The organism is Kribbella swartbergensis, assembly GCF_054784135.1.
The window spans coordinates 57181-112158 of the sequence record NZ_BAAGPM010000064.1; the positions used below are offsets into that span (position 1 = coordinate 57181).

General features: G+C 69.8%; 58 protein-coding genes (2 of these 58 cut by a window edge). 25 read left to right on the top strand and 33 right to left on the bottom strand.

Going from position 1 to position 54978, the window contains the following annotated elements; all coding sequences use genetic code 11:
• Positions 1-609, top strand: the 3' portion of a protein-coding gene (locus ACYVOK_RS34770) for a D-alanyl-D-alanine carboxypeptidase family protein (protein ID WP_460666860.1). Its footprint begins 525 nt before the window's first position; the window shows 609 of its 1134 coding nt (coding positions 526-1134); the start codon falls outside the window, past its left edge; it ends in the stop codon at positions 607-609.
• Here ACYVOK_RS34770 and ACYVOK_RS34775 read toward each other — a convergent pair.
• Genes ACYVOK_RS34775 through trpS form a run of 3 tightly spaced genes read right to left on the bottom strand, consistent with a single transcriptional unit; the run spans position 606 to position 3278 of the window.
• Positions 606-1667 carry a YihY/virulence factor BrkB family protein gene (locus tag ACYVOK_RS34775; protein WP_460666861.1) on the bottom strand — a complete coding sequence of 354 codons (1062 nt, stop codon included), beginning with the start codon at positions 1665-1667 and terminating at the stop codon, positions 606-608. The two genes, ACYVOK_RS34770 and ACYVOK_RS34775, sit on opposite strands and share 4 nt — an antisense overlap.
• A 28-nt stretch (positions 1668-1695) precedes the next feature.
• The gene (locus ACYVOK_RS34780; RefSeq protein ID WP_460666862.1) at positions 1696-2208 is read right to left on the bottom strand and encodes a 2'-5' RNA ligase family protein; all 513 of its coding nucleotides are present in this window, start codon (positions 2206-2208) and stop codon (positions 1696-1698) included.
• 8 nt (positions 2209-2216) lie between these two features.
• Complete coding sequence (gene trpS, locus ACYVOK_RS34785) at positions 2217-3278, bottom strand: tryptophan--tRNA ligase (RefSeq protein WP_460666863.1); 1062 nt, start codon at positions 3276-3278, stop codon at positions 2217-2219.
• A gap of 72 nt (positions 3279-3350) precedes the next feature.
• Here trpS and ACYVOK_RS34790 point away from each other — a divergent pair, with 72 nt between their 5' ends.
• Entirely contained in the window at positions 3351-4058 is a 708-nt protein-coding gene (locus ACYVOK_RS34790; protein WP_460666864.1) for an alpha/beta hydrolase, read from the top strand.
• Positions 4059-4064: 6 nt separating this feature from the next.
• Here ACYVOK_RS34790 and ACYVOK_RS34795 read toward each other — a convergent pair whose 3' ends face one another.
• From ACYVOK_RS34795 to ACYVOK_RS34820, 6 genes are all read right to left on the bottom strand, one after another.
• Positions 4065-4469, bottom strand: coding sequence for a hypothetical protein (locus ACYVOK_RS34795; RefSeq protein WP_460666865.1), 405 nt, complete (start codon positions 4467-4469; stop codon positions 4065-4067).
• Positions 4470-4578: 109 nt separating this feature from the next.
• The gene (ngcE, locus tag ACYVOK_RS34800) at positions 4579-5928 is read right to left on the bottom strand and encodes an N-acetylglucosamine/diacetylchitobiose ABC transporter substrate-binding protein (protein ID WP_460666866.1); all 1350 of its coding nucleotides are present in this window, start codon (positions 5926-5928) and stop codon (positions 4579-4581) included.
• Positions 5929-5954: 26 nt separating this feature from the next.
• Positions 5955-6857, bottom strand: a complete 903-nt coding sequence (locus ACYVOK_RS34805) for a carbohydrate ABC transporter permease (protein ID WP_460666867.1) — start codon at positions 6855-6857, stop codon at positions 5955-5957.
• A gap of 10 nt (positions 6858-6867) precedes the next feature.
• The gene (locus ACYVOK_RS34810) at positions 6868-7779 is read right to left on the bottom strand and encodes a carbohydrate ABC transporter permease (protein WP_460666868.1); all 912 of its coding nucleotides are present in this window, start codon (positions 7777-7779) and stop codon (positions 6868-6870) included.
• 135 nt (positions 7780-7914) lie between these two features.
• Positions 7915-9336 (bottom strand): N-acetylglucosamine/diacetylchitobiose ABC transporter substrate-binding protein, encoded by a 1422-nt coding sequence (ngcE, locus tag ACYVOK_RS34815; protein WP_460666869.1) that lies wholly within the window; start codon positions 9334-9336, stop codon positions 7915-7917.
• Positions 9337-9360: 24 nt separating this feature from the next.
• Positions 9361-10149, bottom strand: coding sequence for a sugar isomerase domain-containing protein (locus tag ACYVOK_RS34820; protein ID WP_460666870.1), 789 nt, complete (start codon positions 10147-10149; stop codon positions 9361-9363).
• Between the two features lie 256 nt (positions 10150-10405).
• Here ACYVOK_RS34820 and ACYVOK_RS34825 point away from each other — a divergent pair, with 256 nt between their 5' ends.
• Positions 10406-11395 carry an N-acetylglucosamine kinase gene (locus ACYVOK_RS34825; RefSeq protein WP_460666871.1) on the top strand — a complete coding sequence of 330 codons (990 nt, stop codon included), beginning with the start codon at positions 10406-10408 and terminating at the stop codon, positions 11393-11395.
• A gap of 181 nt (positions 11396-11576) precedes the next feature.
• Here ACYVOK_RS34825 and ACYVOK_RS34830 read toward each other — a convergent pair whose 3' ends face one another.
• Positions 11577-11963 carry a YciI family protein gene (locus ACYVOK_RS34830; RefSeq protein WP_460666872.1) on the bottom strand — a complete coding sequence of 129 codons (387 nt, stop codon included), beginning with the start codon at positions 11961-11963 and terminating at the stop codon, positions 11577-11579.
• A gap of 170 nt (positions 11964-12133) precedes the next feature.
• Between ACYVOK_RS34830 and ACYVOK_RS34835 the strand changes: the two genes are divergently transcribed.
• Both ACYVOK_RS34835 and ACYVOK_RS34840 read left to right on the top strand, forming a co-directional pair.
• On the top strand, positions 12134-12976 hold the full coding sequence (locus tag ACYVOK_RS34835) for an alpha/beta fold hydrolase (protein ID WP_460666873.1): 843 nt from the start codon (positions 12134-12136) through the stop codon (positions 12974-12976).
• Positions 12977-13042: 66 nt separating this feature from the next.
• On the top strand, positions 13043-13918 hold the full coding sequence (locus ACYVOK_RS34840; protein WP_460666874.1) for a serine/threonine-protein kinase: 876 nt from the start codon (positions 13043-13045) through the stop codon (positions 13916-13918).
• A gap of 26 nt (positions 13919-13944) precedes the next feature.
• On the opposite strand, the gene ACYVOK_RS34845 is transcribed toward ACYVOK_RS34840, so the two are convergent.
• Positions 13945-15255: a hemolysin family protein gene (locus ACYVOK_RS34845; RefSeq protein ID WP_460666875.1), complete on the bottom strand. Its 1311-nt coding sequence runs from the start codon at positions 15253-15255 to the stop codon at positions 13945-13947.
• A gap of 209 nt (positions 15256-15464) precedes the next feature.
• On the opposite strand from ACYVOK_RS34845, the gene galT reads away from it, so the two are divergent.
• The 3 genes from galT to ACYVOK_RS34860 all read left to right on the top strand — a co-directional run bounded on the left by galT (position 15465) and on the right by ACYVOK_RS34860 (position 18552).
• Positions 15465-16511 carry a galactose-1-phosphate uridylyltransferase gene (gene galT / locus ACYVOK_RS34850; RefSeq protein ID WP_460666876.1) on the top strand — a complete coding sequence of 349 codons (1047 nt, stop codon included), beginning with the start codon at positions 15465-15467 and terminating at the stop codon, positions 16509-16511.
• Positions 16508-17638 (top strand): galactokinase, encoded by a 1131-nt coding sequence (gene galK / locus ACYVOK_RS34855; RefSeq protein WP_460666877.1) that lies wholly within the window; start codon positions 16508-16510, stop codon positions 17636-17638. Before galT ends, galK begins: the two co-directional genes overlap by 4 nt.
• Positions 17639-17736: 98 nt before the next feature.
• Complete coding sequence (locus ACYVOK_RS34860; RefSeq protein ID WP_460666878.1) at positions 17737-18552, top strand: M23 family metallopeptidase; 816 nt, start codon at positions 17737-17739, stop codon at positions 18550-18552.
• Here the strand turns inward: ACYVOK_RS34860 and ACYVOK_RS34865 are convergent.
• Both ACYVOK_RS34865 and ACYVOK_RS34870 read right to left on the bottom strand, forming a co-directional pair.
• Positions 18536-19747: an MFS transporter gene (locus ACYVOK_RS34865; protein ID WP_460666879.1), complete on the bottom strand. Its 1212-nt coding sequence runs from the start codon at positions 19745-19747 to the stop codon at positions 18536-18538. The two genes, ACYVOK_RS34860 and ACYVOK_RS34865, sit on opposite strands and share 17 nt — an antisense overlap.
• Entirely contained in the window at positions 19744-20556 is an 813-nt protein-coding gene (locus ACYVOK_RS34870; protein ID WP_460666880.1) for a DeoR/GlpR family DNA-binding transcription regulator, read from the bottom strand. The genes ACYVOK_RS34865 and ACYVOK_RS34870 overlap by 4 nt, the downstream gene beginning before the upstream one ends.
• 80 nt (positions 20557-20636) lie before the next feature.
• Between ACYVOK_RS34870 and ACYVOK_RS34875 the strand changes: the two genes are divergently transcribed.
• Both ACYVOK_RS34875 and ACYVOK_RS34880 read left to right on the top strand, forming a co-directional pair.
• Complete coding sequence (locus ACYVOK_RS34875) at positions 20637-21761, top strand: GNAT family N-acetyltransferase (RefSeq protein WP_460666881.1); 1125 nt, start codon at positions 20637-20639, stop codon at positions 21759-21761.
• A 138-nt stretch (positions 21762-21899) separates the two neighbouring features.
• Complete coding sequence (locus ACYVOK_RS34880; RefSeq protein ID WP_460666882.1) at positions 21900-22562, top strand: GNAT family N-acetyltransferase; 663 nt, start codon at positions 21900-21902, stop codon at positions 22560-22562.
• 57 nt (positions 22563-22619) lie between these two features.
• Here ACYVOK_RS34880 and ACYVOK_RS34885 read toward each other — a convergent pair whose 3' ends face one another.
• The gene (locus ACYVOK_RS34885) at positions 22620-23102 is read right to left on the bottom strand and encodes a hypothetical protein (RefSeq protein WP_460666883.1); all 483 of its coding nucleotides are present in this window, start codon (positions 23100-23102) and stop codon (positions 22620-22622) included.
• Between ACYVOK_RS34885 and ACYVOK_RS34890 the strand changes: the two genes are divergently transcribed.
• Positions 23089-23463 carry a CAP domain-containing protein gene (locus ACYVOK_RS34890; protein WP_460666884.1) on the top strand — a complete coding sequence of 125 codons (375 nt, stop codon included), beginning with the start codon at positions 23089-23091 and terminating at the stop codon, positions 23461-23463. The two genes, ACYVOK_RS34885 and ACYVOK_RS34890, sit on opposite strands and share 14 nt — an antisense overlap.
• A gap of 312 nt (positions 23464-23775) precedes the next feature.
• Entirely contained in the window at positions 23776-24651 is an 876-nt protein-coding gene (locus ACYVOK_RS34895) for a CAP domain-containing protein (protein WP_460666885.1), read from the top strand.
• A 693-nt stretch (positions 24652-25344) separates the two neighbouring features.
• On the opposite strand, the gene ACYVOK_RS34900 is transcribed toward ACYVOK_RS34895, so the two are convergent.
• The 3 genes from ACYVOK_RS34900 to ACYVOK_RS34910 all read right to left on the bottom strand — a co-directional run bounded on the left by ACYVOK_RS34900 (position 25345) and on the right by ACYVOK_RS34910 (position 26337).
• Complete coding sequence (locus tag ACYVOK_RS34900; RefSeq protein WP_460666886.1) at positions 25345-25656, bottom strand: hypothetical protein; 312 nt, start codon at positions 25654-25656, stop codon at positions 25345-25347.
• A 105-nt stretch (positions 25657-25761) separates the two neighbouring features.
• Positions 25762-26172 carry a hypothetical protein gene (locus ACYVOK_RS34905; protein WP_460666887.1) on the bottom strand — a complete coding sequence of 137 codons (411 nt, stop codon included), beginning with the start codon at positions 26170-26172 and terminating at the stop codon, positions 25762-25764.
• A gap of 9 nt (positions 26173-26181) precedes the next feature.
• On the bottom strand, positions 26182-26337 hold the full coding sequence (locus tag ACYVOK_RS34910) for a hypothetical protein (RefSeq protein WP_460666888.1): 156 nt from the start codon (positions 26335-26337) through the stop codon (positions 26182-26184).
• Positions 26338-26485: 148 nt separating this feature from the next.
• Here ACYVOK_RS34910 and ACYVOK_RS34915 point away from each other — a divergent pair, with 148 nt between their 5' ends.
• Positions 26486-26851, top strand: a complete 366-nt coding sequence (locus ACYVOK_RS34915; protein WP_460666889.1) for a CAP domain-containing protein — start codon at positions 26486-26488, stop codon at positions 26849-26851.
• Positions 26852-26930: 79 nt separating this feature from the next.
• A complete protein-coding gene (locus tag ACYVOK_RS34920; protein WP_460666890.1) occupies positions 26931-27191 on the top strand; it encodes a hypothetical protein in 261 nt (86 codons plus the stop codon).
• Here the strand turns inward: ACYVOK_RS34920 and ACYVOK_RS34925 are convergent.
• Positions 27145-28128, bottom strand: coding sequence for a GlxA family transcriptional regulator (locus ACYVOK_RS34925; RefSeq protein WP_460666891.1), 984 nt, complete (start codon positions 28126-28128; stop codon positions 27145-27147). The two genes, ACYVOK_RS34920 and ACYVOK_RS34925, sit on opposite strands and share 47 nt — an antisense overlap.
• 83 nt (positions 28129-28211) lie before the next feature.
• Between ACYVOK_RS34925 and ACYVOK_RS34930 the strand changes: the two genes are divergently transcribed.
• Positions 28212-28973, top strand: a complete 762-nt coding sequence (locus ACYVOK_RS34930; RefSeq protein ID WP_460666892.1) for an MBL fold metallo-hydrolase — start codon at positions 28212-28214, stop codon at positions 28971-28973.
• Between the two features lie 30 nt (positions 28974-29003).
• On the opposite strand, the gene ACYVOK_RS34935 is transcribed toward ACYVOK_RS34930, so the two are convergent.
• Positions 29004-29867 (bottom strand): MOSC domain-containing protein, encoded by an 864-nt coding sequence (locus ACYVOK_RS34935; protein ID WP_460666893.1) that lies wholly within the window; start codon positions 29865-29867, stop codon positions 29004-29006.
• A gap of 78 nt (positions 29868-29945) precedes the next feature.
• On the opposite strand from ACYVOK_RS34935, the gene ACYVOK_RS34940 reads away from it, so the two are divergent.
• Complete coding sequence (locus tag ACYVOK_RS34940; protein ID WP_460666894.1) at positions 29946-30455, top strand: helix-turn-helix transcriptional regulator; 510 nt, start codon at positions 29946-29948, stop codon at positions 30453-30455.
• A 3-nt stretch (positions 30456-30458) separates the two neighbouring features.
• Here the strand turns inward: ACYVOK_RS34940 and ACYVOK_RS34945 are convergent, their stop codons facing one another.
• From ACYVOK_RS34945 to ACYVOK_RS34955, 3 genes are read right to left on the bottom strand one after another with little or no spacing between them, the layout of a single operon-like run.
• Complete coding sequence (locus ACYVOK_RS34945; RefSeq protein ID WP_460666895.1) at positions 30459-31001, bottom strand: spermidine synthase; 543 nt, start codon at positions 30999-31001, stop codon at positions 30459-30461.
• Entirely contained in the window at positions 30977-31264 is a 288-nt protein-coding gene (locus tag ACYVOK_RS34950; protein ID WP_460666896.1) for a hypothetical protein, read from the bottom strand. The genes ACYVOK_RS34945 and ACYVOK_RS34950 overlap by 25 nt, the downstream gene beginning before the upstream one ends.
• Positions 31265-31309: 45 nt before the next feature.
• Positions 31310-32452, bottom strand: a complete 1143-nt coding sequence (locus ACYVOK_RS34955; protein WP_460666897.1) for a glycerophosphodiester phosphodiesterase — start codon at positions 32450-32452, stop codon at positions 31310-31312.
• A gap of 213 nt (positions 32453-32665) precedes the next feature.
• Here ACYVOK_RS34955 and ACYVOK_RS34960 point away from each other — a divergent pair, with 213 nt between their 5' ends.
• Complete coding sequence (locus tag ACYVOK_RS34960) at positions 32666-33658, top strand: malate dehydrogenase (protein ID WP_460666898.1); 993 nt, start codon at positions 32666-32668, stop codon at positions 33656-33658.
• 51 nt (positions 33659-33709) lie between these two features.
• On the opposite strand, the gene ACYVOK_RS34965 is transcribed toward ACYVOK_RS34960, so the two are convergent.
• The 5 genes from ACYVOK_RS34965 to ACYVOK_RS34985 all read right to left on the bottom strand — a co-directional run bounded on the left by ACYVOK_RS34965 (position 33710) and on the right by ACYVOK_RS34985 (position 42928).
• Positions 33710-36910 carry a S8 family serine peptidase gene (locus ACYVOK_RS34965; protein WP_460666899.1) on the bottom strand — a complete coding sequence of 1067 codons (3201 nt, stop codon included), beginning with the start codon at positions 36908-36910 and terminating at the stop codon, positions 33710-33712.
• Positions 36911-37189: 279 nt separating this feature from the next.
• Positions 37190-38593, bottom strand: coding sequence for an ATP-binding cassette domain-containing protein (locus ACYVOK_RS34970; protein WP_460666900.1), 1404 nt, complete (start codon positions 38591-38593; stop codon positions 37190-37192).
• Positions 38590-40281 carry an ABC transporter permease subunit gene (locus ACYVOK_RS34975; protein ID WP_460666901.1) on the bottom strand — a complete coding sequence of 564 codons (1692 nt, stop codon included), beginning with the start codon at positions 40279-40281 and terminating at the stop codon, positions 38590-38592. The genes ACYVOK_RS34970 and ACYVOK_RS34975 overlap by 4 nt, the downstream gene beginning before the upstream one ends.
• Positions 40282-40657: 376 nt before the next feature.
• Positions 40658-42139, bottom strand: a complete 1482-nt coding sequence (locus tag ACYVOK_RS34980; protein ID WP_460666902.1) for an ABC transporter substrate-binding protein — start codon at positions 42137-42139, stop codon at positions 40658-40660.
• Between the two features lie 78 nt (positions 42140-42217).
• Positions 42218-42928, bottom strand: coding sequence for a transporter substrate-binding domain-containing protein (locus ACYVOK_RS34985; RefSeq protein ID WP_460666903.1), 711 nt, complete (start codon positions 42926-42928; stop codon positions 42218-42220).
• 144 nt (positions 42929-43072) lie between these two features.
• On the opposite strand from ACYVOK_RS34985, the gene ACYVOK_RS34990 reads away from it, so the two are divergent.
• From ACYVOK_RS34990 to ACYVOK_RS35000, 3 genes are read left to right on the top strand one after another with little or no spacing between them, the layout of a single operon-like run.
• Complete coding sequence (locus ACYVOK_RS34990; RefSeq protein ID WP_460666904.1) at positions 43073-44347, top strand: glycoside hydrolase family 18 protein; 1275 nt, start codon at positions 43073-43075, stop codon at positions 44345-44347.
• A complete protein-coding gene (locus tag ACYVOK_RS34995) occupies positions 44348-44977 on the top strand; it encodes a phosphotransferase (RefSeq protein WP_460666905.1) in 630 nt (209 codons plus the stop codon). It begins immediately after the preceding gene.
• Between the two features lie 41 nt (positions 44978-45018).
• Positions 45019-46497: a peptide ligase PGM1-related protein gene (locus ACYVOK_RS35000; RefSeq protein ID WP_460666906.1), complete on the top strand. Its 1479-nt coding sequence runs from the start codon at positions 45019-45021 to the stop codon at positions 46495-46497.
• A 5-nt stretch (positions 46498-46502) separates the two neighbouring features.
• Here ACYVOK_RS35000 and ACYVOK_RS35005 read toward each other — a convergent pair whose 3' ends face one another.
• Positions 46503-47471, bottom strand: coding sequence for a helix-turn-helix domain-containing protein (locus ACYVOK_RS35005; protein ID WP_460666907.1), 969 nt, complete (start codon positions 47469-47471; stop codon positions 46503-46505).
• Between the two features lie 95 nt (positions 47472-47566).
• Between ACYVOK_RS35005 and ACYVOK_RS35010 the strand changes: the two genes are divergently transcribed.
• A complete protein-coding gene (locus tag ACYVOK_RS35010; protein WP_460666908.1) occupies positions 47567-47857 on the top strand; it encodes a cupin domain-containing protein in 291 nt (96 codons plus the stop codon).
• On the opposite strand, the gene ACYVOK_RS35015 is transcribed toward ACYVOK_RS35010, so the two are convergent.
• Together ACYVOK_RS35015 and ACYVOK_RS35020 are read right to left on the bottom strand one after the other, a co-directional pair.
• Positions 47858-48796, bottom strand: a complete 939-nt coding sequence (locus ACYVOK_RS35015) for an SMP-30/gluconolactonase/LRE family protein (protein ID WP_460666909.1) — start codon at positions 48794-48796, stop codon at positions 47858-47860.
• Positions 48797-48871: 75 nt separating this feature from the next.
• Positions 48872-49858: a pirin family protein gene (locus ACYVOK_RS35020; RefSeq protein WP_460666910.1), complete on the bottom strand. Its 987-nt coding sequence runs from the start codon at positions 49856-49858 to the stop codon at positions 48872-48874.
• A gap of 174 nt (positions 49859-50032) precedes the next feature.
• On the opposite strand from ACYVOK_RS35020, the gene ACYVOK_RS35025 reads away from it, so the two are divergent.
• The 4 genes from ACYVOK_RS35025 to ACYVOK_RS35040 all read left to right on the top strand — a co-directional run bounded on the left by ACYVOK_RS35025 (position 50033) and on the right by ACYVOK_RS35040 (position 52386).
• A complete protein-coding gene (locus ACYVOK_RS35025; RefSeq protein ID WP_460666911.1) occupies positions 50033-50890 on the top strand; it encodes a bifunctional methylenetetrahydrofolate dehydrogenase/methenyltetrahydrofolate cyclohydrolase in 858 nt (285 codons plus the stop codon).
• Complete coding sequence (locus tag ACYVOK_RS35030; protein ID WP_460666912.1) at positions 50887-51183, top strand: hypothetical protein; 297 nt, start codon at positions 50887-50889, stop codon at positions 51181-51183. The genes ACYVOK_RS35025 and ACYVOK_RS35030 overlap by 4 nt, the downstream gene beginning before the upstream one ends.
• On the top strand, positions 51183-51452 hold the full coding sequence (locus tag ACYVOK_RS35035) for a DUF3017 domain-containing protein (RefSeq protein ID WP_460666913.1): 270 nt from the start codon (positions 51183-51185) through the stop codon (positions 51450-51452). The genes ACYVOK_RS35030 and ACYVOK_RS35035 overlap by 1 nt, the downstream gene beginning before the upstream one ends.
• 307 nt (positions 51453-51759) lie before the next feature.
• A complete protein-coding gene (locus ACYVOK_RS35040) occupies positions 51760-52386 on the top strand; it encodes a LysE family translocator (RefSeq protein WP_460666918.1) in 627 nt (208 codons plus the stop codon).
• 305 nt (positions 52387-52691) lie between these two features.
• On the opposite strand, the gene purH is transcribed toward ACYVOK_RS35040, so the two are convergent.
• The 3 genes in view from purH to ACYVOK_RS35055 are tightly spaced (at most 10 nt apart) and all read right to left on the bottom strand, a layout consistent with a single transcriptional unit that may run on beyond the window.
• A complete protein-coding gene (gene purH, locus ACYVOK_RS35045) occupies positions 52692-54251 on the bottom strand; it encodes a bifunctional phosphoribosylaminoimidazolecarboxamide formyltransferase/IMP cyclohydrolase (RefSeq protein WP_460666914.1) in 1560 nt (519 codons plus the stop codon).
• The gene (purN, locus tag ACYVOK_RS35050) at positions 54248-54880 is read right to left on the bottom strand and encodes a phosphoribosylglycinamide formyltransferase (protein WP_460666915.1); all 633 of its coding nucleotides are present in this window, start codon (positions 54878-54880) and stop codon (positions 54248-54250) included. The genes purH and purN overlap by 4 nt, the downstream gene beginning before the upstream one ends.
• Before the next feature lie 10 nt (positions 54881-54890).
• Positions 54891-54978: the 3' portion of a cell division protein PerM gene (locus tag ACYVOK_RS35055; RefSeq protein WP_460666916.1), read on the bottom strand. 1172 nt of this gene lie beyond the right edge of the window; 88 of the gene's 1260 nt are visible here — the last part of the coding sequence; its start codon lies off the right edge, out of view — the gene reads right to left on this strand; its stop codon occupies positions 54891-54893.

Sequence of the window (54978 nt, forward strand, 5' to 3'; positions counted from 1 at the left end):
GACCCGACCGGCCTGGACGCCGACGGGCAGTACTCCAGCGCCTACGACCTGGCCCTGTTCGCCAAGGCCGGGCTGGCCCGGCCCGACTTCGCCAAGTACGCGGCGACGAAGTACACGGCCTACCCGAACGCCGGCAACGCGGGCACATACCAGGTCGCGAACCAGAACAAGCTGCTGTTCAGCTACGACGGCGCACTCGGCGTCAAGACCGGTTACACGACGCTGGCCCGCAACACGTTCATCGGTGCGGCTCGCCGCAACGGCCACACGCTGGTGGTGACGCTGATGAACGCACCGCACGGCATCACCACGGATGCCACCAACCTGCTCGACTGGACGTTCAAGAACTACGACAAGCTGAACCCGGTCGGGACGCTGGTCAAGCCCGCGGCCGCGCCCCCGTCCAAGGCGGCCGCCGGCCCGACCAGCGGCAAGCAGACGGATTCCGGTACGGCGCAACCACCGCGCAGCCGCACAGTCCTCAACCCGGGCCAAGCCGTCCAGTCACTCGCACTCCGCATCCCAGCCTGGGCCTACGCCGCACCCCCGGTCCTACTCCTCGGACTGTTCCTGCGACGACCTCGTGCGCTCCGAAGACGACGGCACTAACTGCGACGGACGGCGCGGGCGGCCTTGGCGAGTTGCATGGCCAGGGCGCCGGCCGTGACGCCGAGCACCGCGCCCGCGGCCACCGCGACCGTGTCTGCCTTCTTCTGAGGCACCGGCACGACCTTGTAACGCTTGCCGGGCGGCCCGGGCAGGAGTGGCTCCTCCGCGGTCAGCGGCTCCTCCGCGATCTCCAGCCGACGCTCGGCCGAATGCTCCCTCGCCCACGCGTCGAGGCTCGCCTCCTTCGTCCAGGCGGCGATGAGCATGATCGCGCGTGTCATCAGGTAGATCCACACCAGCAGCGCCAGCGGCAACGCCAGAGCGCCGTACGCCGCGTTGCTGCCGATCACGTACTTGACGTAGGCGTTGCCGAGCTTCTGGGCGAGGAAGAACAGGATCCCGCCGGCCAGCGCCGCGATCAGCGCGACCTTCCGGGGCAGGACGATCCGCGGCATCGCGGTCTGCAGGTAGAGGAACAGGACAGCGCCGGCCGCGATCCCGAGCACGATGCTGGTCAGGTCGAGTCCCCAGTTCGCCAGCCAGGTCCCGTCCAGGTCCAGCCAGTCGACGATGCGCCGGGACAGGCCGGTCAGCACCGAGGAGGCACCGGTCGCGATCACGCCGATCACGCCGAGGCCGACCAGCGCACCCAGGTCGACCAGTTTCAGCTTCACCATGTTGCCCGGCTGGTCGTCCAGTTCGTGCATGGAACGGATCGAGGCCCGCAGCGAGTCGATCCAGCCGAGGCCGGTGAACAGCAGCGAGACGCCGGAGACGAGCCCGATCGTGCCGGCGTGGCCGATCAGCCCGTCGATGTCGATCTTGTCGCCGATCCCCGGCAGGTTCTGCCGCAGCGACTCCTTCAGCGTCTCGATCGCGGCGTCACCGAGCAGCGGGCCGGTGATCGCCGCGGCCAGCACGATCAACGGGAACAGCGACAGGAACCCGAAGAAGCTCGTTGCCCCGGCCAACCGGTTGCCGCGCCGGTCGCCGTACCGCTTCCAGGCCCGCCACAGCTGCGTCCGGCCGAACCGTTCCCAGGCCGCCTTGATGTTCATTGGTCTCCTGTACCCCGACGACGGAGACTCAGCCTGCCAGGGGGAAGGACCGCTGGGGGCGCCACACGCCGTCGGCGCCGTGTTCGTAACGGCTGAAGGCGTCGACCTCGAAGGCGCAGTCGTACTCGGACAGGGCGTCGTACGCGCGGTCCAGCGCCTCCTTCTCCAGGTCGTGCGCCACCGTCACGTGCGGGTGGTACGGAAACCGCAGTTCCACCTGCAGCGGGCCGGACCGGACCTGCGACTGCAGCACCTCGCACGACGAGATGCCCTCGGCCAGCGGGACGAACACCACCGGCGAGATAGGCCGGAAGGTCGCGGTGCCGCGCAGCCGGATCCGGAAACTGGGGAACCGCGCGGCCACCTCGAGCAGGTGGTCGTCGATCAGCCCCAGATCGGCGTCGTCGATCTCGGTCGGCGGCAGCAGGGTGACGTGGGTGGGGATCGACGAGGCCATCGGATCACCGAACTCGGCCCGGTACTTCTGCAGCTCCGGGCCGTAGGGTTCCGGGATCGGGATCGCGACACCGATCGTCGTCATCCCGGGCCCTACCGGCCCGATCCGAGGGCCGGTCCCGGCACGAATCCCAGCCGGTCGTAGACCCGCTGCAGCGTCGGCTCGGTCACCGCCCGGGCGCGCTCCGCCCCGGCGGCCAGGAGCGCGTCCAGCCCCGCCTTGTCCTCCAGGTAGCCCAGCGTCTTCTCCCGGAACGGGGTGACGAACTCGACCACGACCTCGGCCAGGTCCTTCTTGAAGTCGCCGTACCCGCGGCCGGCGTACTCGTCCTCGAGCTCGCTGATCTTGCGGCCGGTCAGGGCCGAGTAGATGGTCAGCAGGTTGGCCACACCGGCCTTGTTCTCCGGGTCGAAGACGACGTCGCGGCCGGAGTCGGTGACCGCGGACCGGATCTTCTTCGCACTCGCCCTGGGGTCGTCGAGCAGGTCGATGATGCCGGCCGGCGAGGAGCTCGACTTGCTCATCTTGGCGGTCGGGTCCTGCAGGTCGGCGATCTTCGCGGTCTCCTTGACGATGTACGCCTCGGGGAGCCGGAAGGTCTTGCCGAACCGGTGGTTGAACCGCTGGGCCAGGTCGCGGGTCAGCTCCAGGTGCTGCCGCTGGTCCTCACCCACCGGGACCCGGTCGGCCTGGTAGATCAGGATGTCCGCGGCCTGCAGGATCGGGTACGTGAACAGGCCGACGGTGGCGCGGTCGGCGCCGCCCTTGGCCGACTTGTCCTTGAACTGCGTCATCCGGCTGGCCTCGCCGAACCCGGTCAGGCAGCCGAGCACCCAGCTCAGCTGGGCGTGCTCGGGTACGTGCGACTGGACGAACAGCGTGGACCGCTCCGGGTCGATCCCGGCCGCGAGCAGCTGCGCCACCGAACGGCGCGTCCGCTCCCGCAGCACCTTCGGGTCGTACTCCACCGTGATCGCGTGCAGGTCGACCACGCAGTAGAACGCGTCGTGATCGTCCTGCAGGGCCACCCACTGACGCAACGCACCGAGGTAGTTGCCGAAGTGGAAGGAGTCCGCCGTCGGCTGGATCCCGGACAGCACCCGAGGGCGACGCGGGGAACCGGCTGCGGAGGGGTCAGGCGCAGCAACAGACATGCCCCCGATTCTGCCAGCGCCCCGGCTCCGACCCACACCGGGGCGGGTTGCTTCCCCCATAGACTGCGCCCTATGACTTCCCCCACACCCGCCTCGCTCCGCTCGGCCGGGGAGGAAGAAGGCGCCTCACTCCACTCCACGAGTGAAGAAGCCGCCTCGCTCCGCTCGGCCGGGGAGGAAGAAGGCGCCTCGCTCCGCTCATCCGGTGAGGAGGAAGGCGGTTCGGAGCGTTCGGTGGGTGGGAGGGCGGTTGTCGTCGTGCCGGGTGGGCAGTTCGGGCCGGCGGCTCCATTGCCGATGTACGCCGGTGACGCAGCCGAACGGCGGGGAGCCGACGTGCACCGCGTGTGGTGGGACGAGCCGGACCGCCCGCTGACGCTGACCGAGCCGGAGCGCGGCCCGTGGGTCGTCTCGCAGGTCGCGAAGGTCCTCGCGAGCGTTTCCGGCGACGTCGTGCTGATCGGCAAGTCACTCGGCAGTTATGCCTCAGCCCTCGCCGCGGACCGCGGACTCCCGGCGGTCTGGCTGACACCGAACCTGACCAGCGACTGGGTGATCGGCAACCTCCGCCGGTCGACCGCCCCGTTCCTGCTGGTCGGCGGTACGGCGGACCCGCTGTGGGACCCCGCGCTCGCTCGCGAACTCACGCCGTACCTGCTGGAAGTGCCGGACGCCGACCACGGCATGTACGTCCCGGGCCGGCTGGCGGCGTCGGCCGCCGTACTCGGGCAGGTGGTGACAGCGGTGGAGGACTTCCTGGACGAGGTGGTCTGGCCCTAGGGCCGGCTACCAGGACCAGCCGCGGGAGGCGAGTTCCTGCTCCTCGAGCCAGCGCTTCTCCTCGCCGCGCTCGAGGTCGGCTCCGGCGGGGACCCCGGCCAGACGGCAGGCTTCGTCGAGCAGGTCGTCGTACGCCGCCTCGAGCGCCATCAGCCGGTGTGCTCGCGCGTACACGTGCGGCTCGGACTCGATCACGCGGATCTTCCCGGCGAGATGACCGAGCCTGGTCTGCAGGCGCAACGTGTCGAACGGGTCGGGCTCCGGGACGGCGCGGCGGCGCAACCGGCGGGTGAGACGTGCCACCGAAGGCTGCAGGCGCCGGCGCCAGCGCGACATCGGCGGCTGCGGCAACAGCAGGTTCAGCAGCACGCACAAGAACACGAACAGGAGCAGCACAGCTACCCACTCCATCGACCTCACCACCCTCTTCCGAGGTTACGACGGCTCGTCCCCGACGGCGAGATCTTTTGCCCGGCAAGCCACCGCCGGCGGACAGCCGGGAAGGTCTCCTGACTGACCGTCAGTCGCGGTGATACTTGGTGACGGCCTTGTCCTGTTTGAGCTTGTCGGCGGCCGTCTGGATCCGAGTGGTCCACTCGGACAGTTGGAGCCCGCCGGTCGCGAACTGGCCGGTGGCCTCTGCGGCGAGGGTGGCGAAGTCGGGGTACCAGTCGGCGAAGTACCAGGTGATGACCTGGTCGCCGGCGGCCGTCAGCAGGTCGCGGGCCGAGCGCAGCGCCGTACCGATCTCCAGTCCGTCGGCCGCGCCGCGGACGATGGTGAGCTGGTTGGACTCCGCGGTGACCTGGGCGGCGACGTCCTTGGACAGCATCGCCCGCAGGTACTCGAACCCGCCCGCCTCGTTCTTCGCCTTCGCCGGGACCAGGCACGGCGCGGTGGGCTGGACGTGCAGGCCACGGGCCAGGGCCGGCGAGCCGTCGAGCGGTGGTACGCCGATCATCGTCAGCGCGAAGTCCGGCGGGATCAGCGGTTTCATCTCGTTCTCGAGCCAGTTGCCGCACGGCAGCAGGCCGGCCTTCGAGGCGAGGAAACGCTTCTGCGCGGCGATGTGGTCGAAGTCGGCGGACCCGGGGGCGATCAGGCCGCGCTTGGTGAGCTCGCCGACCGCGGAGATCGCGCGGGTGACGCTCTCGTCCTTCCAGGCGCCGTCCTCGAGGTTGTCGATCCGCTTCACCACGTCGTGGCCGCCGGTCTTCGCGGCCAGCGTGAGCACGAACTCCAGGAGGTAGTACGGGTGCGCGCCGGCGTAGGCGAACGGCCCGAGGCCGGCCGCCTTCATCTCGGTGCCGAGGGCAAGCAGTTCCGGCCAGGTGCGCGGCGCGTCCCAGCCGAACCGCTGGAACAGGCCGGCCGAGTACCACAGCCCGTACACGGTGGCGACGTAGTTGACGGTCCGTTGCGCACCGTCGTACCGCCCGGCGTCGAGCATCCCTGGCAGTACGACGTCCCGCACCGGCACGTCGGCGTTGTCCCAGGACGGCACCTTCAGCAGCGGCTGCAGCTCCGAGAGCTGCCCCTGGCCGACCAGCCGGCCGAGTTCGAGTGCTCCGTCCCCGGAGTTCAGCATCACGTCCGGCGGGTTCCCGGCCGCGAATCGCGGCAACGCCAGGTCCCGCAGCTTGGCGGACACCGTCGCGGTCACGTTCGCACGCGCGTGCTTCTTCCGGTACGCCGCCGCCGCGAACCCGCCGTACTCCTCGCCGACCAGCGCCTCCACCGGCGCGTCCGCGGCCGCGGAGAACGGGTTGTTCGGGTCCACGGTCGGCCGGCGCGTCGGCGTACCCGAAGAACACCCACTCAGCAGGGCACCGGCCAGCGCACCCTGAAGGACAACCCGACGTTTCAGCACCCCCGCAGGTTAACGGTCCCGGCGGGTTACTTGAGGGTGGCGCCGGTGAGGCCGGCCTGGACCTGGCGGTAGAAGATCAGGTAGACGGCGATGACCGGGACCATCGCGATGGTCAATGCCGCGAACAGGGTGCCCCAGTCGTTCTCGTAGCGCTGGCTGCCGAGGAGCGTGGCGATGCCCTGGGAGAGCACCGGCCGCTCCGGCGACAGGAACGACGGGAGGACGAACTGGTTGAACTGGCCCAGCACGTTGAAGATGCCGACGCTGAGCAGGCCCGGCTTGGCCATCGGCAGCATCACCCGGAAGAAGGTGCCGGCGTGCGACGCGCCGTCGACCAGGGCGGCCTCGGCGATGGACGTCGGCAGCGTCCGGAAGAACGCGTGCATGAAGAACACCGTGAACGGCAGCGAGTACGCGATGTAGACGAGGATCAGGCCCTGGTACGTCGACACCATCCCGAAGCCCTTGACCACGAAGAACAGCGGCACGATCGCCAGGAAGGTCGGGAACATCATCCCGGCCGCGAACAGGTAGTAGACGAACCGGTTACCGGGGAACTCGTAGCGGGCCAGCACGTAGGCGACCATCGATCCGAACAGCATGGTGCCGAACACACCGCCGGCCACCACGACCAGGCTGTTGAACAGGTACTCGCCGACGCCCTTGTCCCAGGCCTTGGAGAAGTTCGACCACAGTACGTCCTTCGGCAGCGCCCACGGGTTGTCCCCGAAGATCTCGCCGGTGCTCTTCACCGACGCGATCAGCGCCCACACGAACGGCACGACGACCAGAACGCTCCAGGCGATCAGCACCGTGTGGGAGAACACGTTCACCGGGGTGAAGGCCCGGTCCTTGCCGCCGGCCGGGCGGACCACCGGCGCCGGGTGCGTACTGGTGTCCTCGACGTCGATCTGCACAGGTACGGTCATTTCCGGCCCCTCAGTATTCGATCCGCTCGCGGCGGGTGGCCCGCAGCATGACAGCGGCGATGATCAGGGTCATGAAGAACAGCACGACGCCCATCGCCGAGGCGTAACCGGCCCGGCCGTACTGGAAGCCGTAGTCGGCGATCTGCAGCCCCATCACCGTGGTGGAGTTGTCCGGACCGCCCGGTCCGGCGGTCATCACCGCGACCAGCGCGTACGCGTCCAGCGCGAGGATGGCCAGGTAGACCCAGGAGGTCTGGATGGTGTCCCAGAGCAGCGGCAGGGTGATCCGGAAGAACGTCGCCAGCCGGCCGGCCCCGTCGATGATGGCGGCCTCGAAGATGTCCTTCGGGATGCCGGACATGGCCGCGTTGAACAGCACCAGGTAGAACCCGACGCTGCCCCAGATCATCACCCACATCACGCAGTACAGCGCGATGTCGGGATCGGCCAGGTACTCCGAGGTGCCCAGCCCGATCGCCTTCGTGAACGAGTTGAGCAGACCGGTGTCGGTCGAGGTCATCACCGTCGCCCAGATGACCGCGATGACCGGGATGGACAGCACCTGGGGCAGGAAGAACGCCAGTTTGTAGAAGCCGTTGCCCCGGACGCCCTGCACCCCGGCGGCGTTCGCCCGGCCACCCACGTTGAGCAGGTAGGCGAATACCAGCGCGAGCAGGATCACGAACAGCGGCACGCCGATCAGCAGGATCAGGTTGTGCCCGACGGCCTGGCGAAACACTGTGTCGTTGGCGAGGGTCTTGAAGTTGTCCAGACCCACGAACTTGAAGTCCGGTGAGATCCCGGTCCAGTCGGTCAGCGAGTAGTAGAACGCCTGGACGAACGGGGAGATCACGAAGATCGCATACAACGCCAGCGGAATCGCGAGGAAGCTCGCGACGAACCGGTAACTGCCGTGCCGCATCTCTCTCCTTACAGAGCAGGAGGCGAAAGGATCAGCCGAGCGGCTGATCTGCTTCCGCCTCCCTCACAGCTCAGATGGCAGCAGACTCGACCTGCGGGCCTGCGGGTCTCACAGCTCTATTGCAGCAGACAACCGTCAGCTGCGGGTCTGCTTCTTGGTCTTGGGGTCCTTGGCCGTGTCGTCGGCGATCTTCTGCGCGCGGTTGCAGAACTCGTCGGCGGTGATCCGGGCCGCGGCCAGCTCGCCCCAGACGCTGCGGATCGGCTTGTCCATGGTCGAGTACCAGGTGGCGAAGTACGTCGTCCAGTTGTTCTCGCCGCCGGACTTCAGCAGCGCGTTGGCCGAGGACGCACCCGGGCTCAGCTTGAGGCCCTCGGCGGCACCCTTCACCACGGTCGGGGAACCGGTCAGCTCGGTGAACTTGCCGGCCGCCTCCTTCGACAGCATGATCCGCAGGTACTCCAGGCCGCCGGCCTTGTTCTTCGCCTTCTCCGGCACGATGAAGTTCTCACCGGCGCTGATCTCGGTGCAGTCGACCGGGAGCTTCGAGCCGTCCAGCAGCGGCGTGAACGTCGCGGTGGTCTGGAAGTCCTTCGGGGCCACCGGCTTCTGCTCGTTCTCCAGCCACGAACCCGACGGGATGAACGCCGCCTTGCCCTGGTTCCAGGCGGTCTGGGACTGGATGTGGTCCAGACCCTCGGTGCCCTGCATCATGTAGCCCTTGCCCTTGAGCTCCAGCAGCGCCTCGGCGGCCAGCTTGATCGACTCGTGCTTCCAGGCGTTGGGCTCGAGGCTGTCGATCGCCTTGATGACGTCGTGGCCGCCGTGCTTGACCGCCATGTCCATCAGCACCTGGCCGATGTAGTACGGGTGCTTGCCCTGGTGGGCCAGCGGCGCGATGCCGGTCTTCTTGATCTCCTCGCACAGGGTGAGGAACTCCGACCAGGTCTTGGCCGGCTGCCAGCCGTTCTTGTCGAACAGCGGCTTGTTGTACCACAGGGCGTAAACGGTGAGGACGTAGTCCAGCACCAGCGGCTTGCCCTCGAGCATGGCCGCCTCGAGCGTGATCGGCTCGACCGTGTCGCGGACCTTCTTGTTCGGGTCGTCGATCGACGGCGCGTCGAACAGCGCGGTCAGGTCGGCCAGCTGGCCCGAGCTGGCCAGCGTCGACATCGGCAGCAGCGAGGCGCCGGAGTTGTCGATCACGTCCGGCGGGTTGCCGCCGTTGAACCGCGGCTGCAACTGCGGCGTGATGTCGGTGATGCCGGCGTGCTTGATCTCGGCTTCGGGGAACTTCTTCTTGTAGAGCGCCTCGTGCGCCTTGGCGTAGTCGTCGCCGTACCCGCCCTTGAAGATCACCACGTCCAGCGGGTCCGACGCCTTGACGCCGAACGGGTTCTCCGCCGTCTGCTCGGCGCCGCCACCGCCGGTGTTGCCGTCGTCGCTGCCGCCGCTGGCGCACGCCGAGAGCAGCGTGCTGCCGCCGGTGGCCAGCAGGGTGCCGACCGCCGCGCGCTGCAGGAACAGCCGCCGCGACAGGTTGTCAGGAGTGGTCATGGGTCCCGCCTTCCGAGAGGTGTTTCATGCAGTACGCCGGATCCGGCCGGCGTACTGTGCTTCAAGGGCGTGGTTGTGGTCGTCGCCGCCCGGGATGTTCGCCGACAGGTAGACCGGAGCGGTCTCACCTGCCTCGGTGAGCCGGCGGAGGACCTCGGCGACCAGCATCTGCGCGATCAGCGCGGCGGTGATGGACGACACCGCGCACACCTTGCCGCCGCCGGGCAGGTCGAGGACGGAGTCGCCGAACGGAGCGTGGTTGTCCAGCACCACGTCCGCGAAGTCGATGAGTTTCTTGCCGGACGGGTGGCGCGAGTCCATCCCGCCGGTGTGCTGCAGCGAGGTGATCGCGATCAGCGGGTGGCCCTTCTCCTTCACCACGGTGGCGAACTCGACGATCGAGCCGTTCACCCCGGAGTTGGAGGCGATCACGAACAGGTCGGACGGGTGCGGCTCGGCCAGGTCGTAGAGCCGGCGCGCGATCGACGGATCGCGTTCCAGTTCGCCGCCGCGAAGCAGTTCGATCGGCTCGCCGCCGAGCAGCACCAGGTCGCGCAGCGCGATCCGGTTGGTCGCGATCAGCCCGCCGGCCCGGCCGGCGATCTCCATCGCGAGCGCCTCGGAGTGGCCGGATCCGAAGGCCTGGATGACGCCGTCCGCCCGCAGTGCCTCGGTCACCAGGTCGGCGGCCTGCTGGATCGGGCCGTCGATCTGCTCGGTGACGGCGGTCATGATCGGCATGAGCGCACGAACATAAGCCTGCGCACTCACCCCGCCGGTCTCCGCCGGTCCGCCCTCGTTACTGCTGGCCATCTGCGGCCCCACCCCTCGAAAATGTGTTCGCCGCGACACACCTGGTGCCGACAACTGCGCAAGTCTGCGGTTTGCTGGACAGAACTTTTCTCAACTGACAGCTAAAGTCAAGGCTCATCTCACTCTTCTCCCCAGATCGGGACCGTTGCGTGACCTTGATTGTTGTCGTCCACTAGAGATCCTTTTCGAGCAGTTTGGAGCATTGCCTATGTCGGTCGAACGCCCGCTGCCGGAACCTGCGGACACAGTGGTCTTGATGCCAGCACCGGCACTGGTCCTGGGCGGCGACCTCGGCGGGACCTCCACCCGGATCGTGGTCGCGGACCATGAGGGCAACGTAGTCGGTCGAGGGGCGGCCGCGGGCGGAAATCCGACCAGCCACCCCGCAAGTGCTGCGGCCAACTTCGGCCAGGCACTTCACGCGGCGCTGGCCGGTCTGGACCCGGCCGCGGTCAAGGCGGCAGTGATCGGCGCGGCCGGTGGGTCGGCCCTGGCGCGGGCCGAGGTCCGCGCCCAGTTCGACGCCGCCTGGCAAGGCGCCGGACTGACCGGCGAGCCGCGGTTCATCGGCGATCTGGAGGTCGCTTTCGCCTCCGGTACGCCGGAACCGGACGGTGTGGTGCTGATCGCGGGCACCGGCAGCGCGGCCGGCCTGGTCCGCAACCACCAGCTGGTCCGGACGGCCGACGGGCACGGCTGGCTGCTCGGCGACGACGGCTCCGGCTTCTGGCTCGGCCGGGAGGCAGTGCGCAGTGTGTTGCGCAAACTGGATCTGAGGGAACCGATCGGTGTGCTCGGCGAGGCCGTCGTACAGGCGGTCCTGCCGGACCGCGACGACCGCGCGATCGCTCATCGTGAGGGGTACGACGTCCTGCGTGACGACCTGATTCGCATGGTGAACAGCCGTCCACCGGTGATGCTGGCCGAACTGGCCAAGACCGTGGTGTGGGCGTTCGAGCAGAACGACGAGACCGCACACGCCTTGGTGAAACGCGCAGCCGAGTTGCTCACAGAGACGGTCGGACGGCTCACGACAACGTCGGACAACGGCCCGATGGTCCTTGCCGGGAGTGTCGCGGGCGAATCCTCACCGGTCGGCCGGCTGCTCCGGGAATCCATCCACGAGCACTTCTCCGGTGAGGTGCTGACCGCCCGCGACGGTGTCGGCGGCGCCACCTGGCTGGCCCTGGGCACCCTCGACCCCGCCCTCGCCACCCGCGATAACCACACCCGCCTCGTCAGCTGACCCCGGCCCGCAGCGTGCCCACGACCACCTTCAGCTGCCCCCGCCCCGCAGCGTGCCCATGACCACCTTCGGCTGACCCTCCACACAGCGGGCTCTTGACCAACTACCGGGGGCCTGGCACAGGTCATTCCTGTCCCAGGCCCCCGCTACTTGTGTAAGGCCCCGGTTCCCGGTCGCGCGGTTACCCGACGGTGGCGATCGGGCGGAGTTCGATGCCGCTGCCGTATTCGGCTTCGGGGATGCGGGCGGCGATTTCCTCGGCGCGTTCCGGGGTGGCGACGTCGACGATGAACACGCCGGCCAGCTGTTCCTTGGCCTCGGAGTAGGGGCCGTCGGTGGTGGCGCGGACGCCCTTGCGGACCCGGACCACCTTGGTCCGCGACGGCGCCTCGAGCGGCTCGGCGACCACCAGTTCGCCCGACTCGGACAGCTCGGCGAGCAGCTTCTCGAGCTGGGCGGCCAGCGCCTCCCGCGCCTTGGCCGGCAGCGTCCGGCCCTCTTCGGTGTGCAGGAACGACGGGTGGCCCCAGGTGATCGGGTTGCTGTGGATCAGCAGCAGGTACTTCATGACGGGGTTCCTCTCGGAGTGTGAGTGGATCTTCGCAGCTGAGGTCGGGGCCGTCGGGGACAACTCGACATTTCACCTCCGGGCACGATCCGCTGCCCCGAAATGTCGAGACTGCCGGCGGCCTTCCGACGTACCGCTCGCCAACCGATCTCCGACCTAAGGTGAGCGACATGACCGAGACGGACCTCCGGCTGCCGGACGGCCGCACCCTGCACGTGTACGACACCGCACCCGGCGACGACGGCCGACTGCCGGTGTTCTGGCAGCACGGCACGCCGAACCTGGGCACCCCTCCGGAGCCGCTGTTCGAGGCCGGTGAGTGGCTGGGGATCCGGTGGATCTCGTTCGACCGGCCGGGGTACGGCGGCTCGACCGCGGCACCCGGCCGGACGATGGCCACGGTCGCGGCCGACCTGACCGCGGTCGCGGACACGCTCGGCGTCGGTCGCTTCGCCCTGATGGGGTACTCGGGCGGCGGCTCGTACGCCCTCGCTGCTGCCGCGATCCTCCGCGACCGGGTCGAGGCGGTGGCCACGTTCGCCGCCATCGCGCCGTACGACGCCGACGGACTCGACTGGTACGACGGCATGATCCCGTCCGGACTCGCCTCGCTGCAGGCGGCCGCCGCCGGCCGGGACGCGAAGGTGAAGCACGAGTCCTCGGGGGCCGGCTACGACCCGGAGTTCACTCCGGCCGACCTGGCCATGTTCGAGGGTCCGTGGGGCTGGCTCGGATCGGTGGCCGGCGACATCTCGATGCCGAACGGGCCGGACGGCTTGATCGACGACGACTGTTCGTACGTCGGCCCGTGGGGATGCGACCCCGCGACGATCAGTGCGCCGACGCTGCTCTGCCACGGAGAGGACGACCGGATCATCCCCTGCTCGCACGGCCACTGGCTGGCCGGGCACATCCCGTCGGCGGCACTGCGCTCGTACCCGGGCGACAGCCACATCTCCGTGCTCGCGCACGCCGAGGCCGGCCTGGAGTGGATCCGCGAACAGACCGGCTGAGCACCGTACGACGGGGGCCTTGGGCAACTGTTGATTCGGCAGGGACCGGCTGGGTACCGGAAGGACGTGCTGCTGGCGAGTCGCTACCGACTGACCGAGGTTCTCGGTCACGGTGGGATGGGCGAGGTCTACCGGGGGTGCGACGAACTCCTCGGCCGGCCGGTGGCGGTCAAGCTGCTCCTTCCCGACCAGGCCGATCCGTTCGCGGCGGCGCGGTTCCGCCGGGAGGCCCGGACCGCAGCGATGGTGAAGGACCCTCACGTCGTCGCGGCCTACGATTTCGGCCGGCAGGACGGCATCTACTTCCTGGTGATGGAGCTGGTCGAGGGTCGCAGTGTCGCCCACGAACTGGCGATGCACGGTCCGTTCGAGCCCGAGCGAGCCGTCGACGTCGTCCGGCAGGCGGCCGTCGGCCTGGCCGCGGCGCATCGGCGCGACATCGTCCACCGCGACATCAAGCCGGCCAACCTGCTGATCGACGCCGACGGGACGGTGAAGATCGCCGACTTCGGCATCGCCCGGTTCGTCACCGAGCCGACCGCCGCGACGCCCGGGCAGGTGCTGGGGACGAGCCTGTACCTCGCCCCGGAACGAGCCCTGGGCCAACCGGCGACCGCGGCGTCGGACGTCTACGCGCTCGGCTGTGTCTTCTACCAACTGGTGACCGGACAGCCGCCCTTCGGCGGCGACGACCCGACCGAGGTCCTGTCCGAGCACGTCAAGACCGAACCGACACCACCCAGTGAGTTGTGCCCGGAGCTCGCGGGTCCGCTCGAGGACCTGGTCCTGCGGATGCTGGCCAAGGAACCCACCCTCCGCCCGAGCACCACCGAGCTGCTCGACGGCGCACTCACCGAACCGCCCGAACCCGCACCGGCGAAGCCGCCGCTCACCCGGCTCTGGCGCTGGGCATTGTTCACCGCCGCCGCGGCGATGCACTGATTCCGAGCACCGGCGGCGGGTGTCCGCTACGGCTCCTCGGGAACCGGTGGGTCGTCCGTCGGCCTGACCCGGTGAATGCGGACCCGGGCCACCCGGCGGCCGTCCATCTCGGTGACGGTGAGTTTGTGGCCGTCGACGTGGGTCTCGTCGCCGGTGGACGGGACCCGGCCGAGCCGGGCGGCGAGGAAACCGCCGACGGTCTCGTACGGGCCGTCGGGAAGTTCGACACCGGTCTCCTCGGCGAAGTCGTCGAGGTTCAGCAGGCCGTCGACCTCGATGTCGCCGCTGCGCAACCGGGTGGTCTCGATCGACTCCTCGTCGTACTCGTCCTTGATGTCGCCGATCAGTTCCTCGACCAGGTCCTCGAGCGTGACGATGCCCGCCGTACCGCCGTACTCGTCCAGCACGATGGCCAGGTGGGTGGACCGCCGGCGCATCTCGGTCAGCGTGGGCAGCAGCTTCGCGGTGTCCGGCAACATCAGCACGTCCCGGGCCAGGTCGCCGACCCGGACCGACCGCGTCGCGACCGCTGGGTCGAACAGGTCCCGGACGTGGACGAAGCCGACGATGTCGTCGGCCGAACCGTTCATCACCGGGTAGCGGGAGTGCGGACGCTCGGCGGCGAACTTCACCGCCTTGTACGCCGGCAGTTCCGCGTCGAGGAAGTCCACCTCGGTCCGCGGCAGCATCAGCTCGCGCAACTGCCGGCTGCCGGCCTCGAACACGTCGTCGACGATCCGGCGCTCCTCCTCGCCCAGCGACTCGTGTGCCGAGACCAGGTCGCGGAGCTCCTCGTCCGTCATCACCTCACGGTTCGCGTGCGGGTCGCCGCCGAGGGCCCGCACCACCAGGTCGGTCGACCTCGAGAGCAGCCAGATGACCGGCCGGGCGATCGACGCGATCCGGTCCACCAGCGGGGCCAGCGCCAGCGCGAACCCCTCGGCCCGCTGCAGCGCGAGCCGCTTGGCGGCGAGCTCACCGAGCACGATCGAGACGTACGAGATCAGGATGGTGATCAGCACCAGCGCGGCCGTGCCGGCCACCGACTCGGGCAGGCCGAGCTCCTGCAGGTGCGGCGACAGGCTGTCCGCGAGCGTGGCACCGCCGAACGCGGCGGACAGGAAGCCCATCAGGGTCACACCGACCTGGACGGCGGACAGGAAGCGGTTCGGGTTGGCGGCCACCCGGGCCACCGTCTCGCCGCGGCGGCCGCGGTGCGAGAGCGCCTTGAGCTGGCTCTCCCGGAGCGAGACCAGGGCCATCTCCGCCGCGGCGAAGACCCCGCCGATCAGCACGAAGACAAGAATCAGGACGATGTTGAGCAGGGTGTCGTTCATCAGCGGGGAGTCCTAGCCGCCCGTCTGCCGAAGCCGGGCCGGGGCGGACTGGGTGAGCCCTCTCGCCGAAGGTCTTCGAGGAGAGGGCGACGGTTGGGCGTCGTCCATCCGACCAGACTAGCGGGCGGACGCGTGACCGTGCATGTTCGAGTTTGTTGGTTTACGATGATTCCTGGCTGCCCGTGTCGGTCGGCCGGGAGGGTCACACGATGAACACACCGCGCGGCGCGCGCCGGACGGACACCACACTGTCCGACGGTCGCGAGCTGATCTACTACGACCCGGCCGACGCGCCGGTCCGGGTGCCGCTCGAGGACACCCGCGGCCTGCCGGCCCCGCAGCCGCAGATCGACCTGCGCACCGACCCGCTCACCGGTGACGTCATCTCCTACGCGACCCACCGCAACACCCGGACCTACCTGCCGCCGGCCGACCAGTGTCCGCTGTGCGCGAGCAAGCCGGCCAACCCGACCGAGATCCCGGACCACGACTACAACGTGGCCGTGTTCGAGAACCGGTTCCCGTCCTTCGCCGGCCCGGGCCGGACCGAGGTGGTCTGCTTCACCAGCGACCACAACCGGTCCTTCACCGACCTCTCCCAGGGCCAGGCCCGGCTGGTGGTCGACACCTGGGCCGACCGGACCGCCGAGCTGAGCGCCCGCGACGACGTCGAGTACGTCTTCCCGTTCGAGAACCGCGGCCGGGAGATCGGCGTGACGCTGAGCCACCCGCACGGCCAGATCTACGCCTACCCGTTCCTGCCGCCGCGGATCCGCACCCTGCTGGCCCGCGCCCGCGAGCACCAGGAGGTTGCCGGCAGCAACCTGTTCGCCGACGTCCTGGCCGCCGAGAAGAAGGACGGCGCCCGGGTCGTCGCCCAGAACGGCAACTGGACCGCGTTCGTCCCGGAGGCGGCCCGGTGGCCGGTCGAGGTGCACCTGTACCCGCACCGCCAGGTCGCCGACATCAGCGAGCTGTCGGTCGGCGAGCGCGACGACTTCGCCGAGCTCTACCTGGACGTCCTGCAGCGCCTCGACGGCCTGTACGGCAACCCGCTGCCGTACATCGCCGCCTGGCACCAGGCGCCGGTCCGGGTCGACCGTGAGCTCGGCTACCTGCACCTGGAGGTGTTGTCGATCCGCCGGGCCGCCGACAAGATCAAGTACCTGGCCGGCTCGGAGTCCGGGATGGACGCGTTCATCAGTGACACCCGGCCCGAGGACGTGGCCGAGACGCTGCGGAAGGTGGGTTCGTGAGCACGTTCGAGGAGGTTTTCGGGGTCGCCCCGGAGGGCAGCTGGCGGGCGCCCGGCCGAGTGAACCTGATCGGCGAGCACACCGACTACAACGACGGCCTGGTGCTGCCGATCGCGTTGCCGAACCAGATCGTGGTGACCGCGTCGGCGCGGGACGACGGCCGGATCGCGGTCGCGTCCACCGGTCACGACGGCGTCGTCGAGTTCGCCGTCGCCGAACTCACTCCAGGGTCGGTCGGCGACTGGGCGGCGTACCCGGCCGGGGCGGCCTGGATCCTGCGGGAGTCCGGTTACCCGATCGGAGGCGCCAACCTGCTGGTCGACTCCGACCTGCCGACCGGCGCGGGTCTGTCCTCGTCCGCCGCCTTGCTGTGCGCGACTTCGGTCGCCCTCCTAGGGCTGCGGAACATCGAGGTCGACCCGGCCGAGGTCGCCCGGCTCGCGCAGAAGGCCGAGAATCAGTACGTCGGTGCGCCGGTCGGTCTGATGGATCAGATGGCCTCGATGTGCTGCACCGCCGGGCACGCGCTGTTCTTCGACATCCGGGCGATGTCCACCGACCAGATCCCGTTCGACCCGGCCGCCGACGGTCTCGCGCTGCTGGTCGTCGACGTGAAGGCTCCGCACCGGCACGTCGACGGTGAGTACGCCGCGCGTCGCAAGAGCTGCGAGGAGGCCGCGGCCGTCCTCGGCGTACCGGCTCTGCGGTCGATCGGGTACGACGACCTGGACGACGCACTCGGCCGGCTGCCCGACGACGTCGTCCGGCGCCGGGTCCGGCACGTGGTGACGGAGATCCGCCGGGTCGAGGAGGCGGTCGAACTGATGCGGGCCGGCCGGCTGCGCGACGTCGGGCCGCTGTTCACCGCCTCGCACGCCTCGATGCGCGACGACTTCGAGATCACCGTTCCCGAGCTGGACGTCGCCGTCGACACCGCGCTCGAGGCCGGCGCGCTGGGCGCCCGGATGACCGGTGGCGGTTTCGGCGGCTGCATCATCGCGCTGACCGAGGCCGACGCGGCGGACGCCGTACTGTCCGCGATCGAGAAGGCCTTCGCCGAACACGGTTTCACCGCTCCCGCGTCGCTGTCGGCAACCCCGTCCGCGGGAGCCTCCCGGATCGACTGAGCTGCCTCATCGGGCAAAGCGCTGGGCCACCCGCCGCCCCGGGCGTACCTTCCCATCAAGGGGAAGCAGTACCAATTGGGGGAAGTGGGGTGGGGGCGATGGCCCAGCCTTTGCCTGCCGGAAAACTCAGAGTAGGGACCGGTTGGCGCTATTCGAAGGGCGGTAAGCACGCCGCGTTCGACTATCCGGTGGTGACCGGTACGCCGGTCTTCGCGGTCGCGGACGGCGTCGTACTGGACTGCAACGACGGCGTGACGAACAAGCCGAAACCGGGAGTCGTCGGAGCGCCGTCCAACTGGGTGTTGCTGGGGATCACCCACGCCGGCCGGAGGGCGTCCGTGCTGTACCAGCACCTGTCGCCGGGCATCGACGTACGCAAGGGCCAACGGGTGAAGGCAGGGCAGAAGCTCGGCGAGTCGGGCAGCTCCGGCAACGCGACCGGCCCGCACCTGCATCTGGCCGCGATGTGGGGACACCGGGACCGGGCGGGCAGGTACGACTACCTGAAGGGCATCGGCGCCAAGGAGAAGGCTCCGACCGACGGAACGGCGTCGAACGAGATCTGCATCTTCCCGCCGTCCCTGGTGTACGACAACGCACCGAAGGCGCGGCTGGCCACGCAGTCGGACGTGTTGTCGTCCGGTCTGGTGTTCGTCGACAAACTCCGCTTCGGGACGACGAACTCCGACAGCGTGAAGCGGCTGCAGTTCGTGCTCAACGGCATCAAACTGGTGGGCGGCAAGACCCTGCGGATCACCGGCAACTACGACCTCGACACCAAGAACGAAGCCACCAAGTGGCAGATCCAGAAGGACGGCTGCGAGCCCGGCACCCCGGCCGCGGACGGCAACATCGGCGCTAAGCAGGCACAGCGACTGTTCGGGCCGAAGTACGTGATCAAGCTCCGCTCGTAGCCAGTTCGCGTCTGATGAACGGCGCGAACGCGACGGTGGCGGCGACCTGCACCAGGCCCATCACCAGGTACGGCGTGCGCAGGTCGGTGCGATGGGCGAGGAACCCCGCACTGACCGCGCCCGCCGGCGCAGCGCAGAACGCGACCATCCGGTAGACCGCGGTCACCCGGCCGAGCAACTCGGCCGGGACGATCCGCTGCCGCAGCGAGATCGAGATGACGTTCCACCAGGTGCTGCCGAAGCCCATCAGGACGGCACCCGGAATGATCAGTGCCAACTCGGTGACCAGACCGAACACGACCACGGCCAGGCCGAGCACGAGCATCGAGACGATCAGGTTCGTGAACGTCGACAGCCGCCGGGCCAGCCGGGGCGCGAGCGCCGCGCCGATGACACCGCCGACCGCGTAGACCGCGACCAGCCAGCCGAACCAGGCCTCCGGCAGGTGCAGCGCCTCCAGGACATAGAGGACGAGGATCGCGATGATCCCGGCGCCGACCGCGTTCGCGACCAGAAGCAGCAGGCACAGCGAGCGCAGCAGCCGGTGCCGCCACAGATAGAGCAGTCCTTCTGTCATCTCCCGGCCGAGATGTCTATCCGGTGACACCGCCCGCGCCGGCGCGGCCCGCCGTACCAGGAAGACCAGTACGGCGGCCGCCGCGAACGAGATCGCGTCGACCAGGATCGGCAGGCCGTGGTGCAGGACGAACAGCGCGGCGCCGGCCGGTGGGCCGATCAGGTTCGCCAGCAGGACCAGGGCCGCCTGGTTGTAGCCGTTGGCCCGCTCCAGCGCGGCCGGTGCGACGAGGTCCGGGATCACCACCGCGGACGCGTTGTCGAAGAACGGCGCCAGCATGCCGAGCACGAACCCGGTCATCAGCAGCAACGGGATGCTCTCCTGACCGAGCAGGACGGCGGCCGCGAACGCACCCGCGACCACGGCCCGGACCGCGTCGACGATCCACATCGTGGTGGTACGCCGCCATCGGTCGACCATCACGCCCGACACCAGGCCGAGCAGCAGCCAGCCGATCCCGGTGACCGCCTCGGTGAGCGAGACGATCCGCGGGTCGCGCGTCATCGACGCGGCCAGCAGCGGCAACGCCCCGAACATGATGCCGTCGCCGAGAAACGAGATGGCGCCCGCGGTCCAGAGCACCCAGTACGGCTTACCCAGGGGAGCCTGACGGCTCATGAAGCGATGACTAGCTCACACCCGGTGTCGCGCATGGCTTTGCGGGCGGCGGTGGACAGGCCGGCGTCGGTGACGATGACGTCGAGGTCCGCCCAGGTGGCGAACGTACTCAGGCCGACCGTGCCCCACTTGGTGTGGTCGGCGACCACGACCACCTCACGGCTCGCGGCGATGAAGGACCGGTTGGTCTCGGCCTCCATCAGGTTCGGCGTACTCAGCCCGTGCTCGGCGTCGACCCCGTGCGCACCGAGGAAGAGCAGGTCCAGGTGCAGCGAGCCCAGCGCGGCCGTCGCGATCGGGCCGACCAGCGCGTCCGACGGTGTCCGGATCCCGCCGATCAGGACGACGGTCCGGTCGGAGCGGCTGTTGCTGTGGAACACGTCGGCGATCCGGGCCGAGTTCGTCACCACGGTCAGGTTCTCCACCCGGAGCAACTGCCGGGCCAGCGCGTACGTCGTGGTGCCCGCACCGATGCCGATCGCGCTGTCCGGCTGGACCCGCCGGGCCGCCTCGGCCGCGATCGCCTGCTTGGCCGCGGACTCCTGCGTCAGCTTGGCGTCGAACCCCGGCTCGTGCGCGCTGCGTAACCCGACCGAGGTCGCGCCGCCGTGCACCTTGTGCAGCAGCCCGCTGGAGTCGAGGGCGTCCAGGTCCCGCCGGATCGTCATGTCCGACACCCCGAACCGCTCGACCAGTTCGGCGACCGTGACCGCGCCCCGACTGTTGACCTCGGCAACGATCGTGGCCTGTCGCTGGGCGGCGAGTTGCCCTCCCCGGCCTCGCGGCGCCTCTGCTCCGGCTACGTTCACGCCCCACAGCCTAGTGTGGATGACAGAGTCTGTCAGGGAAATCTCGTTGCCTCGGCGGGGCTGGGTTGTCACGCTGAGACATGCGATTCCCCGAGGACGTGCCGGTGCTGACCGACGACGCGGTGACCCTGCGTGCGCACACCGACTCCGACGTCGACGCCGTCTACGCGATGTGCCAGGACCCGGAGATGCAGCGCTGGACGACTGTCCCGGTCCCCTACCTGCGCGAGCACGCGGTCAGCTTCGTCACCGAGATCGTCCCGAACGGGTGGCGCGAGAACACTCATCGGACCTGGGCGATCGAGTACGCCGGCCGTTTCGCGGGCAGTGTCGACCTGCGGGACGGCGAGGGCGGGGTCGGCGAGGTCGGGTTCGCCGTGGACCGCGAGGTCCGCGGCCGCGGGGTGATGACCCGGGCGCTGAAACTCGTGGTCCGGTACGCGTTCGACGTCCTCGGCTGGGACCGGGTGCTCTGGCGGGCGTTCGTCGGCAACTGGGGTTCGCGCCGGGTCGCCTGGAAGGCCGGGTTCGGCGGCCTGGTCGTCGTACCGGGCGGTGGCAGGGCGCGAGGGGTGCGGTACGACGAGTGGGTCGCCACGGTCGGCCGGGACGACGACCTGGAGCCGCAGGGCAACTGGTGGAACGTGCCCGCGGTCGAGGGCGGCGGGATCCGGTTGCGCGCGTTCCGGGCGACCGATGCGAAACGGGTCGTCGAGGCGTGCAACGACGAGCGGACGCAGTACTGGCTGGCCGGGATGCCGTCGCCGTACCAGCTGCCGGATGCGGAGGGGTTCATCGAGAGCCGGAAGGAGAACCTGGCCACCGGCGAAGGTGTGTCGTGGGCCGTCGCGGATGCCGAGACCGACGAGCTGATCGGCTGCGTCAGCGTGTTCGGCATGAACAACCGGATCGACAGGACGGTCGGCGAGATCGGCTATTGGCTGCACCCCGAGGCGCGTGGCCGCGGTGTGATGTCGACCGCGGTCGGGCTGGTGATCGAGCAGGCGTTCAAGCCGGTCGAGGACGGCGGCCTCGGTCGGCGGCGGCTGGTGCTGTTCGCTGCCGAGGGCAACACCGCGTCGGCCCACGTTGCCGAGGTCAACGGCTTCACCCATGTCGGCCTCGCCCGGTCGGCCGGCCCGCGCCGGGACGGCCGGTACTCCGACGTTCACGCCTTCGACCTGCTCGCCACCGAGCGGACCTGAATCCACGGGTGCCGAGAGTTGCGCGGGTGGCTCCGCGCGGTGGTGGTGACCGCCTGGAACCGGTGATGTACGGCGAGTTGGTGTCAGGCGACACCACTTCCCCTCGCCGTCTCGCCATCAGGCTGCTTGAATCGACGGGTGAGAGATCGTGAGGAACTCGTCCGCCGCTGGCAGGCCGGGTGGGCCATTTCGAGGGGCTGGACCACCGTCGAGGACGACAACGACGGCATCCTGACCGTCCGCGCGGGCGAGGAGAACCGCGCCATGGAGTACGTCGTCCTGGACGCCGACGACAAGCCCGAACGGGTCGAACGCGCCGCCGAGCTGGCGATGGCGGCCGGCGGTGGCCGCGGCGCCGGCTGGATCACCCTGGCCACGGACGACAAGGAAGCCCGGATCGAGCAGCTCGAGGACCTCGGTCTCGAGGTCCAGCAGGACCAGGACTGGCTGATGACGATCCAGTTGTCGGAGCAGCCGGCGCTGAAGCTGCACGAGCGCTACGCCCTCCACACCGAGCTCGAGTCCGACCTGATCATCACCCGGGCCACGCTGCACGGCGGGGTGGTGTCCAGCGGCCGGATGGCAGTGGTCGGCGAGGACGCGGTCGCGGACCGGATCGAGACGGATCCGGCGCACCGGCGGCGTGGCCTCGGCAGCGCGGTGATGGCGTCGCTGGTCGAGACCGCGGCGGCTCAGGGGGCCAAACGCGGCATCCTGATCGCCTCGATCGACGGCCTGCGCCTGTACCGAAGCCTCGGCTGGAAGGTGGTCGCGGACATCGTCATCGCCCGCTCCCGGTGACCTTCGTCAAACGCATGACTTTGTCAAAGGTTCGTGAAGTGCGGCGGGGGCGGGGAGTCACCCGCGTCTGAACTGGGCAAGGCTGCTGACCATGACGAGCCACCGACGTCCGCAGCGCCACGGAGTGATCGGCCCGATTCTGGCGTCGCTCACCGCACTGGTGGTGATCGCCGGGATCGGGTGGTTCGTGCTGGACCGGACGGCGAACGTCCTGACCAGCCAGGACCGGCCGTTGACGACGACGTCCGACGACACGTCCCTCACTCCGAGCGGTCCCGGCACGACGCGGGCGACCACGCCGGCGTCGACGCCTTCCCGCCGTACGACACCGAAGCCGGCCGCCACGCCGACCCGGTCGAAGGCCACCAACCCAAGGCCGACGCCACGGCGGTCGACAACGGCGCCGAGCCGGGAGGGCAGCCGGACCCCGAAGCCGTCACCGAGGCCGACCACGCGCACCAGTACGCCGACGGCGACCAAGACGACGAGCGCTCCGTCGGGCGGATCGGGTACGGCGGAGGCGCAGGTGCTGAAGCTCACCAACGCCGAGCGGGCCAAGGCCGGCTGCGGACCGCTCCGGACGAACAGCGCGCTGACCAGAGCCGCCGAGGCGCACGCGGCCGACATGGTCGACCGGCACTACTTCGCGCACGAGAGCCTGGACGGCCGCAGCCCGTTCGACCGGATGAAGGCGGCCGGATTCAGCGGCGGCGCGATGGCCGAGAACATAGCCGTCGGCTACCAGGACCCCGCCGCCGTGGTCGAGGGCTGGATGAACAGCGACGGGCACCGGCGGAACATCCTCAACTGCACCTACACGATGATCGGCATCGGGTACGACGCCGGCCAGGTGAAACCCGAGTGGGGCAACGGCAGCTGGGTGCAGAACTTCGGCGGATAGCCGCGGCCGCGAAGCGATGATTCCGGCGGGTGGAGCCCGCCGGAACAAGCGCTTGCCGGGGGAACCTTCGGGAATCGTTAAGAGGTGTGCCGGATCTGTAACGGTGACCTCTCCGGTCGGTTAAGGTCGCTGTTCGGCAACCAGGGGGGACCTGGCAACAACTGCACACGCGGGGAACGACGAGCACTCGGTACGACGAAAACGAAGAGGATTCGCCCACCCATGACGGATTCGCCTACCCCCCGGCGACACCGCGGCAGCAGACGAGCTCCCCGGCGGAGCCGTGGCCTGATCGGCCCCATCGTCAGCGCGTTGTCCGTCCTGCTCGCCATCGGCCCGGTGGTCTGGCTGATGTCCCGCGACAGTTCCGCCGTCGACGGCGCGACCAAGGTCCTGAACGTGTCCGAGGACGCCCGCGACGACGCCGGCCATTCGGTTGTCGACGGCACCAATTCCTCCGGTACGCCGGACACCACGGTCACCAAGACGCTCCCCAACGGGGCGACGACTGTCGTCACCGGTACGCCGGTGCTCGGGTCGGCAGCCTCCACGTCGACCTCGGACACCCCGTCCGCGACGCCGACCGGTCCACCCGCGAGCATCGTCAGCACCTCGCCGACCGCGATCGTGACGACGGTGACGGTGAGCCCGACCGCACCGCGCAGTACCGAGACCGGCACCACCACGACGAGGCCGCGACCGACGCGGACCACGCCGACGAAGACCGAGACCACCGAGCCGCGCCCGAGCGAGACGACGACCTCGGAGCCGCCGCCGAGCGGTGGCGGCACGAACGCGCAGGAGCGCGAGGTGCTCGAGTACACCAACGCGATCCGCGAGCGGCAGGGCTGCGGCCGGCTCCGGCTGGACAGCGCACTGGTCGAGGCGGCCGGGAGGCACGCCTCCGACATGGTGCGCCACCACTACATGGACCACACCAACCCCGACGGTCAGGACCCGGGCGACCGGATGGCGGCCGCCGGCTTCCGCGGCTCGGGCTGGGGCGAGAACATCGCCGCCGGTTACGACAGCGCACAGAAGGTCGTTGCGGCCTGGATGAAGAGCGAAGGACATCGCAAGAACATCCTCAACTGCCGGTTCACCGTGATCGGCATCGGCTACGACCCCGGCCAGGTCCGGTCCGACTGGGGCCCAGGCAGCTGGGTCCAGGACTTCGGACGCCGCTGACGAGGAATGTCATTGTGTCGAACACACCGAGTGGGGCCGAAACGTTGTCTCACGGCCACAACGTCCGGCCGGTTCACGGCCGGTCGCCGCGGGTAGATCCGTCCTTGTCATGTCGCCGGACCGTCCTGGGGGGCTCCGGTGAGACGAGTGATGAGGCACGTCTTGGGTCGTGGACGGTCATCCCGCGCCGTCGCGAGCAGGTGGGGGACGGCAGGCCACGGCCCCAGGGCGAGACAGTGAAGGGAACAACGAAATAATGTCCGAGTCCGGCGCCAACGGCCGGTACAAGCCACGCAGGAGAGCGACCCGGGCGGCGTCCCGGGGATCCCGTTCCGGCGCGGCTCGGCCCACTCCGGCGGAGACCACTCCGCCCACCCCACCGGAGCCGCCCCGGTACGCACCGCGGACGAGTGACGAGTCCCCGATCTGGGCGGCCGCACAGTCGGCGGGCGCGGCCAACCGGTCTCCCTTCTGGGCGAACGCCCAATCCACTCCGGGCGCGGGAACCCAGCCGATCGCACGCCCGACCTCCCCGTCCAGCGTCCGCTCCCCCGTCGGCGACCCCGTCCCACCTCGCTCCTACACCCGCGCAGCCGACACCTCAAGCCCGGCGGACACCTCCCGCTCCCACTCCCGCGCTGCCACCACCAGCACCGCCGCCGCCGACCTGGCCGACCTGGCCTCCACCCGCTCCTACACCCGCGCCACCACCCCCGCCACAGACTCCGGCCCAGCCACCACCGCCACCCCACGCCCATACTCCGCCCCACCGGCGCCCAGCACCTCCGCCCTCAGAGACAGCACCTCCCCACGCCCGTACTCCGCCACACCCGAAGGCGGCCCCTCCGGCCTCGGAGACAGCACCTCGTCGCCGTCGTACTCCGGCACAGCCGCGGGCAACACCTCCGGACTCGGAGACAGCACCTCCTCACGGTCGTACTCCGGCACGGCGGGCGGCTCGACCGGACTCGGAGACAGCGCCTCCACACGGTCGTACTCCGGCACAGCCGCAGGCGGCACCTCCGGACTCGGAGACAGCGCTTCGTCGCGGTCGTACTCTGGCGCGGCGGGGGGCTCGGGTGGGCTCGGGGACGGCGGGTCGTCGCGGTCTTACTCTCGTGCCGCGGCGGGCGGGGGGTCGCCTTCTTGGGTGACGCAGTCGGCCGCCGGTTCGACGGTTGAAGCGGGTTCACGGACGGGTCGGCGCTTCGCATCGCGGACCGAGGCGGATGCCGAGTCGGCACCCACCGGGACGTCGGGCTCACGGATCGGCGGCGTCGCCACCACGACGGCCGCGGTGTCCGGTCCGACTGGCGGGAACACCGCGGCTGCCTCAGGTGGGGGCGGGCGCGGCGGTTCCCGCGCGGCGGCGCGGTCCGCCGGTGGTGGTTCCTCCCGGGTACGGCGTCCCGTGATCGCGGTCGCGTCCGTCGTACTGGTGATCACCCCGATCTCGTGGATCCTTCTGCACCAGCCGCAGAACGACGAGGCCGACGCCTCGATCCCGATCGTCACCCGCACCGACGACACCTACGTGACCCCGACCGCCAAGCCGGCCGTCAATCCCCCGACGACCCGGCCGACCACCCCACCACTCACCCCGAGCGCGACCCCGACGCCGACCCCGACGGACTCGGCCACCCCGACCTCCACCCCGTCGACCGCGGACCCCACGGACCGCCCCACCTCGTCTCCCACGGACGACCACACGACCACAGCCCCGACCCAGCCAACCCCCACACCGGACCGCACCACCACCACAACCCAGCCAAGCACCACGCCCACAACCACCAACACCCCACCGGCACCACCTCCGCCGGCCAGGGACGGCGGGATGACCGCCGAGGAATTGCAGCTCTTCGACATGATCGACGCCGCCCGCGTTGAGAACGGCTGCGCACCGCTCGAGCAGGACCCGAGCCTCACAGATGGTGCACGGTCGGACGCCGATGAGAGAGCCGAGTCCGGCGCGGTCAACAGTTCTGGTTCGTCGAAGACGACCGCAGGCGGCAACAGCTGGACCGCACAGCAGGCGTACAACCAGATGATGACCCAGAGCCGGAGCGTGGTCCTCAACTGCAACCTGGACACCTTGGGCGTTGGCCGGGAGACCGCCAGGTACTGCAGCCGCTTCAACCTGTTCGGCATCTGCATCGGCACCTGGAATACGCGCGTCGCTTGGGTGGCGGACTTCTCGTAAGGGTGGCGTCCTTTCCTGCGGGGTTGGTGGGACGATGGGAGGGAACCATCCTTGGTCCACCAACCCTGCGGGAGGCCGGATGTACGGGGAACGCGATGATCTGGACCCGCCCCGGCCGGCCCACTTCGGGATTCCGCCGGACGCCCTCGCCGACGAGCGCCCCGATCCGCGTCCCGAGGAGGCCAAGCGGATGGGCCTGAGCCGGCACACCGAGGAAGGCGCGGTCCTGTACTTCGCCTCGTCCCTGGACCGCGGCAAACCGGGTCACCGGATGATCGCCTGGATCCTCCTGATCACGTTCGCGTCGCCGGCTCTCTATACCCTGCTGATCCTGTTGTGAGTACGCCGAACTCCTGCCGGTGCCGCTGAGGCGTCGTACCGAGGAGGGCGTGGAAGTGGTGCCGCAGCGCCGCACTGCTGCCGAATCCGCTCTCGCTCGCCACCCGCTCGACCGGGTAGTCCGTCGTCTCCAGCAACAACCTCGCCCGGTCGAGTCGCTGGCGAAGCAGCCACGCTTGCCCCGAGCTACCGGTGCGGGCGCGGAACTGCCGGGTGAAGGTACGACGTGACAGCGCTACCGCGGCTGCCCATTCGTCGAGCGTCACCGGCTGGTCGAGCCGGGCGCGCGCCCACACCATCGCCTTCTCGATGACGTCGTCGCCGGGGTCGGGCGGCACCGGGACCGGGATGTACTGCGCCTGCGAACCGCTGCGGTGCGGCGCGACCACGATGCTCCGGGCCAGCCGCTCGGCCAACTCGACACCGTGGTGCGTGCGGACGATGTGCAGACAGCAGTCGAGCGACGCGGCGGTCCCGGCCGAGGTGACGACGTCGCCGAGGTCGGACCAGAGCACGTCCGCGCGGACCTTGGTGTCCGGGTGCCTGGCCTGCAACTGGTCCGCCCACTTCCAGTGCGTCACCACTTCCCGGCCGTCGACGATCCCGCTCGCCGCGACCAGGAACGCACCGATGCACAACCCGAGGACCGTCGCGCCCCGGGCGTGCGCCCGCTGGATGGTGTCGATCAGTACGGCGGACGGCTCGAGGTCCGGGAGCCAACTGGGCAGGACCACGAGGTCCGCGGCGTCCATCGCCTCCAGGCCGTGGTCGACGGTGATCCCGAAGCCGGCGTTGGTCCGGAGCTGACCGGGGTGCTCGGCACACACGCGGACGTCGTACTCGCCCGGCGCGCCGAGGCGGTCGCCGAACACCAGGCACGGGACGGACAGGTGGAACGGGCTCATCTGGTCGAATGCGAGGACGGCGACAGTGCGCATGGTCACCAGTATGGCCCGATCTTCAGGAACTGTGGCTCTCGGGCCAATGGTGATCCCATCGGCCGGACGCGACGATCGAGGGCATGAAGATCACGCACATCGGCGGCCCGACCGCATTGATCAGTCTTGGCGGACTCACTTTCTTGACCGATCCCGGCTTCGACGAGCCACAGGAGTACGTGCTGCCGATCGGCCGGGTGATGAGCAAACTGACCGGCCCGGCCGTACCCGCAACCGACCTCGGCCCCATCGACGTCGTGCTGCTGTCGCACGACGAGCACATCGACAATCTCGACAACGCGGGCCGTGCGTTGCTGCCGTTGGTGCCGGTGGTCCTGTCGACTCCCGGTGCCGCCACCCGGATTCTCGGCGTACGAGGTCTGGAGAACTGGGAGTCGGTCGACCTGCCCCGTCCTGACGGTGGGGTCGTGACAGTCACCGGCGTACCGGCGCTGCATGGACCCGAAGGTGCCGAAGCCGTCCTCGGCGTCGTCACGGGCTTCGTCCTGACCGCGGACGACCTTCCCACCGTCTACGTCTCCGGCGACAACGCCTCGGTCGACCTGGTCAAGCAGATCGCCGACCGCTTCTCCGTCGATGTCGCCGTCCTCTTCGCCGGCGCCGCCCGGGCTCCTCTGATGAACGGCGAGCCGCTCACCCTCACCTCCGAGGCAGCCGTCGAAGCCGCCCATCTGCTGGCGCCCGCGACCATCGTCCCGGTCCACACCGAAGGCTGGTCACACTTCTCCGAAGGCCCGGACCGTCTGGCCGCCGCGTTCGAGAACGCGGGCCTGTCCGACCGTCTCCGGCTCCTCCCCCACGGAGTCCCCACCGACATCCCCTGAACCTTCTGACGAGCACGAAGCGGCTGCGGGTCAGCGAGTGTTCGGGGCTGGGTCCGGTCCGGCCGGGAGCCAGTCGTGGACGACGATCTCGTCGCCGACCTGAAGGGTGCCGCCGGCCAGGACTGCGGCCTTCATGCCGAAGCTGACCCCGCCGCCGTAGTCCGGTTGCCGGCGGTACGTCGCCAGCGTGCGCGTCGGCTCGGGGCCACGCTTCTCGCCGGTCGCCTGGTCGACGGTCGGGACCGCGCACCGGATCGAGCGCGCCGCGTACCCGATCTCGACCGGGCCGGCCGACATCCGCAGCACCTTGTCCTCGGTGTGCGGCTCGGGCCAGCCGGCGACGACGACGTTCGGCCGGAAACGGTTCATCGGGATCGCGTCCCTGCCGCGCTCGACGATCCGCTCGTTCAGCCCGTCGAGGGATGACAGGGACGTGATCAGCAGCGCGTGCGCGTCGCCGAACCCGGTCTGGCCGGCGTGCACACCCCAGCCCGGCCGCTCGTGTTCCGGCGTCACCCGGACCAGCGCCGCCGGTTTGCCGAGCCGCGCGGTGAACCATTCGTCCGCGGCCGGGTCCTGCGCCACCCCCTGACCGAACCACTTCCCGAACAGGCTGACGTCGCGCCGCTTGCCGTCGTACCGAACCGGAATCTCGAGGTCCGGGGCGCCGTCGGCGGCGAGCCGCAGCGCCGCGCCGTCGTCGAGCACCTCGGCCCGCAGCGTCGCCATCGCGGGCAGGCTGCGCTGACTCAGGAACGTCCCGTCCGGCTCGACCAGCATGAAGGTGCGGTCGTACCGCAGCCCGGTCGGCCCGACCTCGGCCTGCTGCACGGAGACCCCGGCCAGACCTTTCACCGGGTAGTAGGTCAGAGCGGCAACCCTCGCGACGGACACTGCCCAAGCCTACCGTGACACCTGTCACTTGCCTTGTTTGATCATGTTGGATTATGTTTGATCACGAGGGAGGTCGACATGGATGTGGAGGCGTTCGCCGGCGCTCTGCGGCGGGTCCGGCAGCAGGCGGGGCTCACCTATCGCGAGCTCGCCGATCAAGCCCATTACTCGCACGCACACCTGGTCCGGGCGAGCGGCGGGAAGCAGTTGCCCACCTGGGACGTCACCGTCGCGTTCCTGACCGGGTGCGGCGTGCCACCCGAACTCCTCCCGGTCTGGCGCCGGCACTGGGAGACGGCCGGCCGCGACGCGCAGGACGTCGTCGAACTGCTGCAGGCCGCCGAGACCCTGGAAGAACTCGGCACCGCCCTGTCGGCCCTCGCGCGGCCGAGATCCGCCCGCAGTGTGGAGCAGCTCACCGGCATCCCCCGGACCACGATCCAGGCCTGGTTCCAGGGCACTCGACTGCCCGGCCGGGATCGGCTCGACCAGCTCGTGCGGGCGGTCGGCGCGACCCCCACGGAGCGTACGGCGGTCGCGCGGGCGCTCGACCGGATCAGCTCCGGCAGGAGCCGCGCGGCCGCCTGACCGTCACCGCCGGAAGGTCCCGGCCGGCGCGGCCGGGGTGACGAACCCTTCGGCATCGGTGAGCGGCGCCGCCTTCCCGGCCAGGTCGCTCAGCGGCATCACGTCGTACGGCGGTTGGGCGCGCCGGCCGGCCGTGGTCAGGTCCGGGACCGGCTGCCGCGAGGCGACAAGGATGACGTTCCCGAATCCCTTGCCGCGCAGGACTTTCCGCTCGGCCAGCACGACCCCATCGCCGATCGCCGCACGAACGGTGGCCGCCGTACGACGGACGAACGGCAAGCCCGCCGAGCCGTCGATCAGGTTGGCGACCAGTACGCCGGCCGGCCGCAGCACCCGGGCACATTCGGCGAAGAACTCGGCGGTGACCAGGTTCGACGGGACCGCCTCGTGCTCGAACGCGTCCAGGATCAGCAGATCCGCCGAGTCGTCGTACAGCTCGGTGATCCCGGCCCGGCCGCTGACGCCGCGAACCTTGATCCCGGAGCGTTTCGGCAGCGGCAGCGCCTCACGGACGAACTCGGTCAGGTCCTCGTCGGGCTCCAGCACGATCTGCCGCGACCGGGCCGCGTCACCGCGACGTACCGCGGCAGACTCAGCCCGGCGCCGCCGACGTGGACGACGGCGACGGGCTGGCGTCGAGGTGCGGCGGCGTCGACGACATCGCCGATCCGCCGCATGTACTCGAACGCCAGGTGGGTGGGATCGGCCAGGTCGACCTGGGACTGCAGCGAGCCGTCGACGCGGAGCACGAAGGTGCCGTCCGCCTCAGCCTCGACGGTCGCCGTACCGGAGCCGACCTTGCGTTCCACCCGCCTATCTTGTCAGGACCCATTCAGGACACTTTCTGGGCGCACTCAGGCCGCTTCGGCCTCCTCGGCGACGGCGATGTCGGTGTTGTCGGTGAACAGCCCGTCGATCCCCGCCTTCCGGAACGCACCGATCTCGCCGAAGAGGTTGCCCGCGTCGGCCGCCACGGTGGAGCTGTCGAAGTTCGCCGGCAGGAAGTTGTTCTCCACCCGGAACGTGTACGGGTGGACGACCAGGCCGGCCCGGTGCGCGTTGGCGACCAGCGCGGTGGGCTGACCGAGCTTGCCGGTCGCGTCCAGCGGGATCACCTGATCCTTGGCCGGGCCGAGGCCCTTCGCGTACGTCGCCACCTCGCGCAGGCCGGCCGGGCTGACGATGTCGGCGTACGTGCGCTTGTCACCGGCGACGACGAAGTCGTACGGCGCCCCGGACGCGCTGGTCAGCTGGACGAGCGGGACGCGCAGTTGATTGTGCAGGGCCTTCAGGTTCGACACCTCGAAGGACTGGACGAACACCTTGGCGTCTGGGCGGTTCAGGCCGTTGCGGGTCAGGGTCTTCACCAGCTCCGGCTCCAGCGCCAGACCCTGCCGCTGGAAGTACGTCGGGTGCTTGGTCTCCGGGTAGATGCCGATCGGCCGGCCGAGTTCGCGGGACAGCCGGCGGCTCAGGTCGATGACCTCCTGCAGGGTCGGGACCCGGTAGCGGCCGTCGAACACGGTGTTCTGCTGCCGGAGCGCCGGGATCCGCTCCTTCGCCCGCAGCGTGCGCAGCTCGGCCAGGGTGAAGTCCTCGGCGAACCACCCGGTCACCGCGATCCCGTCGACCAGCTTGGTCTTCTTCCGGGCCGCGAACTCCGGGTGCGCGGCGACGTCCGTCGTACCGCCGATCTCCGGCTCGTGCCGGGCCACCAGCTGCCGGTCCTTGGTGATCACCAGGTCCGGCTCGATGTAGTCGGCTCCCATCCGGGCGGCCAGCTCGTAGGCCGCCAGCGTGTGCTCGGGCCGGTACCCGGACGCACCCCGGTGCCCGACGATGACGAAGTCGTCGCGATGATTCGCGGCGGACTGTACGGCGGTGTCGGCAGCCGGAGCCGTCGACGGCACGGCCTGCGGGACCAGGACGGCGGCAGCCACCGCGAGCGCGGAGGCGGCGGCGGGGACGAATCGGCGGGGCAGCACCGTTCGCTGCATGAGGTTCTCCTTACGCGTCAGGGACTCGCCCAAACCCTCGGCGTGACCGGCGACATCGCCGCTGCCTGCCGGGGTCCGGCTGGTATCCGGGTGGTGAACGATCCTGCCTACCAGGAGAAACGGATGTGAGGAAGTCGTCGGCGCCCCAGCGTTGGTGCGGGACGCGGAGCTTGCTAGCGTCCGAAACACAGAAAGCACAGAATGGAGCGTGTCGTGAGCACTACACCGGTGAAGGTGGCCGTTACCGGGGCTGCTGGTCAGATCGGCTACAGCCTGCTGTTCCGCATCGCGAGCGGTGCGCTGCTCGGGCCGGACACGCCGGTGGAGCTGCGGCTGCTCGAGATCACCCCGGCGCTGAAGGCGCTCGAGGGGGTCGTGATGGAGCTCGACGACTCCGCGTTCCCGACGCTGGCCGGGGTGGAGATCGGCGACGACCCGAACACCATCTTCGACGGCGCGAACGTGGCCCTGCTGGTCGGCGCCCGGCCGCGGACCAAGGGGATGGAGCGCGGCGACCTGCTCGAGGCGAACGGCGCGATCTTCACCGTCCAGGGCAAGGCGCTGAACGAGCACGCCGCGGACGACATCCGGATCACCGTGACCGGCAACCCGGCCAACACCAACGCGCTGATCGCGAAGAGCAACGCGCCGGACATCCCGGCCGAGCGGTTCGCCGCGCTCACCCGGCTGGACCACAACCGCGCGCTGGCCCAGTTGGCGAAGAAGACCGGTACCCACGTCACCGACGTCAAGAAGATGACGATCTGGGGCAACCACTCCGCCACGCAGTACCCGGACATCTTCCACGCCGAGGTGGCGGGGAAGAACGCCGCCGAGGTGGTCAACGACCAGCAGTGGCTGGAGAACGACTTCATCCCGACCGTGCAGAAGCGCGGCGCGGCGATCATCGAGGCCCGCGGCGCGTCCTCGGCGGCGTCCGCGGCGGCGGCGACGATCGACCACACCCGCGACTGGCTGCGCGGTTCGGCCGACGGCGACTGGCTGTCGATGGCGGTCGTCTCCGACGGCTCGTACGGCGTACCCGAGGGTCTGGTCTCGTCGTTCCCGGTGACCACCAAGGACGGCAACTGGGAGATCGTCCAGGGCCTGGAGATCAACGACTTCTCCCGCACCCGCATCGACGCCAGCGTCGCCGAACTCGCCGAGGAACGCGACGCCGTCCAGGCGTTGGGCCTGCTGGGCTGACCCACCTGCGGAAGAACCCCCGGGGAGCACTTCCCCGGGGGTTCTCGCCTGTCAGCGCAGCGGGTAGGCGCCGATCACGGTCTGGTCGGTGATGTTGCCATGGGCATCGATCAGATGCGCCTTCAACGACACGGCTTTCGCGTTCTTCGGCGTGGCGAAGATCGCTTTGTAGGTGCCCTTGCCGGTCGAGGCGACTGCCGCCTTCTGCCAGGTCTTGCCGTCGTCACCGGAGACCTGGATCTCCAGCTTCCGGATCCCCGGCAGGGTCTCACCCGGCACGCCGTCGACGACGACCGGCAGCACCGTCACCGGCGTCCGGTCCGCGACATTGCGGCTGTCGACCTTCGGCTGGTAGCGCACCCCGAGCATCGGCAGCGTCGTCTCCTTCGCAGTCGCGGCCGAAGTGAACGTCCAGCGCAGGTCCGTCCTGGTGCTGAAGGTCGAGTAGGTCTGCCGCGTCTGCGAGGTCTCCAGCGTGTATGTCGCCTTCCCCGCGGGCAGGTCACCGGCCTCGATGTAACCGAAGTACGGCGACTCGGCCACGACCTTCCCGTCCCGGATCAGCTTGCTGGACTGGGTGTCCGTCATCCCCCACCCCTTGTTGCCCTCGGCATCCGACAGCGGGTAGGCGGACAGCAGCAGGTCGTCCGCCGACCGGACGGCGGCCTCCGGTGCCGGGGTGAACGCCGCGGCGTTGTCCCGCTCACGGTAGGTGTTGCCCGCCTTGTACCCGGCCTCCGGCGCGGTCAGCCGGCTGATCGCGATCGGGAACGGGTCCTCCGGGTCCGGACTCGGCATGACCTCGCTGACCGTCCGCTGCCAGATCACCGGCTTGTCGTCGAGCAGGAGCCTCGTGGTCACCGGAACCTCGTACGGGATGACGATCGCCCAGGATCCGCCCATGTACGGCGCGTTGCCGTGGACGGTCCGCTCGACCTGCCGGTCCGACGTCGCGTTGATGCTCTGCTCGACCACGGCCAGCTCGTCGGCCTTGACGTTGCGGACGAAGCCGGTCGGGAAGACACCCGGCGTCGAGTCGGTCTGGCCGTACAGGTACGGCGTCTGCGCGAGCGAGTGGTTCGCGTCCCGCTTGACCCACTGCGACGCGACGTGCCCGGTCATCTGTTCCGGCGGCAGTGCCGGGCCGACCTGGGCGGTGTGCACACCGGTGAAGTCGAACAGCAGCGATGACGAGCTCAACCCACGCCGTCCGTCGGCGGAGGTCCGGTCGTACCCGATGTCGGCGATCGCCACCGAGGCGTCGGCCTGCGGCACGGTGACCTTGACCGGCTTGGCAGCCCGCGCGTCGAGCACCACGGTGGTGTTCTCGGTCAGCGCGATGCTGGGCCGGACGACGGAGTAGAGGTCCGCGCCCGCACCGTTCGGCCGCTCGACGAACTGGTCGCCCTGGACGGCGTACTCGCCCTTCGGCAGCCGGATCTTGGTCGTCGGCTCGCCGATGAAGGTGAACACGTCGGCGTCGAGGCCGAAGAGCACCCCGAAAGGGGCGGCCGGCTTGCCGTCGACGCCGATGTTGCTGATGGTGAGGTCGTAGCTCTCCCTTTCCTTGTTCACCCCGAGCGCCGTCTCGACCGTGGTGTCACCACCGGTCGCGGTGATCCGGCCGGAGTAGCCGCCGTCCGGGCCGTTGTGGTTGGTGTTCGACGTGGCCTGCACCGACGCGGTCCCACCGGCCGGGACGGTGACCGTGGTCGCGCTCAGCTCGAGTGCGCCGGCCGGGGCGGGCGTTCCGTCCGGTCCTGACAGCGTCGCGGTCAGAGTGAGGGTCACCGGCCGGTCGCCGAGGTTGCGGTAGGTGAGCGTCTTCGTCACCGGGGTGTCGTCGTTGTGCGGCCAGACCGCCGTACCGAACGACACGCCGGACGGTTCGGTGACCACGGACTGTTTGATGCCCTTGGCAACGTCGATCCGGCCCGCGCCCTGCTGGAAGGCGGTCTGGCCGGCGGCCGGCTTGGCCGACGCCGTCAGCGTTGCCTTCAGTTCGGCGGCCTTCCAGTCCGGGTGCTCCTGCGCCAGCAGCGCCGCGGCACCCGCGGTGTGCGGGGTTGCCATCGACGTACCGGAGAGCCTCAGGTACTGCTCGCCGACCGGGTCGCCGATGACCGACTTCTTCGCCTTCGCCGCGACGATGTCCACGCCCGGTGCCGTCACATCCGGCTTGACCGCACCGTCGCCGACCCGCGGGCCGCGACTGGAGAAGTAGGCCAACTGGTCCTGCTTGTCCACCGCGCCGACGGTCAGCGCGGCGTCCGCGCTACCGGGCGATCCGACCGTGCCCTCGCCCGGACCGGCATTGCCGGCCGCGATCACGAACAGCGTGCCGGTGTGCGCGGTCAGCCTGTTGACGGCCTCCTCGAGCGGGTCGACATCGGGGGTGTCGGTGCCGCCGAGGCTCAGGTTGACGACCTTCGCCTTCACCTCGTTCGCGGCCCACTCCATGCCGCCGAGGATCGCGGACTCCGGGCAGCCGCCCTGCTCACACACCTTGCCGTCGTACAGCTTGGCGTCCGGTGCGACGCCCTTGTACTTGCCGTTCGAGGCCGCCGCGGTCCCGGCGATCGTCGAAGCCACGTGAGTCCCGTGACCGACCAGGTCCTCGTCCGGCTCCTCGGTGAAGTTCTTCGCACCTGCCACCTGGCTCGCCAGGTCCGGGTGGGACTTGTCGATCCCGGTGTCGAGTACGGCGACCGAGACACCCTTGCCGGTGTATCCGGCCTGCCAAGCGGCGGGCGCACCGATCTGCGGGACGGACTGGTCGAGGCTGATCTCGCGTTTGCCGTCCAGCCAGACCTTCTCCACGCCGGCGGCCGAGCGGGCCGAGGTCATCCCGGTCAGGAAGCTCGCGGCCTTCGCCTTGTCCACCTTCATCGCGGCGCCGTTGACGACCGGCAACTGTCGGGTCACGGTCGCTCCGGGCGCCGCCGACCGCGGTCGGGCCTTCCCCGCGTAGGTCACGACGACCGGGATCGCCTTCGACGACTTGTCGTCGTACCCGGCCTTGATCAGGCCGGTCACGTCGAACAGCCGGCGGTCCAGTCGGCCGCTGGTGAGCTCGTCCCGCACGTCGGACGGTATGACGTACAGGTGGTCCTTGGTGCGCTGGGTGCTGAAGGTGATGCCCGCACGGCCTGGACCCGGTGTGACCGCGGCCCGCGCCGGGTCGCCGCCGGACAGGGTGATCCGGTCGCCGGTGACCAGCGTGACGTGCTGGTCGGCCGTCTGTGCCTTCACGGCCTGGGCTTGGAGTCGGTGTTGCGGTGGTGATGCCTGAGCCAGGCCGCTCAGGCCCGTACTGAGGGCTGCGATCGCGGCGACGGCCAGGCCGATGCGCCTCGATCGAGGTGTGGATCGCACGATGAGTTCCCTCCCGTTCGGTTAGTCCTCACAACGGGCCGATCGACCGCCTCACACAGCGGAGCCGATCTGCCACTCACCGTTAGATGTCCGGACCGAACGAAATGGTTGCGCGAAGCCCCTGCCGTGGCATGAAGCTGCAACGTTCCCGTCCGGTCACGCCACGATTCGGCCTTGGTGCATGACCAGCGTGCGGTGGGCGATCTCGCCGACGAGCCGGTGGTCGTGCGAGATGAAGAGATACCCGAGGCCGAGCTCCCGCTGGAGCTCGGAGAGCAGATTGATCACGCCGGCGCGGACCGTCCCGTCCAGCGACGAGACCGGCTCGTCGAGGACGAGCAGCCGGGGATCGCTCGCGAGCGCGCGGGCGATCCCGACGCGCTGGCACTGACCACCGGAGAGTTCACGCGGCCGGCGGTCGGCCAACGACGGGTCGAGCCGGACCTGGTCCATCAGTTCGGCGACCCTGGCCGGACCGGTCCGCGGATCCCAGCGGCCTTGGACCTTGAGCGGTTCGGCGATCGCGTCCCGGATCGTCAGGCGAGGACTGAGGGAGCCGTAAGGGTCCTGGAAGACCGGCTGCATGGCCGGACGGAGGCCGCGGACGGTTCTGTCGTCCAGGACGGTCCCGTCGAGCCGGATCTCGCCCGCGTCCGGGCGTCGCAGGTGCAGTACGGCGGACGCCGTACTCGACTTGCCGCAGCCGGACTCGCCGACCAGGGCAATGGTCTCGCCGTGGTGGATGTCGAAGGACACGTTGTCGACGGCCGGCCGCTCGCTACGGCGGTACTTCACGGTCAGGTTCCGTACGGCGAGCAGCGGTGGGCCGGCCACGGGCGGCGGTTCGGTCCTGGGGCGGATGCCCTCGGCGCGGGGCGAGTCGGTGGCGCGGCCTTCGTGCAGGGTGAGGATGCGGTCGGCGTACGTGGCGACGGCATCCTGGTCGTGGGTGACGAGGACGACCGCGGAGTCGTCTCTCAGTCCGGCCAGGAGGTCCAGGATCTGGGTCTGGATCCGCGGGTCAAGGGCGGTGGTGGGTTCGTCGGCGACGATGAGCTCGGGCCGGTTGACGATCGCCATCGCGATCACCGCACGCTGACGCATACCACCGGAGAACTCGTGCGGATAGGCGCGGGCCCGGCGTGCGGCATCAGGGATGCCGACCCGGTCGAGAATGCCCACGGCCGCCTGGTACGCCGTCTTCCGGTCGGTGTGCTGGACCGATCGGACCGCGAGCGCCAGTTGTGCGCCGATGGTGTGGACCGGGCTCAGCACCGAGAGGGCGTCCTGCGGTACGAATCCCAGCCGGCGGCCGCGCAGATCGGCGTACCCGGACTGTGGGGCGGCGGCAAGCTCGCGGCCGGCGAAACGGATGCTACCGCTGATCTCGGCCTCGGAGGGCAGCAGGCCGAGGACAGCCTGCATCGCGAGTGACTTGCCGGCACCGGACTCTCCCACCAGGGCGAGGAGTTCGCCCTTGTCCACCTGGAAGGACAGGCCGCGAACGGCGTGGGTGCCGCGGATCCGGACGTGGAGGTCGCGGACGTCGAGAAGCGTCATTTCCGTCGTACCTGAAGAGTCGAGACGCAGACGGCGACCGCCGCGAGCAGGAGGAGCATGATCGCGGGGGCGAGTGTGGCCCAGGGTGCTCGTTCGACATAGGGCAGGGATTCGGCCAGGCCGGAGCCCCACTCGGGCGCTGGGGGCTGCGAACCGAGGCCGAGGAAACCCAACGAGGCAAGGGCCAGTGCGATCCCCGGCAGCCGCAGTACGGCGTGTCGCGCGACCGGGCCGACGACCGCCGGAAGAACGTGACGGGTGAGGATCCAGGTGCGGCTGGAACCGATCGCCCGCTGAGCCATCAGGTAGCCGGCGGCTCTGGTTTCCTGCGTGAGGGCGGCGGCATGTGCGGCGAGCGGCGGCCAGGAGACGAGGGCGACCGCGACGGAGGCGCCGAGGGTGCCGGGGCCGAGGACGGCGACGACGAGAATGCCGGCGATGACGGGCGGTACGGCGTTGGCCGTCTCCGAGACGCCCTCGGTGACGGCCGGTTGGAAGCCGGCGCCCAGTGCGATGACGAAAGAGGCGGCGCAGACCAGCACCGCGGTGCCGATCGTGGTCGCAGCGCCGTGACCAACCCGCGCGAGGACGTCGCGGCCGAGTGAGTCGGTGCCGAGCGGATGCTCCCAACTCGGGGATGCCAGGCGGGCGGCGGTGTCGAGGTGCAGCGGGTCGAGGGTCAGACCCCAGGCGATCGTTGCCGCCAGCACCGTTCCGCAGACGATCGGGATCAGTCTCTGGAGCCGTCCCGTGGTGGCCGCTGAGGTTGTCGGCAGGCTCAGGGCTTGATCTCGAAGGCCAGGGCCGAGCAGGCTGCGTCGGGCCGCCTGGGCGACGAGACCGGCCACTACACCGAGCGCAGTCAAGGCGAGCACTGATCCTTGGAGCAGTGGGAGATCCTGGGACTCGGCTGCGCCCAGCGCGGTCCGGCCGATGCCCGGGACGGCGAAGACGGTCTCGACCGCGACCGCGCCGCCGGTCAGTCCGACCGCGACCATGCCGAGTTGGGGTACGACGGCCGGCGTGGCGCGTCGTACCGCGGCTGCCGCGATGCTGCGCGGCGTACACCCCGCGGATCGCCACAGGCTGACCCAGCGCTCCGCGAACACCGCCGGCAACGCGTCGTCGACGAGCCGTCCGAGAATTCCGCCCGCCGGCAACGCGAGCGCCAGCGCCGGCAGGACCAGGTGCTGCGGCCCTTCCCAGCCGTACGGCGGCAACCATCCGAGCCAGACCGAGAACGCCAGCATCGACAACGTCGCCAGCACGAACTCGGGCAACGCCGCCAGGCCGGTCGCCACCACTCCGTTGCCCTTGGCCCGCAACGTGCCCTTCGCACCACGAACCAACGTGGGCACGCAGATCGCGGCCCCGATCACGATCGCGATCCCCAACGCGGCCGCCATCAACGTCAGGGACGCACCGGCGGCCGCCGTCACCGAGGACAACACGTCGGCACCGTTGGTCCACGACGTCCCCAGCTCACCGCGGACGACTCCCCCGAGCCATCGCCCCAGAAGGGTCACGGGCCCGGCGTCAAGACCGAGTTCGTTGCGGACGGCCGCGATCGCCTCCGGTGTCGGCTCCTGCTCCGCCGCCCGGGCCCGCAACACCGACAACGCCGGATCCCGCCCCGACAACCAAGGCAACAACCCGATCGCCACGACGATCAGGCCCAACGCCCCCACCCGGGAAACCGTTGCGATCACGACCCCCGCCCGCGCCGGGCCAACCACAGACCTCCACCGAGACCGAACCGCCTCGCCCCTCCCACCGGTACGTCGAACCAGCCCAGCAGCAGCACCGGCCCGCCCTCCCGCCGGCCCACCGAGCCCCTCGGCGGCACCCGCGCCGGCTCCGGCTGTCCCGTCTGCCCGAGCACCACCGGAATCGACGCCAGCGCTCCGCCCGCGCACCTCGCGGCTCTCGCCGCCGTCCCGCTGCGTCAGCACCTCAGCATCCCCCGGCTTCGGCGGCTCGGTGAGGCCGGGCGTCGTGGTGCGTCCGGCGTCGTGTGGCGCGACGTGGGGTGGGGTTGCGCGAGGCTGCTTCACTTCCCCGCCTTCACTTCAGGTGGGTCGACGCTGTGACGAGCAGTCTCTCGCGGGGGTCCTTGGCCGAGTCGGCGAGCGTCGTGGCATCGCCTTGGATGACTCGCTCGTGGAGCAACGGCACGGCCGCGTCGGTGCGGAGAACCGCCGCCTCGGCGTCCAGGACCGCCCGGCGGCGGGCGTCGCCGGTTTCGGTGATGGTTGCCTTGGTCAGGGCCGCGTCGACCTCCGGGTCGCAGAGCTGGGAGATGTTGAACGAGCCGCGGCAGGCGAAGTCGGAGTACAGATAGGCGACCGGGTCGCCCGAGTCGAGGACCGTCGCCCGGGACAGGATGAAGGCGTCGAACTTCCCCGCCAGCGCGTCCTCCTCGATGTGTGCGTACTCGCGGACCACCTGCTTCACGGTGAACCCGGCCTGCTGCAACTGCTGCTGCAAGACCGACGCCACTTCCGGCAGTTCGGCCCGGTCGGAGAACGTCGCGAGGGTGATCGTCGTACCCGCCGGGGCCTTCCCCGCGGTCCGGCCGGTCAACTCGTTGCGACCCTCGGCCGCCCAGGGCAACGCCGGACCGAGCAGACCGGCCGCCTTGTCGGCACGCCCTTCGTACACACCCTTCACCAGGGCGTCCCGGTCGATCGCGTCCCGGATCGTGGCTCGCAGCGCAGGGTCCTTCAACGGACCGGACCGTGTGTTCAGGTAGAGGGTGTTCGTCCGCGGCATCGGCACCTCGGTGACCGTCTCCGGCTCCAGCAGCGCCGCCTGCGACACCGGGATCGACTCCACCAACTGAGCCGCTCCGCTCCGGATCGCCGCCGCCCGGGCCGCGCCGTCGGGCACGAACGACACGTCGATCCCCGCGGCCCGTGCTCGGCCACCCCAGTACCCGTCGTACCGATCGAGCCGAGCGCCACTCGTCCCACGCACCTCGACCAGCTCGAACGGCCCGCTCCCGGTGCCGACCGGATCGACGCGCGTGCCGGTGTACGCCGCCTTGGACAGGATCGACAGCTGCGGTGACGACAGCCGCTGCGGCACCAGCGGATCCGGACCGGCCGTGGTGACGACAAGCTGGTTGCCCTTGGCAACCGCAGTCAGGGTCACCCCGTCCAGGATCCGCGGTTTCGGCGAGGCGGTCGTCGCTCGCGTCAACGCGAACGCCGCGACGTCCGCGGTCAGCGTCGTACCGTCGTGGAACCGTACGCCGGGCCGGATGGTGAACTCCCAGCTCCGCGGCGAGATCCGCTTCCACGCGGTCGCCAGCCCCGGCTGCGCATCACCGATCTCGTCCAGCGTGACGAGCGTCTCCGCCGTGCTCCACCGGGACAACTTGAACGCGTCGTCGCTGAACGGCGACAGGCCCGACCGCGGCGGCTGCATCATCGCGACCTTGATCCGCCCGTCGCTCGTTCCGCCCGCCGGGGCGTGATCACCTCCGCCGGCGAAACACCCGGTCAGCAGCAACGACGACAGCAGGACACCAGCAACAGCACGCACGCGAGTCTCTTCCCGGATGGCGGACGGGTCACCCGGAAGCTAGCACATGAAAACCATTATCGTTAAATCCTCCGCTGCTCAGGCCGGTGGTGCGACGGTGGCGTCGGGTTGGCCGGAGCGGAGGAGGGAGTCGGCGACGAAGCCGGACGTCTTGAGGTCCTCGACCAGGGCGTGGAGGTAGGCGACGGTGTCCGGGTGCCGGGTCTTGCTGGTGCCGACGGCTTGCTGGATCTGCATGAATCGCTCGTCGATCAGCCGGAAGCCGGGATTCTCGGCGACGAACCGGGTGATCGGCCGGCGGATGCCGGCGGCGACCTCCAGGCCCTCGGCCAGGAACACGTCCACGCCTTCGTCACCGCGGACGACAGTCGCGTGCCGCAGCGTCCGGGTCAGGTACAGGTCGTACGCCGACCCGCGCTTCACCCCGATCCGGACACCGTCCCGGTCGACGTCACCGACAGCGGTCAGCCCGGATTCCCGGCGTACGGCGAAGACCCCTTCGATGATCACGTACGGCGCGGTGAACGCGACCTGGTCGGCTCGGGCGGGCTCGACGGCGAGGAAACAGATGTCCGCCTGCCCGGTCGTCAACGCCTCGAAGGACTTGCGGGCAGCGTCGAAACAGACCAGTTCCAGCGGCACCTCGAGCCGGCGGGCGATCTCCCGCGCGATGTCGACGGTGACGCCGGACGGCTCCTCCGGCGTCCCTTGGGCCAGGACCGGGTTGCCCAGGTTGACGGCCGCCCGCAGCACGCCCGACGGCGCCAGGTCCGCTTGCACGTTGATCATGCCGTGACCCTATCCTCGGCCAACAGTGGCCGGACAGGTAGGAAACTTTCCTGATGATCTTTCGGCAGAGTCACTGTTTAAATCGCCGGAAGAGTTCTAGAGTCGGCGCCACCTGTTCCCTCAACCGCCCGAAAGGGGACTCAGATGAAGCGTCGGAGTGTGGGGTTGCTGGTGGTGGCGGCGGCGACGGTGCTGGCGGGGCTGACCGCCGTACCGGCCGAAGCGCACAACAGCAAGCGAGTGGTGGGTTACTACACCAACTGGAGTGGATACGACCGGAACTTCCTGGTCAAAGACCTGGTGGAGAACGGGACGGCCGCACGGCTGACCCACCTGAACTATGCGTTCGGGTTCGTCGACGAGCGCGGGGCGTGCGTGAGCAGCGACCCCTGGGCCGACTACCAGCGGCCGTTCAGCGCCGAGCAGAGCGTCAGCGGCACGGCCGACGCTCCGGGTCAGGCGCTGAACGGGAATCTCAATCAGCTCAAGCAGTTGAAGCAGAAGTTCCCCCATCTGCGGATCAGCATCTCGCTGGGCGGATGGACCGGCTCGAAGTACTTCTCCGACGCGGCGCTGACACCGCAGTCGCGGGCCGCACACGTGAAGTCCTGCCTGGACCTGTGGGTGAAGGGCAACCTCCCTGGACTGCCCGCGGGCGCCGCCAAGGGGATCTTCGACGGCATCGACCTGGACTGGGAATGGCCTGGCAGCGAAGGCAATCCGGGCAACGTGGTCCGGCCGGAGGACAAGCAGAACTTCACCGCGCTGGTCCGCGAGTACCGCAAGCAACTCGACAAGCTGTCCTGGCCGTTCAAGGGCCGCTACAACCTGACCGCGTTCCTGCCGGCCAATCCCGTCCAGGTCGACAACGGGTTCGAGGTCCGGACGTTGTTCAAGGACCTGACGTTCGGTACGACGCAGGGCTACGACTACCACGGCGCCTGGGACCCGGTCACCAACCAGCAGTCGGCGATCGACGGCCCGGCCGGTGACCCGTCGGCGGCCGAGTTCAGCTCGCAGGTGACGATCGACGCGTACCTGTCGCGGGGCGCTCCGCGGCACAAACTGGTCATGGGTGTGCCGTTCTACTCCCGCGGCTGGACCGGCGTGAGGAACCAGAACAACGGCCTCTTCCAGCCCGCGACCGGCCCGGCGCCGGCGACGTACGAGGCCGGCTACGAGGACTACCGCCTGCTCAAGGCGAAGCTCCCCGGCTTCACCTTGTACCGCGACAACACGGCCGGTTTCGCCTGGTTGTTCGACGGTACGACGTTCTGGACGTGGGACGACCCGATCGAGATGAAGCGCAAGGCGCAGTACGTCTCGCAGCGCAGGCTGGGCGGCGTGATGATCTGGTCGCTGGACGGAGACACCGAAAACGGGGAGCTCATCTCGGCGTTGCACCGTAACCTTCGCTGAGTGGACCTGAACGCTCTGATGGATCGGTTCGGCGCGGGCAGCGCCGAACCGGTCCACGTCGGGCACTCGGCGGCGACGGTGGTACGGCTGCGGCGGCGCTCGGAGTCGCTGTTCTACAAGGCCGGCCCGGGTGTCGACGACGAGGCCGAACGGCTCGCCTGGCTCGGCTCGACCGGCTTCCCGTGCCCGCGCATCGTTGACCGAGGCAACAACTGGCTGCTGACCACGGAGCTGCCCGGCCGGGACGCCTCCCGACCGTGGCCGGCCGCCGACCGACCCGCCGTACTGACCGCGATCGCCGACGGGCTCCGATCGCTGCACGCGCTGACCGGCAGCCCGTTCACATCGCCCTTTCCCGGCGAGCCTGACGTCGTGACCCACGGCGACTACTGCTGCCCCAACGTCTTTGTCGACCCTTCGACCCTGCGCTTCTGCGGCGTCCTCGACCTCAGTCGGCTGGGCATCGGCGACCGCTACGTCGACCTCGCCCTCATGTTCAAGAGCCTGTCCGGCACCCTCAATCCCCAGTACGGCGGACCACCCGCGGCCCGCCGCTTCGTCGAGACGTACGGCGCCGACCCGGACGACCCGCGGATCGCCTCTTACATCGACCTGGACAACGCTTCCTAGGCCTCGCACGCGGGCGTACGCTGATCGTGGGGCGGGGCCGGATGACGGAGATCAGGCAATTGCAGGGCCGGCTCGGGACGGTGTGGTCGATGAACCGTCCGGGCGGACCTCCGCACGTCCTCGTCGTGCTGCCCTCGTTCGGCCTCGGCGAGTCGATCCTGTCCCATTACGCCGACCGGATTCCCGCCCTCGAGCATCGCTATCTCCTCGCCACGCTGATGTTGCCGCGCTTCGAGCGGTGCGAGATGGTGTTCGTCTGTTCCCAGGAACCGTCGCCAGAGGTCGTCGAGTACTACCTCGGCTTCGCCCCGGCGCGACGTCGTACCGGATGCCGGGCGCGCCTGCGGATCCTCCCGATCAACGACCTCGGCCCCCGGTCGGTGGCGGAGAAACTGCTGGACCGGCCGGATCTGTTGCGCCGGATCCGCGCCGGGATCGGCGGCCGGCCGGCCTTCATCGAGCCGTGGAACGTGACCGGGCACGAGATCGCGGTAGCCGTCCGGCTGGACGCGCCCATCAACGGGACGGTGCCGGAACTATGGCCGCTCGGATTCAAGAGCGCGGGACGCCGGCTGTTCCGGCAGGCCGGCGTACCGACACCGGCCGGTCGCGAAGGGGTGCGAACCGTGGACGACGTCTGCGCGGCCGTCAGGGCGATCCAAGGAGAGCGCCCGGACGCGTTGGCGGTCGTGGTCAAGCACGACGACAGTGGCGCGGGCGACGGCAACAGCGTCGTCGAACTGCGCGACTTGACTGGTCGCCGGCTGTCCGACGCACAGGTACGATCCCAGGTCGAGGCGCTGCCGGACTGGTATCTCGCCGATCTCGAACGCGGCGGGGTCGTCGAGGAGCTCGTCACCGGCCTGGCCGCTGCAAGTCCGAGTGTCCAGGTGGACATCACTCCGTACGGCGACGTGTCAGTCCCGTCGACGCACGAGCAAGTGCTGGGTGGCGCGAAGCGCCAGATCTACTACGGCTGCCGGTTCCCGGCCGACCCGGCGTACTCCCCCGCGCTCGCGGGGTTCGGGCGGGCGATCGGACGCTCGCTCGCCGCGCATGGCGTGGTCGGCCGGCTGAGTGTCGATTTCATGGCGACGACCGATGCCGCCGGCCGGTGGAGACTGCACGCGCTGGAGATCAACCTCCGCAAGGGCGGTACGACGCATCCCTACGCGGCGCTGCGGCACCTGGTCCCGGGGGAGTACCAGCCCGGACTCGGCCGCTGGCGTGCCGCGGACGGATCGTCGAGGTGCTACGCCTCGACGGACAATCTGGTCGATCCGAGCTGGCTCGGACTGGCACCACAGGACGTCATCCGCGCCCTCGTCGAGGCCGGGCTCCAGTTCGACCCGCACACCGGGACCGGGGTCGTCCTGCACATGCTGTCATGCCTGGCCGTCGACGGCCGTCTGGGCCTAACCGCGATCGGCCTCACCCCGGAGCACGCGCAGCGCCTGTACGACGACACGACAGCGGCGATTGCCGACCTGGCCCGCGACCGCGCCGGCCAAACTGTCTGACCAGCTCAACCTGCCTGGCGCGCCTGCCTGGCGGCGCCTGATCGACGGCTACCTCTGAAGGCTCGGCGGTAGGCGCTGGGCGTCGTGCGCAAGGCAGCGTGGAAGCGGCGGCGGAGGTTGGTGGCCGAGGACAACCCGACGCGGGCGGCGATGGTCTCGACCGGGAGGTCGGTGTCCTCCAGCAGGACACGGGACCTGGCGATCCGCTGGGCCAGCAGCCACTGGCCGGGCGAGACACCGAGCTGGTCGGCGAACCGGCGGGCGAGCGTCCGCCGGGAGACGTTGATCCGGGCCGCCAGGTCGTCCAGCGTGAGCGGCTCGGCGAGGTGCTCGGTCGCCCAGTCGAGCAGAGCACCCAGCGACTCGGTCTGCTGGGTCTCCTCGACCCGGTACTGGACCTGACCGCCTTCGCGATGCGGCGGCATCACCATCCGTCGCGCGACCTGAGCGGCGTACGCGGCGCCGTGGTCCCGGCGCACCAACTGCAGACACAGGTCGATCCCGGTCCCCGAGCCGGCGCTCGTCGCGATGTCGCCGTGGTCGATGTAGAGCACGTCCGGATCCACGAGTACGGCGGGAAACCGGCGCTGCAGCTCGTCGGCGTACCGCCAATGTGTCGTCGCCCGGCGCCCGTCCAGCAACCCGGTCGCGGCCAGCACGAACGCACCCGAGCAGATGCTCACCAGCCGTGCCCCGCGTCGATGCGCCCACCGCAACGCCTTGCGGACGGCATCCGACGGCTCACGCTCGATCGGCAGCCAGCCCGGTACGACGATCGTGTCGGCGCGATCGAGGGCCCGCAATCCCGACCTCACCACCATCGAGAACCCCTCGGTGGTGGTCCGGAGCTGACCCGGTCGCTCCGTGCACACGCCGAACCGGTACCGGTCCGCGCGGAACACGGCCGCCGCACAGCCCAGCTCGAAGCTCGCCTGCGGCTCCGAGACGAGCGCGACGACACGATGCGGCTGCATGGCATAAAAGTACCTGACCACGACTATCCAGACACTGTGGGAAAGCCTGTGGACAACGGATGATCGGAGCCGTGGAAACCTTCGAATTCACTTCTGTGGCAGACACTGCGGTCCGCGAACTCTTCCCCGGCATCCGGTTGCGCTCGTTGTGGCGCGGAGCGAACGGCGCGACCGCGCACGTGCTCGAGATGGACCCCGGCGCCAGCTGGGAGGGGATCGACGTCCACGAGCCGGGGCCGGAAGAGGTGTACGTCGTCGACGGCGTCTTCAACGACGGCCACCGCGACTACCCGGCCGGCTCCTTCATCCACTGTCCGGCCGGGTCGTCACACGTACCGCAGACGAAACAGGGCTGCACCCTGTTCCTCTTCTACCCCGAGGGCTGATCAGGGCTTCTTCAGTTGCACCACGTCGAAGTCGGTGCCGGGCGGCGCCCCCGGGCCGAACGGCGGCGGGAAGCCGAGGTCGAAGCGAGCGTTGACCAGGGCAAGCCTGTTCCCGCTCTTGGCGACCGTGGTGGGAATGCGGAACAGGTCACTGGTGACGACGGCGGTGATGCGACCACTGGTCAGGTCGGGACTGAGCCTGATCTTGAGCAGGCGCTCGGAGAAGTTCTCCACCACCCACAGGGTTCTGCCGTCGAGCAGGATGCCGTCAGGCGTTCCGGGGGTGATGCTGCCGCCGGTGATCTCGATGAGCCTGCTCGAGCCGGTGCGCGGATTCACCAGGTACAGCTCGCCGCGCGACGAGTGCCCCAGGATCAGCGCCTTCCCGTCCCGCGTCGCGTCGATCCCGTTCAGGTTGGGGAATTCCCCGGGGACCGCCGCCGGTCCGCTGAGCGGGATCGTCCGCGGCGTACCGATCCTGCCGCCCTTCCCGATCGGGACCTTGTAGATGACCGGCCTGAACGTGTCGGTGAAGTACGCCGCGTGATTGGTCACGGTGACGTCGTTGATCAGGCTTTCGCTGGTGCTGAGCACCAGGTCCTTGACGGTCGAGCCGTTGCGGGTGCTGTAGACGTAGCCGTGGCCGGTCGCACCGCCGGCCACCCAGAGCCGTTTCGCGGACCGCTCGACCTTCATTCCCACGGCGACCCGGCCCGGCGGTGCGTCGACGAAGATCGCGCCCTTGCCGGTGCGCAGACTGCCGCGGTAGATGTCACCACTGGTCAGCGATCCGACGTAGAAGGTGGACCTGGGCCCGGTGGCGATTCCTTCCGGCTGGAAGTCCGTCGGCAACGGAATCGACGCCGGGAAGGGTGCGCCCGCGGAGACGGTCAGTGCCACCGCGGACACGATCAGCGCAAGCTTGCGGAAACGCGACATGATGCCCCCCTGAAAATCCCCGTTTCCCCTTGTTCGGACGGTAGAACCGGGGATTCGGGATGTCCAGGCCGGGGGCTAGTCGGTACTGCGCAGTTCCGTCGGGGCGCCGTGGACGGCCGGGATGGTGCCGAGCTTGCCGGCCTGGAAGTCCTCGAAGGCCTGGATCACCTCAAGACGGGTGTTCATCACGAAGGGTCCGGCCATCGCGACCGGCTCCCGGATCGGGCGGCCGCCCAGCACCAGGACGTCCAGGTTCGGCTCGGCCTGCGGCTGCGTCGTACCGGCCGCCGTACGGATCGTGTCGCCCGGGCCGAAGACGGCGAGCTGACCCTTGCGGATCGGGCGGTGCTCGGCGCCGACCGTGCCCTGTCCGGCCAGGACGTAGACGAGTGCGTTGTAGTCGGGCTGCCACGGCAGCACCATCTCCGCGCCGGGGCTGACCGTCGCGTGCACCAGCGTGATCGGCGTGTGCGTCGAGCCCGGCCCTTCATGACCGTCGACCGCGCCCGCGATCACGCGGATCAGCGCGCCGCCGTCCGGCGTGGACAGCAGGGCCGAGTCGCCGCCGCGGATGTCCTGGTAGCGCGGCGGGGCCCACTTCTGCGCCCGCGGCAGGTTCACCCAGAGCTGGATGCCGTGGAACAGGCCACCACTCAACACCAGATGCTCCGGCGGAGTCTCGATGTGCAGGAGTCCGCTTCCGGCGGTCATCCACTGGGTGTCGCCGTTGGAGATGACACCGCCACCGCCGTTGGAATCCTGGTGCTCCATGATCCCGTCGAGCATGTAGGTGACGGTCTCGAAGCCGCGGTGCGGGTGCCAGGGGGTGCCCTTCGGCTCACCCGGCGCGTACTCCACCTCGCCCATCTGGTCCATGTGGATGAACGGGTCGAGGTCACGCAGGTCCACGCCGGCGAAGGCACGCCGTACGGGGAAGCCCTCGCCCTCGTAGCCGCTGGGCGCCGAGGTCACCGACCGGACCGCGCGCTCGTTCGCGACGGCCGGGTCCGGCTGGTGGATGCGGGGCAGCACGGTGATGTCGCTGACGGTCACGGCGGGCATGATGGTCTCCTCGCTCGGGTAGTTAAAGAATAAACTACTCACCTCAACTCCGGCAAGAGCACCGCCATTCCTCAGCCGAACTCCGGCCCGGCACACGTCAGCCGGGCACCGCGCGGTTGGCCGGCGGGGTGCGGATTGTGAGGGCCTGGCGGTCCGCACCTAGACTCATACGTCGTGACGGCGCAGATTCTGGACGGCAAGGCGACGGCAGCGGCGATCAAGGACGAGTTGAAGATCCGGGTCGCGAAGCTGGCCGAGCAGGGTGTGGTGCCCGGGCTCGGCACGATCCTGGTCGGGGACGACCCGGGCAGCCGGGCGTACGTGGCCGGCAAGCACCGCGACTGCGCGGCGGTCGGCATCGCCTCGATCCAGGTCGAGCTCCCGGCCGAGGCGACCCAGGCCGAGATCGCCGCGAAGGTCACCGAGCTCAACGAGAACCCGTCCTGCACCGGCTTCATCGTCCAGCTTCCGCTGCCCAAGCACGTCGACACGAACGCGATCCTCGAGCTGATCGACCCGGCCAAGGACGCCGACGGCCTGCACCCGGTCAGCCTCGGCAAGCTCGTCCTCGGCCAGGACGGCCCGCTCCCCTGTACGCCGAAGGGCTGCGTCGAGATCCTGCGCCGGTACGACGTACCGATCGCCGGCGCGCACGTGGTCGTCGTCGGCCGGGGTGTGACCGCGGGCCGCCCGATGGGGCTGCTGTTCACCCGCCGTACCGAGAACGCGACCGTGACCCAGTGCCACACCGGCACGAAGGACCTCGCCGCCGTCGTCCGCACCGGCGACATCGTGATCGCGGCGGCCGGGTCCGCCGGGCTGATCACCGCCGACATGGTGAAGCCGGGCGCGGTTCTGCTGGACGTCGGCACCAGCCGCAACGCCGAGGGCAAGATCGTCGGCGACATCGAGGACGGGGCCCGGGAGAAGGCGGCGTGGATCGCGCCGATGCCGGGCGGCATCGGCCCGATGACCCGCGCGATGCTACTCACCAACGTGGTAGAAGCCGCCGAAGCGAGCCTGACCCAATGAGCGTCCCGGCCCTGGCCTACGCCGCCGATGCTGTGTCGGTCGTGCCCCGGGTCGCCGACGCGGTCCCGGTCGCGGCCTGCGCCGGCGGTGCTGTCCCAGTCCCGGCCCGGGTCGCCGACGCTGTCTCGGTCGCGGCGTGCGCCACCGACGCTGTTGCTGCCGGCGGCAGGCATCTGGCCGGTGTGCTTCGGTTCGATGCTGTCGGCACTGCGGCTGTTGCGATCACCTCGCGGATGTCGAGGCGCCGTACGACGTACCCCACCCGCCAGGATGGGTCGGGGGCGGCGTGCTGATGGCGGGCGAGGCCCAGCGCCGGAGTGAGTGGCCTCTGGTCCTGTCACTCCTGGTCGCGGCGACCGGTCTGGTCGTGCTCACTTTCTACGACTGGCGCAACGGCGTACTGATCTTCTCCGGCGCTATCCTGCTCGCCGGCCTGCTGCGCCTGTCCCTCACCGACTCCGCCGCCGGCCTCCTCCACGTCCGCGGCCGCACCTTCGACACCGCCCTCCTCCTAGGCGTAGGCCTAGCCATCGGCACCCTCGGCCTCATCGTCCCCAACTGACCCCGGGCCAGGCCTACCCCACGCGTACGACGCAGCCGTCCTCGTCGCTCCGCTCCTCGACACGCCCGCTACGCCCGCTCCCGGGTTGTCGCCGGTGTGTTTCCCGCCGGCATTTCGCGGGCTTATCGCCCGCAGCCGACTGCTCGGGGACTGCGCGGAAGAACTCGACCACGTCGACAGGGACTCGGCGCCGGTCGCCGCCGCCAGCTGGTGTTCGGGCTCACAGCGGCGTTTCCACCGCTCTGGCGGTCTCGCCGGGCGGCGGTGGGGGTTCACAGCGTCGTACCGGGGTGCTTGGGTGAGCGGCATGGACATGACGACGCTGCTGGCGTTCTCCGTGGCCTGTGTGGTGCTGAACCTCGTGCCGGGGCCGGGAATGATGTTCATCCTGGCCCACGGGATCGGAGGCGGGCGCCGCGCCGGCGTGGTCGCTGCCGCGGGGATGGCGAGTGGCACGGTGGTGCACACCGCGGCGGCTGCACTCGGTCTGAGCACGCTGCTCCGGGCGGCTCCGTACGCACTGGATGTCGTTCGGCTGGTGGGCGCAGCAGTTCTTGTCTACCTGGCGATCACGGCTCTGCGGTCAGCTCGCGCCGGTGCGGACGCCCGCCGGGTGAACAGCTCACGGTCTCTTCGACGGACCTACCTGTCGGCCGTCCTCACGAACCTCGCGAACCCCAAGGTGGTCCTCTTCTACCTGGCCTTCGTGCCGCAGTTCCTGACCGTCGGCGGCTGGCCCACCTCTGCTCAGATCCTTGTTCTCGGCACCGTGCTCGTGCTGATCGGCATCATCATGGATTGCGCCGTCGGCGTCGCGGCCGGTGGGCTGTCCGCGCTGTTCCTCCGCCGGCCGGCCATTCAGCGCGGACTCAAACGCCTCTCAGCAGCCGTCTTCGGCACCTTGGCCATCCGCCTGGTTGCCGACGGCCACTGATCCCAAGCACGCGCAGCGGAGCCGAGGATCGAGCACCCACGAAAGCACGCGTGGCCTCCAATCCAGGACACGTGGGACAGCGCGGTAACAGTTTCTCCCATCCCACCACGTCCCCCCGGGTTGTCGCCCGCGGGCGATAAGCCCGCAGATCGCCGGCGGCAGCCGGCAAGGGAAACACCGGCGGTAGCCGGGGGGTGGGTGGGAGCGGACGTAGCGGAGGCGACGAAGGAGCGTCCGCGAAGCACGCGTGGGTTACAACCGCAGTACGCCTGGACTCCCCTTACCCGTACGCGTGGGTCGGCTGGTTAGTGGAAGAAGTGGCGGGTGCCGGTGAAGTACATGGTGATGCCGGCCTTTTCGGCTGCCTCGATGGCGGCTTCGTCGCGGATGGAGCCGCCGGGCTGGACGACTGCTTTGACGCCGCCTTCGATCAGGACCTCGAGGCCGTCGGGGAACGGGAAGAAGGCGTCCGACGCGGCGACCGAGCCGGCCGCGCGCTCACCGGCGCGGGAGACGGCCAGGCGGCAGGAGTCGACGCGGTTGACCTGACCCATGCCGACGCCGACCGAGGCGCCGTTCGAGGCGAGCAGAATCGCGTTGGACTTGACCGCGCGGCAGGCCTTCCAGGCGAACGCGAGGTCCGCCAGCACCTCCGGAGACGCCGGCTCACCGGCCGCGAGCTGCCATGACGACGGGTCGTCGCCGGGCGCCTGGAACCGGTCGGTGTGCTGCAGCAGCAGCCCACCGCTGATCGCCCGCATCTCCACCTGCTCCGCGGCCGACAGCGGCGGCGCGACCAGCAGGCGGATGTTCTTCTTGCCCCGCAGGATCTCGACCGCACCGTCCTCGTACGCCGGGGCGACCAGGACCTCGGTGAAGATCTCCGCGACCTGTTTGGCCAGTTCCACCGACACCGGCGCGTTCGTCGCGATCACACCGCCGTACGCCGACACCGGGTCGCACTCGTGGGCGCGGCGGTGCGCCTCGGCGATGTCCTTGCCGACCGCGATGCCACAGGGGTTCGCGTGCTTGATGATCGCGACCGCGGGCTCGGTGAAGTCGTACGCCGTACGCCGGGCCGCGTCGGCGTCGACGTAGTTGTTGTACGACATCTCCTTGCCGTGCAACTGCTCCGCGGCCGCCAGACCACCCCGGCCGTTCACATAGAGCGCCGCCGGCTGATGCGGGTTCTCGCCGTACCGGAGACCGGCCGCCTTGTCCCAGACCGCGCCGACCCAGGCCGGGAAGCCCGAGCCCTCGCTGGTGTCGCTGACCGCGTTGCCCATCCAGGACGCGACGGCGACGTCGTACGACGCCGTGTGCACGAACGCGTCGACGGCCAGCCGCTGCCGCTGCTCGGCGGTGAAGCCGCCGTCGCCCAGCGCCGCGACGATCTCCGGGTAGCGCGACGGCGACACCACGACCGCGACGTTCGCGTGGTTCTTCGCGGCACCGCGGACCATCGACGGGCCGCCGATGTCGATCTGCTCGATGCACTCGTCCACCGACGCGCCGGACGCGACGGTCTCGGTGAACGGGTAGAGGTTGCTCACCAGCAGGTCGAACGGCTCGACCCGCATCTCCTTGAGCTGCTCGACGTGCTCCGGCTTGCGGACGTCGGCCAGCAGGCCGGCGTGCACCATCGGGTGCAGCGTCTTCACCCGGCCGTCCAGGCACTCGGGGAACCCGGTCAGCTCCTCGACCTTGGTGACCGGTACGCCGGCGGCGGCGATCCGGGCCGCGGTGGAGCCGGTCGACACCAGCTGGACGCCGGCCTCGGAGAGTGCCTTCGCGAGCTCCTCCAGACCGGTCTTGTCGTAGACGCTGATCAGCGCCCGGCGGATCGGCCTGCGGTCGGTGCTCACTTCAGTCGAACCTTTCGTCCGGTGATGGTCCAGCCCTGGCGGACCAGCCGGCCGACCCACTCCACCAGTTGGCGGCGTTCGACCTCCTTGATCCGCTCGGTCAGGGTTTCTTCGGTGTCGTCGTCCAGCACGGGGACGGCGACCTGAGCGATGATCGGGCCGGTGTCGACCCCGCCGTCCACGAAGAACAGGGTCGCGCCGGCCACCTTGACGCCGTACTCGAGCGCGTCCCGCGGCCCGTGGATGCCGGGGAACGACGGCAGCAGCGCGTTGTGCGTGTTGATGTAGCGGTCGCCGAAGGCCTTCAGGAAGTCCTCGCCCACCAGCTTCAGGAAGCCCGCGGAGACGACCAGCTCCGGCTTGTACTCGGCCACGGACGCGGTCAGCGCGCGGTCCCAGTCGGACCGCTCGGGGTAGTCCTTGACCTTGTGCACGAAGGTCGGCACACCGGCCGTGGCGGCCCGGTCCAGCCCGGCGATCCCGTCCCGGTCGGCACCGACGGCGACGACCTGGGCGCCGTACGCCGGGTCGGCGCAGGCGTCCAGCAGGGCCTGCAGGTTCGACCCCGATCCCGAGACGAGCACGACGAGGCGCGCAGGTTCAGGAGTGGGCGCAACCGGGTCTGTCACGGCCCGAAGCTTATCGCCCGGCGTCCGCCTCGCCGTCAACCGGTCGCCGGGAGGCGATCACCGCGGCTGTGATCGAGGCACCGATCGCCATGCCTGCA

What these genes read in the sequence shown, in the direction of transcription:
- ACYVOK_RS34775 (WP_460666861.1), bottom strand. Translation starts at nt 1,667, where the DNA reads ATGAACATCAAGGCGGCCTGGGAACGGTTCGGCCGGACGCAGCTGTGG.
- ACYVOK_RS34780 (WP_460666862.1), bottom strand. Translation starts at nt 2,208, where the DNA reads ATGACGACGATCGGTGTCGCGATCCCGATCCCGGAACCCTACGGCCCG.
- trpS (WP_460666863.1), bottom strand. Translation starts at nt 3,278, where the DNA reads ATGTCTGTTGCTGCGCCTGACCCCTCCGCAGCCGGTTCCCCGCGTCGC.
- ACYVOK_RS34790 (WP_460666864.1), top strand. Translation starts at nt 3,351, where the DNA reads ATGACTTCCCCCACACCCGCCTCGCTCCGCTCGGCCGGGGAGGAAGAA.
- ACYVOK_RS34795 (WP_460666865.1), bottom strand. Translation starts at nt 4,469, where the DNA reads ATGGAGTGGGTAGCTGTGCTGCTCCTGTTCGTGTTCTTGTGCGTGCTG.
- ACYVOK_RS34805 (WP_460666867.1), bottom strand. Translation starts at nt 6,857, where the DNA reads ATGACCGTACCTGTGCAGATCGACGTCGAGGACACCAGTACGCACCCG.
- ACYVOK_RS34810 (WP_460666868.1), bottom strand. Translation starts at nt 7,779, where the DNA reads ATGCGGCACGGCAGTTACCGGTTCGTCGCGAGCTTCCTCGCGATTCCG.
- ngcE (WP_460666869.1), bottom strand. Translation starts at nt 9,336, where the DNA reads ATGACCACTCCTGACAACCTGTCGCGGCGGCTGTTCCTGCAGCGCGCG.
- ACYVOK_RS34820 (WP_460666870.1), bottom strand. Translation starts at nt 10,149, where the DNA reads ATGGCCAGCAGTAACGAGGGCGGACCGGCGGAGACCGGCGGGGTGAGT.
- ACYVOK_RS34825 (WP_460666871.1), top strand. Translation starts at nt 10,406, where the DNA reads ATGCCAGCACCGGCACTGGTCCTGGGCGGCGACCTCGGCGGGACCTCC.
- ACYVOK_RS34830 (WP_460666872.1), bottom strand. Translation starts at nt 11,963, where the DNA reads ATGAAGTACCTGCTGCTGATCCACAGCAACCCGATCACCTGGGGCCAC.
- ACYVOK_RS34835 (WP_460666873.1), top strand. Translation starts at nt 12,134, where the DNA reads ATGACCGAGACGGACCTCCGGCTGCCGGACGGCCGCACCCTGCACGTG.
- ACYVOK_RS34845 (WP_460666875.1), bottom strand. Translation starts at nt 15,255, where the DNA reads ATGAACGACACCCTGCTCAACATCGTCCTGATTCTTGTCTTCGTGCTG.
- galT (WP_460666876.1), top strand. Translation starts at nt 15,465, where the DNA reads ATGAACACACCGCGCGGCGCGCGCCGGACGGACACCACACTGTCCGAC.
- ACYVOK_RS34860 (WP_460666878.1), top strand. Translation starts at nt 17,737, where the DNA reads ATGGCCCAGCCTTTGCCTGCCGGAAAACTCAGAGTAGGGACCGGTTGG.
- ACYVOK_RS34865 (WP_460666879.1), bottom strand. Translation starts at nt 19,747, where the DNA reads ATGAGCCGTCAGGCTCCCCTGGGTAAGCCGTACTGGGTGCTCTGGACC.
- ACYVOK_RS34875 (WP_460666881.1), top strand. Translation starts at nt 20,637, where the DNA reads ATGCGATTCCCCGAGGACGTGCCGGTGCTGACCGACGACGCGGTGACC.
- ACYVOK_RS34915 (WP_460666889.1), top strand. Translation starts at nt 26,486, where the DNA reads ATGACCGCCGAGGAATTGCAGCTCTTCGACATGATCGACGCCGCCCGC.
- ACYVOK_RS34920 (WP_460666890.1), top strand. Translation starts at nt 26,931, where the DNA reads ATGTACGGGGAACGCGATGATCTGGACCCGCCCCGGCCGGCCCACTTC.
- ACYVOK_RS34925 (WP_460666891.1), bottom strand. Translation starts at nt 28,128, where the DNA reads ATGCGCACTGTCGCCGTCCTCGCATTCGACCAGATGAGCCCGTTCCAC.
- ACYVOK_RS34930 (WP_460666892.1), top strand. Translation starts at nt 28,212, where the DNA reads ATGAAGATCACGCACATCGGCGGCCCGACCGCATTGATCAGTCTTGGC.
- ACYVOK_RS34940 (WP_460666894.1), top strand. Translation starts at nt 29,946, where the DNA reads ATGGATGTGGAGGCGTTCGCCGGCGCTCTGCGGCGGGTCCGGCAGCAG.
- ACYVOK_RS34955 (WP_460666897.1), bottom strand. Translation starts at nt 32,452, where the DNA reads ATGCAGCGAACGGTGCTGCCCCGCCGATTCGTCCCCGCCGCCGCCTCC.
- ACYVOK_RS34970 (WP_460666900.1), bottom strand. Translation starts at nt 38,593, where the DNA reads ATGACGCTTCTCGACGTCCGCGACCTCCACGTCCGGATCCGCGGCACC.
- ACYVOK_RS34985 (WP_460666903.1), bottom strand. Translation starts at nt 42,928, where the DNA reads ATGATCAACGTGCAAGCGGACCTGGCGCCGTCGGGCGTGCTGCGGGCG.
- ACYVOK_RS34990 (WP_460666904.1), top strand. Translation starts at nt 43,073, where the DNA reads ATGAAGCGTCGGAGTGTGGGGTTGCTGGTGGTGGCGGCGGCGACGGTG.
- ACYVOK_RS35000 (WP_460666906.1), top strand. Translation starts at nt 45,019, where the DNA reads ATGACGGAGATCAGGCAATTGCAGGGCCGGCTCGGGACGGTGTGGTCG.
- ACYVOK_RS35005 (WP_460666907.1), bottom strand. Translation starts at nt 47,471, where the DNA reads ATGCAGCCGCATCGTGTCGTCGCGCTCGTCTCGGAGCCGCAGGCGAGC.
- ACYVOK_RS35015 (WP_460666909.1), bottom strand. Translation starts at nt 48,796, where the DNA reads ATGTCGCGTTTCCGCAAGCTTGCGCTGATCGTGTCCGCGGTGGCACTG.
- ACYVOK_RS35020 (WP_460666910.1), bottom strand. Translation starts at nt 49,858, where the DNA reads ATGCCCGCCGTGACCGTCAGCGACATCACCGTGCTGCCCCGCATCCAC.
- ACYVOK_RS35030 (WP_460666912.1), top strand. Translation starts at nt 50,887, where the DNA reads ATGAGCGTCCCGGCCCTGGCCTACGCCGCCGATGCTGTGTCGGTCGTG.
- ACYVOK_RS35035 (WP_460666913.1), top strand. Translation starts at nt 51,183, where the DNA reads ATGGCGGGCGAGGCCCAGCGCCGGAGTGAGTGGCCTCTGGTCCTGTCA.
- ACYVOK_RS35040 (WP_460666918.1), top strand. Translation starts at nt 51,760, where the DNA reads ATGGACATGACGACGCTGCTGGCGTTCTCCGTGGCCTGTGTGGTGCTG.